52 protein-coding genes, 4 tRNA genes and 1 pseudogene (1 of these 57 only partly in view) are annotated in these 56,103 nt (G+C 59.8%); 29 read left to right on the top strand and 28 right to left on the bottom strand.

Translation table 11 applies throughout. The features are described from left to right. The 11 genes from V6F91_RS25925 to V6F91_RS25875 form a co-directional block, all read right to left on the bottom strand. On the bottom strand, positions 1-24 hold the 5' portion of the coding sequence (locus tag V6F91_RS25925) for an anti-sigma factor (protein ID WP_332769478.1). It extends 669 nt beyond the left edge of the window; 24 of the gene's 693 nt are visible here — the first part of the coding sequence; the start codon lies at positions 22-24; its stop codon lies off the left edge, out of view. After that, positions 21-554, bottom strand: a complete 534-nt coding sequence (locus V6F91_RS25920) for a sigma-70 family RNA polymerase sigma factor (protein ID WP_332769476.1) — start codon at positions 552-554, stop codon at positions 21-23. Before V6F91_RS25920 ends, V6F91_RS25925 begins: the two co-directional genes overlap by 4 nt. Positions 555-709: 155 nt before the next feature. Continuing rightward, entirely contained in the window at positions 710-1,231 is a 522-nt protein-coding gene (locus tag V6F91_RS25915) for a DUF3455 domain-containing protein (protein ID WP_332769474.1), read from the bottom strand. A 184-nt stretch (positions 1,232-1,415) separates the two neighbouring features. After that, the gene (locus V6F91_RS25910) at positions 1,416-3,050 is read right to left on the bottom strand and encodes an ABC transporter ATP-binding protein (protein WP_332769471.1); all 1,635 of its coding nucleotides are present in this window, start codon (positions 3,048-3,050) and stop codon (positions 1,416-1,418) included. A gap of 1 nt (position 3,051) precedes the next feature. Then, positions 3,052-4,074 (bottom strand): ABC transporter permease, encoded by a 1,023-nt coding sequence (locus V6F91_RS25905; protein WP_332769469.1) that lies wholly within the window; start codon positions 4,072-4,074, stop codon positions 3,052-3,054. Further along, complete coding sequence (locus V6F91_RS25900; protein WP_332769467.1) at positions 4,074-5,138, bottom strand: microcin C ABC transporter permease YejB; 1,065 nt, start codon at positions 5,136-5,138, stop codon at positions 4,074-4,076. Before V6F91_RS25900 ends, V6F91_RS25905 begins: the two co-directional genes overlap by 1 nt. A gap of 1 nt (position 5,139) precedes the next feature. After that, complete coding sequence (locus V6F91_RS25895; protein WP_332769465.1) at positions 5,140-7,005, bottom strand: extracellular solute-binding protein; 1,866 nt, start codon at positions 7,003-7,005, stop codon at positions 5,140-5,142. 150 nt (positions 7,006-7,155) lie between these two features. Continuing rightward, positions 7,156-9,867, bottom strand: coding sequence for a TonB-dependent receptor (locus V6F91_RS25890; protein WP_332769463.1), 2,712 nt, complete (start codon positions 9,865-9,867; stop codon positions 7,156-7,158). A gap of 208 nt (positions 9,868-10,075) precedes the next feature. After that, positions 10,076-10,477, bottom strand: a complete 402-nt coding sequence (locus V6F91_RS25885; protein WP_041477201.1) for an ExbD/TolR family protein — start codon at positions 10,475-10,477, stop codon at positions 10,076-10,078. Next, positions 10,477-11,163: a MotA/TolQ/ExbB proton channel family protein gene (locus V6F91_RS25880; RefSeq protein WP_423815362.1), complete on the bottom strand. Its 687-nt coding sequence runs from the start codon at positions 11,161-11,163 to the stop codon at positions 10,477-10,479. Before V6F91_RS25880 ends, V6F91_RS25885 begins: the two co-directional genes overlap by 1 nt. A 63-nt stretch (positions 11,164-11,226) precedes the next feature. Next, positions 11,227-12,051 carry an energy transducer TonB gene (locus V6F91_RS25875; RefSeq protein WP_332769456.1) on the bottom strand — a complete coding sequence of 275 codons (825 nt, stop codon included), beginning with the start codon at positions 12,049-12,051 and terminating at the stop codon, positions 11,227-11,229. Between the two features lie 1,089 nt (positions 12,052-13,140). Between V6F91_RS25875 and V6F91_RS25870 the strand changes: the two genes are divergently transcribed. Then, on the top strand, positions 13,141-13,764 hold the full coding sequence (locus tag V6F91_RS25870) for a glutathione S-transferase N-terminal domain-containing protein (protein WP_332769454.1): 624 nt from the start codon (positions 13,141-13,143) through the stop codon (positions 13,762-13,764). A gap of 127 nt (positions 13,765-13,891) precedes the next feature. Here V6F91_RS25870 and V6F91_RS25865 read toward each other — a convergent pair whose 3' ends face one another. Continuing rightward, the gene (locus V6F91_RS25865; RefSeq protein ID WP_039763416.1) at positions 13,892-14,332 is read right to left on the bottom strand and encodes a CBS domain-containing protein; all 441 of its coding nucleotides are present in this window, start codon (positions 14,330-14,332) and stop codon (positions 13,892-13,894) included. A gap of 198 nt (positions 14,333-14,530) precedes the next feature. Here V6F91_RS25865 and V6F91_RS25860 point away from each other — a divergent pair, with 198 nt between their 5' ends. Continuing rightward, positions 14,531-16,891: a DNA polymerase II gene (locus V6F91_RS25860; RefSeq protein WP_332769447.1), complete on the top strand. Its 2,361-nt coding sequence runs from the start codon at positions 14,531-14,533 to the stop codon at positions 16,889-16,891. Here V6F91_RS25860 and V6F91_RS25855 read toward each other — a convergent pair. From V6F91_RS25855 to V6F91_RS25845, 3 genes are all read right to left on the bottom strand, one after another. Next, positions 16,856-17,326 (bottom strand): DUF1810 domain-containing protein, encoded by a 471-nt coding sequence (locus tag V6F91_RS25855; protein WP_332769445.1) that lies wholly within the window; start codon positions 17,324-17,326, stop codon positions 16,856-16,858. The two genes, V6F91_RS25860 and V6F91_RS25855, sit on opposite strands and share 36 nt — an antisense overlap. Positions 17,327-17,354: 28 nt before the next feature. Next, positions 17,355-18,176: an aldo/keto reductase gene (locus V6F91_RS25850; RefSeq protein WP_332769443.1), complete on the bottom strand. Its 822-nt coding sequence runs from the start codon at positions 18,174-18,176 to the stop codon at positions 17,355-17,357. A 152-nt stretch (positions 18,177-18,328) separates the two neighbouring features. Then, positions 18,329-19,477, bottom strand: coding sequence for an aldose epimerase family protein (locus V6F91_RS25845; RefSeq protein WP_332769441.1), 1,149 nt, complete (start codon positions 19,475-19,477; stop codon positions 18,329-18,331). A gap of 245 nt (positions 19,478-19,722) precedes the next feature. Between V6F91_RS25845 and V6F91_RS25840 the strand changes: the two genes are divergently transcribed. The 4 genes from V6F91_RS25840 (at position 19,723) to V6F91_RS25825 (ending at position 23,488) form a co-directional block, all read left to right on the top strand. Next, positions 19,723-20,472, top strand: coding sequence for a hypothetical protein (locus tag V6F91_RS25840; RefSeq protein ID WP_332769439.1), 750 nt, complete (start codon positions 19,723-19,725; stop codon positions 20,470-20,472). Between the two features lie 178 nt (positions 20,473-20,650). Beyond that, positions 20,651-21,865: an MFS transporter gene (locus V6F91_RS25835; protein ID WP_332769437.1), complete on the top strand. Its 1,215-nt coding sequence runs from the start codon at positions 20,651-20,653 to the stop codon at positions 21,863-21,865. Positions 21,866-22,009: 144 nt separating this feature from the next. Further along, positions 22,010-22,795, top strand: a complete 786-nt coding sequence (locus V6F91_RS25830) for a sulfite exporter TauE/SafE family protein (protein ID WP_093100145.1) — start codon at positions 22,010-22,012, stop codon at positions 22,793-22,795. A 126-nt stretch (positions 22,796-22,921) separates the two neighbouring features. Continuing rightward, positions 22,922-23,488 carry a DUF4174 domain-containing protein gene (locus V6F91_RS25825; RefSeq protein ID WP_332769434.1) on the top strand — a complete coding sequence of 189 codons (567 nt, stop codon included), beginning with the start codon at positions 22,922-22,924 and terminating at the stop codon, positions 23,486-23,488. 133 nt (positions 23,489-23,621) lie between these two features. On the opposite strand, the gene ampC is transcribed toward V6F91_RS25825, so the two are convergent. After that, positions 23,622-24,788: a class C beta-lactamase gene (ampC, locus tag V6F91_RS25820; RefSeq protein WP_332769432.1), complete on the bottom strand. Its 1,167-nt coding sequence runs from the start codon at positions 24,786-24,788 to the stop codon at positions 23,622-23,624. A gap of 159 nt (positions 24,789-24,947) precedes the next feature. Between ampC and V6F91_RS25815 the strand changes: the two are divergent. Further along, positions 24,948-25,820, top strand: a pseudogene (locus tag V6F91_RS25815) (LysR family transcriptional regulator). A gap of 124 nt (positions 25,821-25,944) precedes the next feature. Here V6F91_RS25815 and gudD read toward each other — a convergent pair. Then, positions 25,945-27,288 (bottom strand): glucarate dehydratase, encoded by a 1,344-nt coding sequence (gene gudD / locus V6F91_RS25810; RefSeq protein ID WP_332769430.1) that lies wholly within the window; start codon positions 27,286-27,288, stop codon positions 25,945-25,947. 24 nt (positions 27,289-27,312) lie between these two features. Then, on the bottom strand, positions 27,313-28,659 hold the full coding sequence (locus V6F91_RS25805) for an MFS transporter (RefSeq protein ID WP_332769428.1): 1,347 nt from the start codon (positions 28,657-28,659) through the stop codon (positions 27,313-27,315). A gap of 353 nt (positions 28,660-29,012) precedes the next feature. On the opposite strand from V6F91_RS25805, the gene V6F91_RS25800 reads away from it, so the two are divergent. Both V6F91_RS25800 and V6F91_RS25795 read left to right on the top strand, forming a co-directional pair. Further along, positions 29,013-29,726 (top strand): FadR/GntR family transcriptional regulator, encoded by a 714-nt coding sequence (locus tag V6F91_RS25800; RefSeq protein ID WP_093100159.1) that lies wholly within the window; start codon positions 29,013-29,015, stop codon positions 29,724-29,726. Between the two features lie 93 nt (positions 29,727-29,819). Then, the gene (locus V6F91_RS25795) at positions 29,820-30,050 is read left to right on the top strand and encodes a hypothetical protein (RefSeq protein WP_332769425.1); all 231 of its coding nucleotides are present in this window, start codon (positions 29,820-29,822) and stop codon (positions 30,048-30,050) included. 81 nt (positions 30,051-30,131) lie between these two features. Here V6F91_RS25795 and yegQ read toward each other — a convergent pair whose 3' ends face one another. After that, entirely contained in the window at positions 30,132-31,463 is a 1,332-nt protein-coding gene (gene yegQ, locus V6F91_RS25790) for a tRNA 5-hydroxyuridine modification protein YegQ (RefSeq protein ID WP_332769423.1), read from the bottom strand. A 152-nt stretch (positions 31,464-31,615) separates the two neighbouring features. Between yegQ and V6F91_RS25785 the strand changes: the two genes are divergently transcribed. Then, positions 31,616-32,677: an AI-2E family transporter gene (locus V6F91_RS25785; RefSeq protein WP_332769421.1), complete on the top strand. Its 1,062-nt coding sequence runs from the start codon at positions 31,616-31,618 to the stop codon at positions 32,675-32,677. On the opposite strand, the gene V6F91_RS25780 is transcribed toward V6F91_RS25785, so the two are convergent. From V6F91_RS25780 to V6F91_RS25770, 3 genes are all read right to left on the bottom strand, one after another. Further along, positions 32,674-32,856 carry a hypothetical protein gene (locus V6F91_RS25780; protein ID WP_090284520.1) on the bottom strand — a complete coding sequence of 61 codons (183 nt, stop codon included), beginning with the start codon at positions 32,854-32,856 and terminating at the stop codon, positions 32,674-32,676. The two genes, V6F91_RS25785 and V6F91_RS25780, sit on opposite strands and share 4 nt — an antisense overlap. Positions 32,857-32,958: 102 nt before the next feature. Next, positions 32,959-33,153, bottom strand: a complete 195-nt coding sequence (locus V6F91_RS25775; RefSeq protein WP_016984641.1) for a hypothetical protein — start codon at positions 33,151-33,153, stop codon at positions 32,959-32,961. 454 nt (positions 33,154-33,607) lie between these two features. Next, positions 33,608-33,961, bottom strand: coding sequence for a hypothetical protein (locus V6F91_RS25770; RefSeq protein ID WP_332769417.1), 354 nt, complete (start codon positions 33,959-33,961; stop codon positions 33,608-33,610). A gap of 256 nt (positions 33,962-34,217) precedes the next feature. On the opposite strand from V6F91_RS25770, the gene V6F91_RS25765 reads away from it, so the two are divergent. Beyond that, the gene (locus tag V6F91_RS25765; RefSeq protein ID WP_332769415.1) at positions 34,218-35,036 is read left to right on the top strand and encodes a shikimate 5-dehydrogenase; all 819 of its coding nucleotides are present in this window, start codon (positions 34,218-34,220) and stop codon (positions 35,034-35,036) included. 208 nt (positions 35,037-35,244) lie between these two features. Beyond that, positions 35,245-35,763: a cupin domain-containing protein gene (locus V6F91_RS25760; protein ID WP_332769413.1), complete on the top strand. Its 519-nt coding sequence runs from the start codon at positions 35,245-35,247 to the stop codon at positions 35,761-35,763. 132 nt (positions 35,764-35,895) lie between these two features. Here V6F91_RS25760 and V6F91_RS25755 read toward each other — a convergent pair whose 3' ends face one another. Further along, positions 35,896-36,540, bottom strand: a complete 645-nt coding sequence (locus V6F91_RS25755) for a YceH family protein (RefSeq protein ID WP_332769412.1) — start codon at positions 36,538-36,540, stop codon at positions 35,896-35,898. Positions 36,541-36,665: 125 nt separating this feature from the next. Between V6F91_RS25755 and V6F91_RS25750 the strand changes: the two genes are divergently transcribed. Continuing rightward, positions 36,666-37,175, top strand: coding sequence for a DUF1993 domain-containing protein (locus V6F91_RS25750; RefSeq protein ID WP_208940558.1), 510 nt, complete (start codon positions 36,666-36,668; stop codon positions 37,173-37,175). 241 nt (positions 37,176-37,416) lie between these two features. Here the strand turns inward: V6F91_RS25750 and sstT are convergent, their stop codons facing one another. Further along, a complete protein-coding gene (gene sstT, locus V6F91_RS25745) occupies positions 37,417-38,649 on the bottom strand; it encodes a serine/threonine transporter SstT (RefSeq protein WP_332769409.1) in 1,233 nt (410 codons plus the stop codon). A 309-nt stretch (positions 38,650-38,958) separates the two neighbouring features. Between sstT and V6F91_RS25740 the strand changes: the two genes are divergently transcribed. After that, the gene (locus V6F91_RS25740; RefSeq protein WP_093100186.1) at positions 38,959-40,116 is read left to right on the top strand and encodes an MFS transporter; all 1,158 of its coding nucleotides are present in this window, start codon (positions 38,959-38,961) and stop codon (positions 40,114-40,116) included. Here V6F91_RS25740 and nhaR read toward each other — a convergent pair. Further along, positions 40,111-41,010, bottom strand: coding sequence for a transcriptional activator NhaR (nhaR, locus tag V6F91_RS25735; RefSeq protein WP_332769402.1), 900 nt, complete (start codon positions 41,008-41,010; stop codon positions 40,111-40,113). The two genes, V6F91_RS25740 and nhaR, sit on opposite strands and share 6 nt — an antisense overlap. A 133-nt stretch (positions 41,011-41,143) precedes the next feature. On the opposite strand from nhaR, the gene V6F91_RS25730 reads away from it, so the two are divergent. After that, complete coding sequence (locus V6F91_RS25730) at positions 41,144-41,386, top strand: hypothetical protein (protein ID WP_090284505.1); 243 nt, start codon at positions 41,144-41,146, stop codon at positions 41,384-41,386. A 30-nt stretch (positions 41,387-41,416) separates the two neighbouring features. Continuing rightward, positions 41,417-42,166 (top strand): TerC family protein, encoded by a 750-nt coding sequence (locus V6F91_RS25725; protein ID WP_203418679.1) that lies wholly within the window; start codon positions 41,417-41,419, stop codon positions 42,164-42,166. Positions 42,167-42,410: 244 nt separating this feature from the next. On the opposite strand, the gene V6F91_RS25720 is transcribed toward V6F91_RS25725, so the two are convergent. After that, the gene (locus tag V6F91_RS25720; RefSeq protein ID WP_332769397.1) at positions 42,411-42,581 is read right to left on the bottom strand and encodes a hypothetical protein; all 171 of its coding nucleotides are present in this window, start codon (positions 42,579-42,581) and stop codon (positions 42,411-42,413) included. A gap of 232 nt (positions 42,582-42,813) precedes the next feature. Between V6F91_RS25720 and V6F91_RS25715 the strand changes: the two genes are divergently transcribed. From V6F91_RS25715 to V6F91_RS25705, 3 genes are all read left to right on the top strand, one after another. Next, a complete protein-coding gene (locus tag V6F91_RS25715) occupies positions 42,814-43,485 on the top strand; it encodes a peptidase C39 family protein (protein ID WP_332769395.1) in 672 nt (223 codons plus the stop codon). Positions 43,486-43,574: 89 nt separating this feature from the next. Beyond that, on the top strand, positions 43,575-43,778 hold the full coding sequence (locus V6F91_RS25710; RefSeq protein ID WP_332769393.1) for a DUF6021 family protein: 204 nt from the start codon (positions 43,575-43,577) through the stop codon (positions 43,776-43,778). A gap of 11 nt (positions 43,779-43,789) precedes the next feature. Beyond that, a complete protein-coding gene (locus V6F91_RS25705; protein WP_332769391.1) occupies positions 43,790-43,996 on the top strand; it encodes a hypothetical protein in 207 nt (68 codons plus the stop codon). A 55-nt stretch (positions 43,997-44,051) separates the two neighbouring features. Here V6F91_RS25705 and pbpG read toward each other — a convergent pair whose 3' ends face one another. Together pbpG and folD are read right to left on the bottom strand one after the other, a co-directional pair. Then, a complete protein-coding gene (pbpG, locus tag V6F91_RS25700; RefSeq protein WP_332769389.1) occupies positions 44,052-44,990 on the bottom strand; it encodes a D-alanyl-D-alanine endopeptidase in 939 nt (312 codons plus the stop codon). A 228-nt stretch (positions 44,991-45,218) separates the two neighbouring features. Next, positions 45,219-46,073 (bottom strand): bifunctional methylenetetrahydrofolate dehydrogenase/methenyltetrahydrofolate cyclohydrolase FolD, encoded by an 855-nt coding sequence (gene folD, locus V6F91_RS25695; protein ID WP_332769388.1) that lies wholly within the window; start codon positions 46,071-46,073, stop codon positions 45,219-45,221. A gap of 275 nt (positions 46,074-46,348) precedes the next feature. On the opposite strand from folD, the gene V6F91_RS25690 reads away from it, so the two are divergent. From V6F91_RS25690 to V6F91_RS25645, 10 genes are all read left to right on the top strand, one after another. Continuing rightward, positions 46,349-46,425, top strand: a tRNA-Arg gene (locus tag V6F91_RS25690). A 32-nt stretch (positions 46,426-46,457) separates the two neighbouring features. Next, a tRNA-His gene (locus tag V6F91_RS25685) sits at positions 46,458-46,533 on the top strand. Between the two features lie 57 nt (positions 46,534-46,590). Further along, positions 46,591-46,675, top strand: a tRNA-Leu gene (locus V6F91_RS25680). A gap of 76 nt (positions 46,676-46,751) precedes the next feature. After that, positions 46,752-46,827: transfer RNA gene (locus V6F91_RS25675), tRNA-His, on the top strand. 401 nt (positions 46,828-47,228) lie between these two features. Next, positions 47,229-48,539 (top strand): trigger factor, encoded by a 1,311-nt coding sequence (tig, locus tag V6F91_RS25670; protein WP_093100444.1) that lies wholly within the window; start codon positions 47,229-47,231, stop codon positions 48,537-48,539. A 91-nt stretch (positions 48,540-48,630) separates the two neighbouring features. Beyond that, entirely contained in the window at positions 48,631-49,266 is a 636-nt protein-coding gene (gene clpP / locus V6F91_RS25665; protein WP_007951559.1) for an ATP-dependent Clp endopeptidase proteolytic subunit ClpP, read from the top strand. A 111-nt stretch (positions 49,267-49,377) separates the two neighbouring features. After that, positions 49,378-50,661, top strand: a complete 1,284-nt coding sequence (gene clpX, locus V6F91_RS25660; protein WP_016775335.1) for an ATP-dependent Clp protease ATP-binding subunit ClpX — start codon at positions 49,378-49,380, stop codon at positions 50,659-50,661. Between the two features lie 163 nt (positions 50,662-50,824). Next, positions 50,825-53,221 carry an endopeptidase La gene (lon, locus tag V6F91_RS25655; RefSeq protein WP_090284491.1) on the top strand — a complete coding sequence of 799 codons (2,397 nt, stop codon included), beginning with the start codon at positions 50,825-50,827 and terminating at the stop codon, positions 53,219-53,221. Between the two features lie 149 nt (positions 53,222-53,370). Further along, entirely contained in the window at positions 53,371-53,643 is a 273-nt protein-coding gene (locus tag V6F91_RS25650) for an HU family DNA-binding protein (RefSeq protein WP_003183171.1), read from the top strand. A gap of 228 nt (positions 53,644-53,871) precedes the next feature. Beyond that, a complete protein-coding gene (locus V6F91_RS25645; protein WP_332769383.1) occupies positions 53,872-55,743 on the top strand; it encodes a SurA N-terminal domain-containing protein in 1,872 nt (623 codons plus the stop codon). The last annotated feature ends 360 nt before the right edge of the window (positions 55,744-56,103 follow it).

Genomic DNA, 56,103 nt, shown 5'->3' with positions numbered 1-56,103 from the left:
TTCCTGCGCCGATTCGCCGGTCATCCCATGCACTCCCGCAACGCATTGAGGCTGCGCTTGAGCCACGCTTTGACGGTGCCCAGCGGCGTGCCGAGGCGCGCCGAAATCTGCGCGTGGCTGTAGCCGTCGACATACGCATGCAGAATGCAGGTGCGCCGCTGCGGCTCCAGCTGTTCCAGGCAACGGTGGATGCGCGCCGAATGTGCGTGAGCATCGAAGCCGTCATTCTCGACCGCCGTTTCATGCTCTGCACTGAACGGTGTTTCGCGACCGTGATCGCGCAACAGGTTCAGCGCCAGATGGCGGGTCACGCTGAACATCCAGCCACGCGCCGAACCGCGCGCCGGGTCAAACCCCGCCGCGCCGTTCCAGATCTTGATGAATGCTTCATGAACGATGTCCTCCGCCAGTGCCGTGTCGCGCACCAGCCGCTTGGCCACGCCGAGCAGGCGCGGACCTTCCTGCACGTACAAATCGTGCAGGGCCGCGCGCTCGCCGCGGGCACAGGCAACGAGACGGGCTTGGTAATCGAAATCGGCTTCGGCTAAAGGCATGGTGTGCAATCTAGCTGACATTCGAGCAAACACCACCATCCCTTTGTAGGAGTGAGCCTGCTCGCGATTGCGGTGTGTCAGTGAAGAATATGCTGCTGATACACCGCTATCGCGAGCAGGCTCACTCCTACAGGTGATTTGTGGTGGTCGGGAGATCAGCTCGCCGCCCAGAAGATGTAATCCGCCTGATACTTCACCACTTCCTGCTTGCCCTTGTTCGCCATCGTGCATTCGCTGGCCGGGGCCACGCCGCCCTTGAGCGCGACGCGCTGGATGTAGCTGACGCCGCTCATCGCGCCTTTGCCTTCAGCCGGGTTGGCCTTGACCAGTTGATAGGGCAGGTTGCCTGGGCTCGATGGCGCCACTGCCAGTTGCGTGCCGGTGACTTTCGAACCGTCCTTGGCCTGCCAGGTCGCTGGCGGGCCGAAGTAGGTGCCGACCTGCTTGCCACTGCGGTCATTGAGCACGGCTTTCGGGCCGACGAAGGTCCACTCGGTCTGCCCGGCCATGTTCGGCTTGTCGCGGCATTCATAAGTGATCTCGCCGACGCCGGTGGTTTCCAGGGCGATCTTGTGGCCGTCCGGCACTTTGATGGTGTCGGGATAACTGCTCTGGGCAAAGGTCGTCGAGGTGACGGCGAGCAAACCGGTGAAGCCAATCAGCTGGGTGATGTTCATCCGATGATTCTCCGAAAAGGGTAGAGCGCTGACAGCACAAGAGTGGGCTGTTACAGGGACTACCCGTGGCGGAGGCGATTGGATGCAGTGCGCGGAAAATAAATTTCAAACCCAACCAATTTCCCTTGTGGGAGCGAGCCTGCTCCGGGCGGCGTTCCGACGAAGGCGTCGGATCAGCCATTGCTTAGGTGACTGATACACCGCTTTCGCGAGCAGGCTCGCTCCCACAAGTTTCCCTGCAAGGCTTCAGAGCGGAGGCGTTGAGGAGTTCCTGGGTATAAGGGTGTTGCGGTGCGGCGAAAATCTCTTGCGACGATCCTTGTTCAACAACCTTGCCATCCTTGATCACCATCAAGTCATGCGCCAGCGCGTGCACCACTGCCAGATCATGGCTGATGAACAGATACGTCAGCCCGTGTTTGATCTGCAATTGCCGCAACAACTCCACCACCTGCTTTTGCACGGTGCGGTCCAGTGCCGAGGTCGGTTCGTCGAGCAGGATCAGTGCCGGTTCCAGCACCAAAGCGCGAGCGATGGAAATGCGTTGGCGCTGGCCGCCGGAAAATTCATGGGGATAGCGATGGCGGCTTTGCGGGTCGAGGCCGACCTCTTCAAGCACGCGAATCACCGCGGCTTCACGTTCGGCTTCTGTACCGATGCCATGGGTCAGCAAGCCCTCGGCAATGATCTGCTGCACCGACATGCGCGGGCTGAGGCTGCCGAACGGGTCCTGGAACACCACCTGAATCTGCCGCCGCAACGGCCGCATCAGGCGCTGATTGAGCAGGCTCAGTTGCTTGTTGCCGAAACGGATGTTGCCCTCGGATTCGACCAGACGCAGGATCGCCTGACCCAGGGTCGACTTGCCCGAACCCGACTCGCCGACAATTCCCAGAGTCTTGCCGCGTTGCAGGGTGAAACTGACCCCGTCCACCGCTTTGATGTAATCCTGCTGGCGGCTGAACAACGCCTTGGGCAGGGGAAACCAGACCTTCAGATCATCGACCTCGAGCAGGTTGTGATCGTACTGACTCGGCACCGGCGCGCCGCTCGGCTCGGCCTCGATCAGCAGGCGGCTGTAAGGATGCTGCGGCGCGTTGAACAGCGTTGCGCAGTCGGCCTGTTCAACGATCTTGCCGTGACGCATCACACAGACGCGCTGCGCGATGCGCCGCACCAGATTGAGGTCGTGACTGATCAGCAGCAACGACATGCCCAGGCGTTGCTGCAACTCGATCAGCAGTTCGAGGATCTTCTGCTGCACGGTGACGTCGAGCGCCGTGGTCGGCTCATCGGCGATCAACAACTCCGGCTCGTTGGCCAGCGCCATGGCGATCATCACCCGTTGCCGCTGACCGCCGGAAAGCTGATGTGGATAGGCCTTCAAACGCTGCAAAGGCTGGCGAATGCCGACCAGTTCCAACAGTTCCAGCGTACGCGCGCGGGCGGCGCGGCCCTTGAGGCCTTTGTGGGTTTCCAGCACTTCACTGATCTGCCGTTGCACCGTGTGCAGCGGGTTGAGCGAGGTCATCGGCTCCTGAAAGATCATCGCAATGCGATTGCCACGCAAGCCGCGCATCTGCTGCTCGCTGGCGTGCAGCAAATCCACGCCGTTGTAGCGGATCGCACCGCTGCTGCTGAGGTTTTTCTCCGGCAGCAGGCGCAGGATCGAATGCGCCGTCACCGACTTGCCCGAGCCGGATTCACCGACCAATGCCAGGCACTCGCCACGGCGAATATCGAGGTTGACCCCGTGCACCACGGGCTGCCCGGCGAACGCCACGCGCAGGTCGCGAATTTCAATCAGGTTGTCAGTCATGTCAGCTCCGGGGATCGAACGCATCGCGGCAGGCCTCACCAATAAAAACCAACAAGGACAAAATCAACGCCAAGGCGAAAAACGCCGTCAGCCCCAGCCACGGCGCCTGCAGATTGCGCTTGGCCTGGCCGATCAGCTCGCCCAGCGAGGCGGTGCCGGCCGGCATGCCGAAGCCGAGAAAATCCAGCGCGGTCAGGGTGGCGATGGCGCCGGTAAGAATGAACGGCAGGTAGGTGAGGGTGGAGGTCATGGCGTTGGGCAGGATGTGCCGACGCATCAGTTCGTTGTCGGTCAGGCCCAGTGCCCGCGCGGCTTTGACGTATTCCAGATTGCGCCCACGGAGGAACTCGGCACGCACCACATCAACCAGCGCCAGCCAGGAAAACAGCGCCATGATCCCCAGCAACCACCAGAAACTCGGCGAGACAAAACCGGACAGAATGATCAGCAGGTACAGCACCGGCAGCCCCGACCAGATTTCCAGCATACGTTGCCCGAGCAGGTCGACCCAACCGCCGTAATAACCCTGCAGCGCGCCGGCGACGATGCCGATCAGCGCACTGATGGCGGTGAGAATCAGCGCAAACAGGATCGAAATCCGCGTGCCGAAAATCACCCGCGCCAACACATCGCGGGCCTGATCGTCGGTGCCCAGCCAATTGCTCGCCGAGGGCGGACTGGGCGCAGGTTGCGCAAGGTCGTAATTGACCGTGTCGTAGCTGAACGGGATCGGCGGAAACAGCATCCAGCCGCCCTGATCTTCGATCAGCTTGTGTACGTAATTGCTGGCGTAGTCCGGCTGAAAAGGCAGCTCGCCACCGAAATCGGTTTCCAGGTAATCGCTGAGGATCGGAAAGTAGAAAGCGTCGTGGTAGCGGATCACCAGCGGCTTGTCGTTGGCAATCAACTCGCCACCTAGGCAAATCAGGCACAAGCCGATGAACAGCCACAGCGACCAGCGTCCACGGCGATTGGCCTTGAACTGCGCGACGCGGCGCCGGCCCAGAGGAGACAGTGTGAACATCAGGCAGTCCTCGCCGAAAAGTCGATGCGCGGATCGAGCAGGGTGTAGCAGAGGTCGCCGATCAGCTTGATCAACAGGCCGAACAGGGTGAACAGAAACAGCGCGCCGAACACCACCGGATAGTCGCGTGACACCGCCGCCTCGTAGCTCATGCGCCCGAGGCCGTCGAGGTTGAAGATGGTTTCGATCAGCAGCGAGCCAGCGAAGAACACCTCGATCAGCGCCGACGGCACCCCGGCCACCACCAGGAGCATAGCGTTGCGAAACACATGGCCGTACAGCACACGGCGCTCGGTCAGGCCTTTAGCCCGCGCGGTGATCACGTACTGGCGGCTGATCTCGTTGAGAAAGCTGTTCTTGGTCAGGATCGTCAGGGTGGCGAAGCCGCCGATCACCAGCGCCGTGACCGGCAGCACCAGATGCCAGAGGTAATCGCCGAGCTTGCCCAGCGTGCTCAGTTTCTCGAAGTCGTCCGAGACCAGCCCCTGCACCGGAAACCAGTTGACGTAGCTGCCACCGGCGAACACCACGATCAGCAGGATGGCAAAAAGGAACGCCGGCATCGCATAGCCGACGATGATTGCCGTGCTGCTCCACACATCAAAGGCGCTGCCGTTTCTGATCGCTTTGCGAATGCCCAACGGGATCGAAATCAGGTAAGTGATCAGCGTCGCCCACAAGCCCAGCGACAGTGACACCGGCAGCTTCTGCACGATCAGGTCGGTGACCTTGGCGCCGCGAAAGAAACTGCTGCCCAGATCCAGCTGCGCGTAGTTTTTCAGCATCAGCCACAGGCGTTCGTGCAGCGGTCTGTCGAAGCCGTAATGGTGTTTGATTTCTTCGATCAGCGCCGGGTCCAGGCCACGGCTGCTGCGACCGGCACCGCCGACCGCCGCGACTTCGCCGCCACCGCCCATGCTGTGCCCGCCAAAGCCTTGCAGGCGCGCAATGGCTTGTTCCACCGGTCCACCCGGCGCGGCCTGCACGATCAGAAAATTCACCACCAGAATGCACAGCAATGTAGGGATGATCAGCAGCAAGCGACGACTCAGATAATGCAGCATGTCACTGGCCTCCCGCGAGCTGAGCGCGCATCTGCTGGGTGGTCAGCGGCTTGGCCGAGACTTCCCACCAGGTGTTGAGGCCTTCGTCGTACGCCGGTTGCACCGGCGGCATGCCAAAGCGGTTTTGAAACACCGTCGGCGTGCCTTTGGAGTAGTAGTTGGGAATCATGTAGTAACCCCATTGCAGCACCCGGTCGAGGGCGCGGGCGTAATGCACCATGGCTTGGCGGCTGTTGGCCTGGACCAGTCCGTCGATCAGTTGATCGACCGCCGGATCGGCCAGCACCATCGAGTTCGAACTGCCGACCTGCGTGGCACTTTGCGAGGCGTACAGGCTGTACAACTCGCGGCCGGGAGAGACGATCGGATCGCCACTGCGCGGGAAACTGGTGACGATCATGTCGTAGTCGCGGGCGTTGAGACGGTTGACGTATTGCGCCGAATCGATGCGCCGCAGATTGAGGGTGATGCCGATCTGCGCGAGGGTGCGTTTGAACGGCAGCAGCATGCGATCAAAGCCGCCCTGACCGTCGAGAAACGTGAATTCCAGCGGCTCGCCCGCAGCGTTGACCAGGCGATTGTGTTGTGGCGTCCAACCGGCTTCGGCGAGCAGTTTCAGTGCTTGCAATTGCTTGTCGCGAATGTAGCCGCTGCCGTCGGTTTTCGGCGCTTCATACACCGTGGTGAAAACCTCATCGGGGACCTTGCCGCGCAGCGGTTCGAGGATCTGCAATTCCTCGGCGTCGGGCAGCGCCGTGGCAGCCATTTCACTCTTCGGCCAGAAGCTGTTCTGGCGCACGTAGAAGCCACGCATCATCTGCTTGTTGGTCCACTCGAAATCCCACAGCAGGCTGATTGCCTGACGCACGCGGCGATCCTGGAAGAGCGGGTTTTGCAGGTTGAACACGAAGCCTTGCGCAGCGGTCGGTTTTTCCGGGGCCAGGATCGCTTGCTGCAAACGCCCGTCGCGCAGGGCCGGGCTGTCGTAGCCGACGACGTAACCGGAGGAGGAAAACTCGCGGTTGTAGTCGAACGCACCGGCCTGCAATAGCTGACGGGCGACGTCGGTGTCACCGTAGAAATTCACCGTCAGCGTGTCGAAGTTGTACATGCCGCGACTGACTGGCAAGTCCTTGCCCCACCAGTCCGGATCGCGCTGGAAACTGATGCTGCGCCCCGCATCGACCTTGCTCACCCGGTACGGGCCGCTGCCCAGCGGCGGCTCGAAACCGCCGCCGTTGGCGAAGTCGCGGGTTTTCCACCAGTGTTCGGGCACCACGCGCATCGTCGCCAGATCCAGCGCCAGCGTGCGGTTAAGGTTGTTCTTGAAGGTGAAGCGTACTTGCCGCGGACCTTCGATCAGCACGTCCTGCACATCGGCGTACTGCTGGCGATAACTGAGGCTGCCCTTGCTCATCAGCAGGTTGAAGGTGTAGCGCACATCTTCGGCGGTGATCGGCGAGCCGTCGGCAAATCGCGCCTTGGGGTTGAGGGTGAAACGCACCCAGAGCCCGTCGCGATCGCGCTCGATCTGCTCGGCGACCAGGCCGTAAACGGTGTAGGGCTCATCGAGCGAGCGGAACGCCAGTGGCGCGTACACCCAGTCGTTGACCTGCACCACGGAAATGCCCTGATCGGCATACGGGGTGATGTAGTTGTACTGACCGATCTCCATCGACGCGCGGCTGAGCGAACCGCCCTTGGGCGCCTTGGGATCGACGAAATCGAAATGCTGAAAATTCGCCGGATACTTCGGCGCCTCGCCGTACACCGTCAGCGCATGGCTGCCGGCGGCCAGCGCCGAGCTGCCGGAGCACAGCAGCGCACTGCCGAACAGCAGGGCAGCGATGTTGCGCAAGATATTCATGAAGTCACTCCTCAATCCCTCTGAAAAGACACGGACCCCTGTGGGAGCGAGCCCGCTCGCAAATGCGGTGTGTCAGCGAAAGGTGTGTTGACTGACACAACGCCTTCGCGAGCAGGCTCGCTCCCACATGAGGATGTGTTCTGTTTTCGGTCAGAAGTGATACGTCATGCGCGCAAACAAGGTGCGCCCCAGCGGGTCGGTGTAGCGCGGGTCATAGCCGCTCTGGAAGTTGTAGGCCTGGTTGGAGAACGGCGGGTTGCGATCAAAGACGTTCTTCATCCCGGCATCGACATCCAGCACCTTGTTGAAGGTGTAGCCGGCCGACAGGTCCCACACCGAATACGACGCCACACGCGAATGGGTGTCGCGGTCGTAGTCGTTGTAACCGGTGGTGAAACGGTTGGTCAGCGCTGCCCGCGCCGCGCCCAGGCTCCAGCTGCCGGTGAGGTTGTGCTTCCAGCGCGCGATCACGCCGTCACCCTGAAAATCGCCGACCTTGTCAGTGAACGGGCCTTTGATGGTGCTCTGGAAGTCGTACTCGTCGACATAGGTGCCTTGCAGGCCCAGGCCAAACTGACCGTACGGCGTATTGGGAAAGCGATAGTCGAGCGACACATCGACGCCGTTGGTTTCGACGATGCCGAGGTTGGCGTTGCCGGTAACGATGTAATCGAGGGTGCCGTCGGCGTTACGTACGAAGCGATCCTGATAGGAACCTGCCTGATCGAACACGGTGGATTCCGGGAACGGCTGGATCTGGTTGGAAATGTGAATCCACCAGAAATCCAGGCCCACCGAGAGGTTGCTGATCGGCTGATAGACGAAGCCTAAAGTCACGTTGCGCGCCTTTTCCGGGGCCAGATCTTCGTTGCCGCCAATCTGGTTGAGGAACTGCTGGCCGCAATCGCGGCCACCGTTGCCGCCCGGTTGCACCACGCCGCCGGTACACAGCACCGGGTCGTTGTAGAAGCCTTGGGTAAAGGTGATGCTGCGCGGCGAATACAGCTCGTACAGTGACGGCGCACGGAAACCTTCGCTGTACGCGCCACGTACCACCAGCTCTTTCAATGGCTGATAACGGAACGAGTATTTCGGGTTGGTGGTGCTGCCGAAGTCGCTGTATTTGTCGTGGCGCACGGCGGCGGACAGTTCCAGGCTGTCGAGCACCGGCACGTTGATTTCCGCGTAGGCGGCTTTGACGCTGCGGTCGCCCTCGACACTGCCGTTGGGGTCGATGCCGAGGCTCTGGATGTCGCCGGCAAACTGTTCGAAGTCCTGATGGAATTTCTCTTTGCGGTACTCGCCACCCAAGGCCAGACCGGACGGGCCGGCGCCGAACCAGTCGCCGATCTCGCGGCTGATGCGCCCGTCGAAACCGGCCACCCGGCCAACTGCGGTGGAATAGGCGCCGTGGTACGCGGCATTGTCGATGTATTGCTGACCAGCGGCCGACTGCGGGCCGAACGGGTTGAGCAAACCGCTGGCCAGACCGTCGATCATCGCCTGATCGCTGACATAACCACTGGTGACGCTGGAGACGATCTTGTTCTGGTTGTACGAGGCGCCGACGTTGTAATCCCAACCACCGACCAAGCCATCGAAGCTGAGCAAGAAGCGCTGGCTGGTGTTCTGGTCTTTCGATTCACGCGGGCCGGCGGCGGTTTCACGCCAGTTGACGTCGACCGGTTGCGTCGGGTCGAGGGCGAACTCGGTGGGCGCCGGGGTGATGCCGTTGCCGGGGTAGTAGGGCGACGACGAATCCAGGCTCAGACCGGTCAATGGCGCCGGGCCGACGGCGACGGCATTGTTGTTGCGCGACCAGAAATACTCAAGGTTGACGTTGTGATCGTCGCCGAGCTTGCCGGTGGTCTTGCCGAAGAACGAAGTCTTCTCGGTCTGCGGCACCAGGTCGATGAATTCACGGGTGCTGAAGCGGCACAAACCGTCGCGGGCGATCAGGTTGGGACCGTTGCAGTTGCTGGCGGCCAACGGGTTGGTGGCGTTGCCGTTCTGGCTGTAGTTGCCGGGGAACGCGGTGCCGGAGGTCTGATCGAGGCCGCGGCCGGGGGCGTAGTCGGTGGCGAAGGAGCGGTCGTTGGCGTCGAGGTTCTGCTGCTTGTTGTAGTTGAACACGCCGAGCACGTTGAAGCGGTCTTCTTCCAGATCGCCATAGCCCCAACTGGCGCTCATGTCTTTGGTCGCGCCACCGCCGCTGTGGGTCGGGGTTTCGCCGCCGAGGGTCAACGCGCCGTCGGTGAGGGATTTCTTGGTGATGAAGTTGATCACGCCGCCGATCGCATCGGTGCCGTACAGCGCCGAGGCGCCGTCGCGCAGCACTTCCACGCGCTCGATGGCGGCAAACGGGATCATGTTCAGATCCACCGCGCCGCCCGCCGAGTTGGTGCCCGACAAGGCGTTGTTGGCCAGGCGTCGGCCGTTGAGCAGCACCAGTGTCTTGTTTGCGCCGATGCCGCGCATGTCGGCGAACGAGGCGCCACCAGTCGCCGCGCCCACGGAGCCTGCGCTGTTGTTGATCGATTGGCTGCCGGTGATGCGCTGGACCAGTTCGGCGGTGGTGGTCACGCCCTGTTTGCGCAGTTCATCGGCTTTGAGAATGGTGATCGGCACCGCCGTTTCCGCATCGACCCGGCGAATCGCCGAACCGGTCACTTCCACCCGTTGCAGTTGCGTGGTGGGCGCGACGACCGCCGCTGCCGCCGGAGCGCTGGCATTGTCATCCTCGGCCGCTTGCACGGTACCGGCGCCCATCCCCATGGCCACCAGATACAGCGGAACGAAACGATGGCGAGAGATCGTGGCCACCAAGGGTTTGAGCGTGAAGCGTGGAGTGTTCATCAGCATGGTTGTTTCCGACTTTATCAGACGTTATCGAAATGGCCTTGTGAGCCGCTCATTGCTCCGCTACCGGTGATACCGCGTGCGGAAAACCACTTTCTTCAAGCAAGCCGATCCCCTCCGAACACGCGTGGCGTTTTTTCGGTCGGCCGATTACGACGGGATTCGCTCAGCGGTGCGGCGCGTGATGTTCAAGTGGCGCGCGGCACCGCATTCAATGGGTGGTCATCACCGATATCTTGCTGATGCCCGAGCGCTCGATGGAGGCCATGGCTTTCGCCACCTGGCCGTAATTGACGGCGGCGTCGGCCTGCAACTGCACGCGGACGTCGGCATCCTTGGCCTTGACCTCCTTGAGGCTGGCTTCCAGGGACTCGGGGGCGAGTTCGGTCTTGGCCAGATAGAACTTGCCGTCCTGATCGACGCTGACCACCACCGGGTCTTTCTTTTCGGCGGGGGCGACGGCGTCGGTTTTCGGCAGATTGACCTTGATCGCGTTGGTCATCAGCGGCGCGGTGACGATGAACACCACCAGCAGCACAAGCATCACGTCGACCAGCGGCGTGACGTTCATTTCGCTGAGCACTTCATCGCTGTCTTGAGTCGAGAAAGACATCAGCTGGCCTCCCGCACGGCGTTGGTGGTTTTGCTCGCAATGGCCTGACGGCTGATGGAAAACGCGCTGCGCGAGGCAAGGGCGTCGAAGTCGTGGGCAAAGTCATCCATGTCTGCCGAGGCGAGCTTCAGGCGCCGCAGGAAGAAGTTGTAAATCAGCACTGCCGGCACCGCGACAGCGATACCCACACCCGTGGCGATCAGCGCGTGGCCGATCGGCCCGGCGACCGCTTCAAGGCTGGCCGAACCGGTTTCGCCGATGCTTTTCAGCGCTTCCATGATGCCCCACACCGTACCGAACAGGCCGATGAACGGCGCAGTGCTGCCGATACTGGCAAGGATCGCCTGACCGTTTTCCAGCGAGCGGCGTTCCTTCTGAATCTGCTGGCGCAGGTTGCGTTCCAGACGATCCGAGCGGTTGATGGTGTGCGCCAGTTGTTGCGTGGTGCGCGGCGAATCTTCCACCAGCAACGCCTCGAAACCGCTGCTGGCGATACGCGCCAGCGAACCGGGGTACTGGCTGGCGTGTTCGGCGGCGGTGAGCAGGTCCGGCGCGCTCCAGAAGGCTTTGGTGAACTGTTTGTTCTGAGCTTTCTGGCGCAGGTACTGCGCCGACTTGACCAGCAGGATCGCCCAACTGACCACGGAAAACAGCACCAGGCCCCAGAGGACACCGGGGACTATCATCGAAGACAAATCGTTCATGGTTACACCTCGCTTGCGTTGATCAGTAATGAGTCGGTTGTGCCGTCATTGCGGCAATTTGAAATCGATGGTCTGGGTGGCGAAGCCGTCGATCGGCGTGTCACCGCGCTTGGCCGGAATGAACTTCCAGTTCTTCACCGCAGCGACGGCGGCGTCATCCAGTTGTGGCTTGCCGCTGGATTTGGTCACCGTCACCGAACCCGCGCGACCGTTGGCCAACACTTGAATGTGCAACACCACGCTGCCTTCCCAGTTGCGCCGCAATGCCAGCGACGGGTATTCCGGCGGTGGATTGCCAAGGCTGGCGAGGCCGGAAATCGCTGCCGACTCTTTTACTGGCGCGGGCGCAGCGGCCGGTGCCGGCGGCGCGCTCGGTGTCGCCGGGGCAGCGGGGGCCGCTGGTTGTGGCGGGGCCGGCGGCGCTTTCGCGGGCTCGACCTTTTTCACCGGTTTGGGCTTCTCGAGCGGTTTCGGTTTTTCGATCGGTTTGGGCTTTTCCACCGGTTTGGGCGGTGGCTTGACCGCGTCCTCGTCTTCCACCGGTTGCTCAGGCTCGGGCGGTGGTGGCGGGGGTGGCGGGGGTGGCGGTTCCGGGGTCGGCGGTGCCGGTGGCGTCGGACTGGTCAGCTCGACGGTCATTTCCGGAATCTGCGGCGGCGTCGGTAATGGCTCGGTTCGGGACTGCTGGAGAAACCACCAGGCTGCCCCGTGTATCAGCGCCGACACGGCCACCAGCAAGACCATCTGCTGTTTATTCAAGCCGCCGGGTTGTGAGGTATTGGCTGTGAAGGCCGGCCTGCCCGTTGGCGGCGGGACCGGCGCTTCCCGCAACGGCCCCGGCAGGGTTTTATGCTTTACCGCATCGTTCATTAAAGCTCCCTCGGGTAGATGAAGGGCAATAAGCCGCCGTCCGAACATTGGGTGAATGTTCGTGTGGGTGAATGCAACTTTCTTCAAGGTGTGCAGAAGCCGATAGTGGAACTATCCAATTAACACGGCTTGTGCAAACTTACTGGCTCAGTGCCATCGACTCGGTTTGTTCATTTGCCATTCCATGATTGTTGTTCTGTTGCTGGAGACACTTCTGGTTGTCTCATGCCTGTTACATATTGCAACCGTTGTGCCAGATGTTGCTGCAACGTAGCGCCGTTATTTCATTGCTGTTACGCGTGTCGCATTTATATAAGTTTTGTCACGACCCAGTGTTTGTCATAGGGCGCAGTGAGCCGTTACCCCGTCGGGCGGGGCTTTTTTAGAGGCGAGCCGGGCTTGTCGCTTTATCCCGCGAAATAGCGAAACAGAGCGGTTGCGTGGCTGCCTGTCCGTGCACGTGCTGGTGCGCGAGGGACCGATTTGGTGCGGGTCAACGTTCTAGCGGGTCACAGGCTGTTTTCCTTGTTCATGTTTAACGAAAACCAATGTCGTAGTGCTGAAAAAGTTATTCGGCCGGAACGCTTTTGGTGCAATAACAGTTGTCGGGAAGTTGTTGTCCGACAATTCTATAATTGCGCCGATTACCGCCGCGAATAGCCAAGTCCTATTTAAAAAGTAAATAGCACCTCACTGTCGGCGAACAATGAACGGCCGACAGCGACGTGCTGTTGAAGTCAGGTAATAAAGTAAGCAGGGCGGCTGTTCGGATGAACCGGGCCTGGAGCGCACAAATAATAGTGGCGAGTGATACGGCAGAACGTTTGAAGATTCACGCGGTGAACTCCTTGTTGCCAGCCCGGATACGCGAACTTTTGGTTCGGTATCGCACCTTACAAGAACGCGGGTAGCGTTCGATGATTGCTCTTGGTGCGGGATGGGCACCGCCAGCGCTGTTGTGCGAGGTTTGAATTCGCAAGTCGGCAGTGCATGGGAAAACCGTGCCAGAACCGTTACACCGGCAGATTATTTCTACACCCGGGCCACAGGCATCTACTCTGTGGCAAAGGTTTTTTCAGGGGATTGGCTATGTACCAGCTCTATGGGCACAAGAATTCTGGAGCCGCGGCGATCGAGGCGGCACTGGAGTTATGCCAGATTGCTTATCGCTTCATTGATAACGAAGCCAGTGCGGAGGCCGCCGAAGCGTTGGCCAAACTCAATCCGCTGAAACAGATTCCGACCTTGCAACTGCCCGACGGCAGCGCGATGACCGAGAGCGCGGCGATTCTGATTCACCTGGGGCTGACGTTTCCCCAATCCGGTCTGCTGCCTGCCGAGGCGGCGGATCGTGATCAGGCGATTCGCGGCCTCGCCTACATCGTCAGCAACTGCTACGCGGCCATCGGCATCATCGATTACCCCGAGCGCTGGTTGATCACGCCGGACGAAGGCGCACGGCAGAACCTGATCAACGGCGCGCGCCAGCGTTTGCACTTCAGTTGGGAGCTGTTTGCCGACCAGTTTTCCGGCGAGCTGTACCTGGACGACGAGACGCCGGGGGCGCTGGATGTGCTGGCGGCGGTAGTGACGCGCTGGGAGGGTAGCCGCGAGCATCTGCGCCAGACGCGACCGGGTTTCTACGCCTGGCTGCAACGCATCGACCGCCACCCGGTGCTGGCGCCGGTGTTTGCGCGGCATTGGCCAACCTGATCAGCAAAGAACCCTGTGGGAGCGAGCTTGCTCGCGAAAGCGGTGGGTCAGAATAACAAGCGTCGACTGACACTACGCTTTCGCGAGCAAGCTCACTCCCACAGGGATAGGGGGTGATCCTGAAACGTTATTCCCCGCGGATGTACTGCTCCAGCTGTTTGATCAATTCGGCCTGTTCGGCAATCGCTTCCTTGACCAGGTCGCCAATCGACAGCAGGCCGATCAACTGGCCGTCTTCGACCACCGGCAAGTGGCGCAAGCGTCGGTCGGACATGATGCCCAGGCAGGTGTCGACGGTCTGCCTGGTATCAACAGTGATCACGTCCTTGACCATGATGTCGCGCACTGGCGTGCCGACCGACGAGCGACCGTGCAGCACCAGTTTGCGCGCGTAATCGCGCTCGCTGATGATGCCAACCACCTTGTCGTCTTCCACCACCAGCAGGGCGCCGACGTTTTTCTCGGCCATCTTCATCAGCGCTTCAAGCACCATGTGATCGGGTTTGATCTGGTGCACTTCCTGATTTTTCTGATCTTTGAGCTTGAGCAGTTGGGCGACGGTCTTCATGGCGGTTACTCAGGTGTTGTCGTTGTTCACCAAGCATCGTAGACGCAGCCGCGCAGGGCAAGGTGGCAAAGCGGCAGATAGCGTGCAAAAAACGCCATTTACCGGGTTTTCTGCGGTTCAAGCGCTGATTTATCGCCAAGGTCATTTCCGGCAATGCCGGGTAGAATGCCGGTCTATCCAGATTCCGAGGTTGCAGTAGTGGATTTACCGCAGGGCTTCGTCCTGACCCGGCACTGGCGCGATACGCCGGCCGGCACCGAAGTCGAGTTCTGGCTGGCGACCGACGCCGGGCCGCGCCGTGTGCGGTTGCCGCCGCAGCCGTCGGTGGCGTTCATTCCCGCCGCTCAACGCGAGGCGGCCGAACGCCTGTTGCACGACGAAAAGAATGTCGAACTGCGTCCGTTGGACTTGCAGGATTTCGAGCATCGTCCGGTGCTGGGTGTGTATTGTCAGCAGCATGGCCAGTTAATGCGCCTGGAAACCGCATTGAGTCGCGCCGGCGTCGATGTGTTCGAAGCCGATGTGCGCCCGCCGGAGCGCTACCTGATGGAGCGCTTCATCACCGCGCCGGTCATGTTCAGCGGTACAGCCGATGCCGACGGCGTGTTGCTCAATGCCCAGCTTAAACCCGATCCCCAATACCGGCCGACGCTGCGCCTTGTGTCGCTGGACATCGAAACCACGGAAACCGGCGAGCTTTACTCGATCGCGCTGGAAGGCTGCGGCCAGCGGCAGGTCTACATGCTCGGCGCGCCGAACGGCGACGCCAGCATCGTCGACTTTGATTTGGAATATTGCGACTCGCGCACGCTGATTCTGAAAAAGCTCAACGAGTGGTTTGCGCAGCACGACCCCGACGCGATCATCGGCTGGAACGTCGTGCAATTCGATTTGCGCATCCTTCATCAACATGCGCGATGCCTCGGTGTGCCGCTGAAAATCGGCCGTGGCGGTGAAGAAATGCAGTGGCGCGAGCACGGCAGCCGCAATCACTATTTCGCCTCGGCCGCCGGCCGGCTGATCATCGATGGCATCGAAGCGCTGCGGTCGGCGACCTGGAGCTTCCCTTCGTTCAGCCTGGAAAACGTCGCGCAGACCCTGCTCGGCGAAGGCAAGGCCATCGACAATCCGTACCAGCGCATGGACGAAATCAACCGCATGTTCGCCGAGGACAAACCGGCGCTGGCCAAATACAACCTCAAGGACTGCGAATTGGTCACGCGGATCTTCGCCAAGACTGAACTGCTGACTTTTTTGCTCGAACGCGCCAGCGTCACCGGGCTGCCGGCCGATCGCAGCGGTGGCTCGGTGGCGGCGTTCACTCATTTGTACATGCCTCTGATGCACCGCCAAGGCTTCGTTGCGCCGAATCTGGGCACCAATCCGCCACAGGCCAGCCCCGGCGGTTTTGTCATGGACTCGCAGCCGGGGCTCTACGAATCGGTGCTGGTGCTCGATTACAAGAGCCTGTACCCGTCGATCATTCGCACGTTTCTGATCGACCCGGTGGGGCTGATCGAAGGTTTGCAGCATCCGGATGACGCCGATTCGGTGCCGGGCTTTCGCGGCGCACGCTTCTCACGCACGCGGCATTGCCTGCCGTCGATTGTCTCGCGGGTGGCCGAGGGCCGCGAGACCGCCAAGCGCGAGCACAACGCGCCGCTGTCGCAAGCGTTGAAAATCATCATGAACGCCTTCTACGGCGTGCTCGGCTCCAGCGGTTGTCGTTTTTTCGATACGCGGCTGGCGTCATCGATCACCTTGCGCGGCCACGAGATCATGCTGCGCACGCGCCAGTTGATCGAAGCGCAGGGGCACGCGGTGATTTACGGCGACACCGACTCGACCTTCGTCTGGCTGCGGCGCCCGCACGGGCAGGAGGAGGCGGCGCAGATCGGCCATGCGCTGGTGCAGCAAGTCAACGACTGGTGGCGTGAGCATGTGCGCAAGGAATACGGGCTGGAAAGCGCGCTGGAATTGCAGTTCGAGATTCACTACAAACGCTTTCTGATGCCGACCATTCGCGGCGCGGAGGAGGGCAGCAAGAAGCGCTATGCCGGCCTCGTCGTCCGCGCCGATGGCAGCGAGGAAATGGTCTACAAGGGTCTGGAAACCGTACGCACCGACTGGTCGCTGCTGGCCCGGCAATTTCAGCAGGAGCTGTATGAACGGATTTTCCAGCGCAAGCCGTATCAGGATTACGTGCGCGATTACGTGCGCAAGACGCTGGCCGGTGAATTCGATGATCGGCTGATCTATCGCAAACGCCTGCGCCGCACCCTCGACGATTACGAACGCAACGTGCCGCCCCATGTGCGCGCCGCCCGGCTTGCCGATGACTACAACGCTGAGCACGGGCGCCCGCGGCAATATCAGAACGGCGGCTGGATCAGCTACGTGATTACGTTGGCCGGCCCGGAGCCGCTGGAAGTACGCCGCGCCGCCATCGATTACGACCACTACATCACCCGGCAACTGCAACCGGTGGCGGATGCGATTCTGCCGTTCGTCGACGACGATTTTTCAACCCTGATCGGCGGGCAACTGGGCCTGTTTTGAGTCGAGCAGTTGCAGCGTCCACTCATCGAGAATGCCGTGGAAATACCGCTCCAGCGCCTGATCGAACACACTGTCCGCGCCGGCGAACTGGGCGAACAGGGTCATCGAGGAATGAAATTTCAGATCGTCGGGATGACCGAAAATCTCGTTGACCGAGCGCTGCGGCACGGCCAGCACCAGTTGTGTGCAGGTGCGCAATCGTACACCGAGCAGATCGTGCATCAGATAAGCCTGCGCTTCCTCGGCTGAGCCAATGGCAAAGCGTCGCGACATCTCGCTGCCGCCCAGCCCGGCGAATTGCGGGAAGACAAACCACATCCAGTGACTGCGCTTGCGGCCCGCCTCGAGTTCACGCTGGACGCGGTCGAGCACCGGGTCCTGCGCCTGGACGAAACGTTGCAGGTTGAACGGGTCGTACTGATCCGTGCTTCTCATCGCGAAGCCCTCGCCAGTCGGCAGCGGCTCAGACCATGGCCAGCCGCTGCTTGCGTTGTGGCGCTTGAAACGCCTGGTCCAGCGCCGCCAGATCCCCCGCCTCCAGTTGCAGCTGTGCGGCTTGGGCATTGAGTTGCACATGCTCCGGGTGCACAGCCTTGGGAATCGCAATCAGCCCATCCTGACGCAGAATCCACGCCAGCGAAACCTGTGCCGGGGTTACGTCGTGACGAGCGGCAATGTCGTTGAGTACTGGCTCGGCGAGCATGGCGCCGCCCTGGCCGATCGGACAGTACGCCATCAGCGGCATGCGCTGGTGCTGGCACCACGGCAACAGATCGAATTCGATACCGCGTTCTTCGAGGTTGTAGAGCACCTGATTGGTCGCGCATTGCGAACTGGAGAGTTCTTCAAGGTCGTCGACGTCGAAATTCGACACGCCCCAACGGCCGATCTTGCCGTCCTCGCGCAGGCGTTCGAAGGCTTCGACGGTTTCTTCCAGCGGATACTGGCCGCGCCAATGCAGCAGATAGAGGTCGATGTAATCGGTGTCGAGCCGGCGCAGGCTGCGCTCGCAGGCTTGTGGAATGCCTTTGCGGCTGGCGTTGTGCGGGTAGACTTTGCTCACCAGAAACACTTGATCGCGAAGACCGGTGATGGCCTCGCCAACCACCGTTTCCGCACCGCCCTCGGCGTACATTTCGGCGGTGTCGATCAGCGTCATGCCCAATTCGATGCCGCTGCGCAACGCTGTCACTTCACGCTTGTGCGCCGAGCGGTCCTCGCCCATGCGCCAGGTGCCCTGGCCAATCACCGGCACCTGCACGCCGGCCAACTCGAGGGTACGCATGCAAACCTCCTTATGTGAGTGTGTCGATTCCTCTAATGGGGCAGCAGGATAGTCCAGATCGTTCCCACGCTCTGCGTTCCGGCTCGAGAAGGGACGCAGAGCGTCCCGGGCTGCATTCCCACGCGGGAGCGTGGGAACGATCTGGGGGGGGGTTATTTTGCGGAGAACTTCAGCACGACGCTCTGGGTATAAGTCTGCCCCGGGTCGAGGCGGGTGCTCGGGAAGTTTGGCTGATTCGGCGAATCCGGGTAGTGCTGGGTCTCGAGGGTGAACGCGCCCCAGTGCGGATACACCTTGCCGCCCTTGCCCTTGACCGTGCCGTCGAGGAAGTTGCTGGTGTAGAACTGCACACCCGGCTCGCTGGTGAACAGCTGCAGATGCCGGCCCGATTGCGGATCGCTGACTTCGCTGGCGACTTTGCTGATATCACCCTTGGTGTCCAGCGTCCAGTTGAAGTCGAAGCCACCCTGTTTCGGCTCGGCGAATTTCAGCTGCGGATGGTCAGCCTTGATGTGCGTGCCGATGGGCGTCGGCTGGGTGAAGTCCATCGGCGTGCCCGCAACGGGCGCCAGTTCACCGGTCGGAATCAGCTTGGCGGTGACCGGGGTGTAATGGCTGGCGTGCAGGGTTGCGACCTGTTTGAGAATGTCGCCATTGCCGGCGCCGGCGAGGTTGAAGTAACTGTGGTTGGTCAGGTTCAGCACCGTCGGTTTATCGGTGGTCGCCTTGTAATCGATGCGCAGCTCGTTGGCATCGGTCAGGCGGTAGGTCACCTCGGTGGTGAGGTTGCCGGGGAAACCCATTTCGCCATCCGCCGACAGATAGGTGAGGGTCACGCCGACCGAATCCTTGTCCTTGGTTTCCTCGGCTTTCCAGACTCTCTTGTCAAAACCCTGCGTGCCGCCGTGCAGCGCATTGGTCTTGTCGTTCTGCGGCACTTGATAGCGCTTGCCGTCCAGTTCGAAGGCGCCGTCGGCCAGGCGATTGCCGAAGCGGCCGATGGTTGCGCCGAAATACGCGGTGCCTTTCTGATAGCCCTGCACATCATCAAAACCGAGCACCACGTCGTCGAATTTGCCGTGCTTGTCGGCGACTTTCAGCGATTGCAGGGTCGCACCGTACGTGATGACGGTGGCCTGCATGCCGTGGCTATTGCGCAGGATGTATTGCTCGACGGGCGTGCCGTCATTGGTTTTGCCGAAGGCCTTGTGTTCGGCGCTGAGGCCCGCCGCGTTGGCGCAAAGGGTAGTGATCATCAGGGACAGTCCGAGGCCGGAAAGCAGGTGACGGGATTGAAGCATGGTTGACCTTCCTTTTTGTTGTTGTTTTTGAAATCTGCAATTAGTCATGCTATTGGAAAATTAACAGAGGATTTATAGCCGACATAAACGCAAATGCAAATATAAAGTCCGACTAATTGACGGTGTGTGACTGGCCGAAGGTCGGTTCACGCACCGGGCACTGCACTTTTTCGCAATCGGCGGCTCTATCCATGGCCAGGATGCGATGACTCCCGTCGCACCGGAATGTGCCAGTTCGAGAATTCATGCCGAGCGCTTTTGCCCTGATCGTTCCTTTGTTTCGTCGCCCGTGCCTGCTGTTGGCTTGCCTGTCGTCGCTGCTGTTCAGCGGTTGCAGCCACCAGAACGGCAACGGCTTCATCACCCAGATGCGTGAGGGCCAGCCGCAGGAATTTCTGCAGACCAGCGTCGACCGCATGGCCACGCTGGCCATGCGCGACAACCTCAACAGCCTCTATCGCCTGATGGGCAAGCTGTACCTGCGCAACCCCGAAGAGCTGCGCAAATCGGGTTTTCTCAACATCAACACCGCCGTTAAACAAGTGCGCCTGGCCGTCGAGCAGCAACAGCCGCTGCCGGTGCTCGGCGGGCGCAAGGACCTCGCCGCGCTGAGCTACGCAATGAGCCCGGAGTTTCTCGGCGACCGCGTCGGTGCGTTCATTTATGCGATCGGCAGCATGCTCGTCACCGCGCACGGCAATCGCACCGAGTTCTACATGACTGACGCGATTAACCCGACGTTCGTTCACAACGCTGCGCGCAATATCGAAAAAGCCACATGGATTTTGTCCCAGCGACAGAACAAGGACGGCCAGCCGCTGTTGTTTTCCAATGAGATCTCGGAGGAGGGCACCAACCTGAGTTTTGCCACCGAATTCAGCAAGATTGTGGCGCGTCTGGATTTGCTGACGCAGATGCTCGACGAGCGCTATCGCAGGATCGGTCTGAATTATGCGCAGAGTTTGCTGTTCTTGAATTTCTTGCCGGTGCAGTGAGCTTCCACGGTTTTCTGGAAGGTCGGAAAACCATTGTGGGAGCGAGCCTGCTCGTGAAGGCGCTCTTTCAAATAGAGAGATATTGACTGACCCACCGCTTTCGCGAGCAAGCTCGCTCCCACACGGATTTTGTATACAATCGCTTGCCTCGATTGATTCAAATGGAGCTGCACCCGTCATGACCGACCCCGCAAGCGCCGATTTCAGCCGCATCGACCCCAGCGTTCGCGCTGACAAACTGCCCATCGCCGCGTTACTGGCATTCGCCATGACCGGTTTCATCGCCATCCTCACCGAAACCCTGCCGGCCGGGCTGCTGCCGCAAATCGGTGCGGGCCTCGCCGTCAGCGAAGTGCTCGCCGGGCAACTCGTCACGCTGTATGCGCTGGGCTCGATCGTTGCGGCGATTCCGCTCACCGTGGCCACGCGCGGCTGGCCACGGCGGCGGGTGTTATTGATGACGGTCGGCGGCTTTCTGCTGTTCAACACGGTCACCACGTTTTCCAGCCATTACGGCCTGACCCTGGCGTCGCGTTTCCTTGCCGGGATGGCGGCAGGATTGTCATGGGGAATCATGGCCGGTTACGCGCGCGGCATCGTGCCGGTGCATCAGCAGGGGCGGGCGCTGGCGATTGCCATGCTCGGCACTCCGGTGGCGCTGTCACTGGGCACGCCGGCCGGGACCTGGCTGGGCAACCTGATCGGCTGGCGCGCCTCGTTCGGGATCATGTCGGCGCTGGCGCTGGTGTTGGCGGCGTGGATCGTCATCGCCGTGCCGGATCGTCCGGGCCAGGCCAGCGATGAACGCCTGCCCTTGCTCGAATCATTGCGCCTGCCGGGTGTGCGGCCGGTGCTGTTCGTGGTGCTGACATGGATGCTCGGGCACAACATTCTTTACACCTACATCGCGCCGTTCCTGCAACAGGCCGGTCTGGCGGACCGGGTCGATCTGGTGCTGCTGGTGTTTGGCCTGTGCTCGCTAGTGGGCATCTGGGTCATCGGCCTGCTGGTCGATCGCTGGTTGCGCAAGCTGACCCTGATCAGTCTCGCGCTGTTCGCTGTGACGGCGCTGGTGCTGGCGTTGGCCGCTCCATCACCGCTGGTTGTTTATGTCTGCATGGCGGTGTGGGGTCTGTCTTTCGGCGGTTCGGCGACGTTGCTGCTGACCTCGGCAGCGGACTCGGCGGGCGACCACGTCGACGTAGTGCAGGCGATGCTTACCACTTCATGGAACGTCGCGATTGCCGGCGGCGGCGTGTTTGGCGGCGTGTTGCTGGACCGGGCCGGGGCGATGTCGTTTCCGTGGGCGCTGCTGATCCTGTCGCTGATCGCGTTGGCCACGGTGTGGTGCAACAGAACCCACAGCTTCAAAGCGGGGCGGCGGGTCCACTGAGCTCGCATCCACCACCTGACACTGTAGGATTGAGCCTGCGGTGGGTTCATTTGGCATAACGATAGACCGCATCGATATATGTGGTTATAAGAAAAATCGCTATGCTGCGGGCCAGATTTTCCTGTCGTTTTTCTGGACGGTTTAATGGAATTGGCAAATTTCGGCCTGGTGATTGCCGGGCTGGTGGTGGGTTTTATTGTCGGCATGACCGGTGTCGGCGGTGGTTCGTTGATGACGCCGATCCTGCTGTGGTTCGGCATCAACCCGGCAACCGCAGTGGGCACTGACCTGCTGTATGCCGCCATTACCAAATCCAGCGGCGTCCTCGTCCATAGGAAAAACAAGAACATCGACTGGGCCATCACCGGCTGGCTGACCCTCGGCAGCGTGCCGGCAGTGGCCATGACCCTGTGGTTTCTCAGCACCCTGCACACCGCGCCCGAGGCGATGAACGCCATCATCAAACAGGCGCTGGGCTTCGTACTGTTCGCCACCGCCCTGGCGATCTTCTTCAAAAAGCGCCTGCTCGAATTCGCCCACAAACGCGCCGGCGGCAACTACAACCCCAGCGGTTCACGCCTCAACGTGATGACGGTGATCACCGGCCTGATCCTCGGCACCATGGTCGCCCTGACCTCGATCGGCGCCGGCGCCCTCGGCACGGTCGCCTTGTTCATCCTCTATCCGTTGTTGCCAACCCGCCGCCTGGTCGGCACCGAAATCGCCCACGCCGTCCCGCTGACCCTGGTCGCCGGCCTCGGCCACGCGAGCATGGGCAATATGGACTGGGGCGTCCTCGGCTTTCTGCTGGTCGGCTCGCTGCCCGGCATCTGGCTCGGCAGCCACCTGACCGGACGCATCTCCGACGAAGTCCTGCGCCCGTGCCTGGCGACGATGCTGGTGCTGATCGGGTACAAGTTAGCGTTTTGATCCACGGTTGCGCAATGTCGTGCCTGTCCTAAGCTTCGGTAAAGGCGAAACATATTTGCCCGACTGCACCGGAACAATCGCCGCGATGCGCAATCAGTAGAGCGTGGATATCAAAAGGAGATGCGCATGCTCATCAGGTCACTGACCCTGACATTCTTGCTGGCGATGGCCGGTCCATTGTTCGCCGCCGACAGCGATTCGCCGCTGGCCGGGGATGTTGGCCGCGCCCGACCGCTGATCGTCATCGCACAAAGCACCGTCGACCCGGTGTGGGTCAGCCTGAAAAAATCGCTGGACGACCCGGCCAACAAAAAGGGCGTCACCGACCGCAACATCAAGGTCTACACCATCCTCAATATGTCCGGCCAACTCGACGGCAAGGACCTGGGCCAGCAGGACACCATGGCGCTGCTGCGCTCACTCAAGCTGGGCGCCGGTGCGTATCCGAAAGTGTTTCTGGTGGGCAAGGATGGCGAGACCAAACTCTCCGCCTCCGGTGACGAAGCCAAGGCTTTGAGCCTGGCGAAAATTTTCGAAACCATCGACGCCATGCCCATGGCCGAAAAAGAAGCCGCCGCCGCGGCTCAGGCCGCCCCAGCCGCAGCCGAACCGGAGCCTGCCAAAGGTGCGAAAGGCGCCAAGCCGAGCAAGCCTGCGAAACCGAGCAAGCCGCCGCAAATGCCGGACGATTGATCACGCACTCGACTGAATAAACCCTATCCCCTGTGGGAGCGAGCCTGCTCGCGATTGCGGTCTATCAGTCACCTCATCGGTGGCTGACACACCGGGATTCGCGAGGAAGCGCGCTCCCACATTTTTTTCCTGCTCAATCAGCCACAGCACTCAAAATCCTGTGCGCCATCTTCACCCGCTCCGCAATCGGAAAGTTTTTGTTGGCCATGATCGCAATACCCACGTCTTTGCTCGGTACAAACGCTACATACGCGCCAAAACCTGCGGTAGAACCTGTCTTGTTGATCAGTACGTTCTCGGGTTGTGGCTGCGGTGGATTCAGCCATTGCACCTTGTGCGCCTGCATGGCCATTTCCGTGGAATTGCCGGCGAGCAGGCGTTCGAGGCTGATCGGGTAGGGGTACATTTCCCAGCCCAGGCCCTGGGTCATGTCGCCGACGCGGTAGTAACCGGTGTGGGTGTTGGCGATGGTTTGGGTCAGGGGGGACCCCAGGGTTTCAGGTTTGAGATTGGCCTGCACGTAACGCAGCAGGTCCACGGCACTGGTTTTCACCGCGTAGGCTTGCAGGTCGAGGGCGCCGGGGCGGACGCGCACGGGTTTGTCGTCCTTGTCATAGCCTTGCGCGTACAGGCTCATCTGTCCGGCGGGGACGCTGAGCCAGGTGTGCTGCAAACCGAGTTTCGGCAGCAGGGTTTGCGTCATCGCTTGGTCGAACGGCTGGCCGAGGCTCTTTGCCGTCAGGTAGCCGAACAGGCCGAGGCTCGGGTTGGAATACTGGCGATGGCTGCCGGCCGGCCAGGTCGGTTTCCACTGCTGAAAGTAGCCGAGCATGGTCTCGGGCGAATCCGCATCGGCCGGGAACTGCAGCGGCAAGCCGCCGGCGCTGTAAGTGCCCAGTTGCAGCACGCTAATGTTGTCGAAGGCGCTGCCCTTCAATTCAGGCCAGAGGGTGTTGGCCTTGGTCGACAGATCCAGTTTGCCGGTGGCTTGCGCATAGCCGGCGAGGGTGGCGGTGAAGGTTTTGCTCACCGAGCCGATTTCGAACAGGGTGTTTTCGCTGACCCTTTGCCCGGTGTCTTTGGCGGCGACGCCGTAATTAAAGTAATGCGCCTTGCCTTTGACGGTCAGCGCTACGGTCAGGCCGGCGATGTTCTGCTGCTGCATGATCGGCGTCACCGTTGCGCTGACGAGTGCTTGCAGCTGCGCATCGTCAGGTACGGCGGCGAGGCAGGCCGTAGAGCCGAAAAACAGGCTGAACGCTGCGCAGGAAAAGGCTTTGCTTGAAGTGATGGATGACATGAATGAACCACTCTCCATGAGTGTTGATGTTGTTATCCCGCTACACTGCGGGCGATTTTCTTGTGAGGTCGCTGATCAGCGCCGCCAATCTAGTCAGCTCGGCGGCCGACGACAAACGATGAAAACTCGCACCAGCCATTAGAAAAATTTGGGGTAGGCATGATTCGACCGCAACTGCCGCTGAACGCGCTGCGCGCCTTTGAAGCGTCGGCGCGCCATTTGAGCTTCACTCGCGCCGCCGTGGAACTGTGCGTGACGCAAGCGGCGGTCAGCCATCAAGTGAAGAGCCTTGAGGCGCAGCTTGGCGTCAGCCTGTTCAAACGCCTGCCCCGTGGGCTGATGCTGACCAGTGAAGGTGAAACCCTGTTGCCGGTGCTGAACACGTCCTTCGATAACATTGCTCAGATCCTCGAACGCCTCGCCGGCGGGCAGTATCGCGAAACGTTGACCGTCGGTGCAGTAGGGACGTTCGCCGTGGGCTGACTGCTGCCGAGGCTGGCGGACTTTCGGGCGAAACATCCGCTCATGGATTTACGGCTGTCGACCAATAACAATCGCGTGGACGTGGCGGCGGAAGGGCTGGATTACGCGATTCGTTTCGGTGCCGGGGCGTGGCATGGCATCGAAGCGACGCGTTTGCTCGATGCGCCGCTGTCGGTACTGTGCGTGCCGGACATCGCTCGAAAGCTGCATGCACCAGCGGACCTGTTGCAGCAGACCTTGCTGCGTTCCTATCGCACGGATGAGTGGCCGCAGTGGTTTCAGGCAGCCGGTTTGGCGACTCATGCCGCGCCGCCGCAGAGCATCATGTTCGATTCGTCATTGGCGATGATGGAAGCTGCCATTCAGGGCTGTGGCGTGGCGTTGGCGCCGCCACTGATGTTCGCTCGGCAACTGGCGGCAGAGGTGATTTGTCAGCCGTTTGCGACCGAGATCACCACCGGCAGCTATTGGTTGACGCGATTGCAGTCGCGCCCGGAGTCGGCGGCGATGAGTGTGTTCAGGCACTGGTTGCTGCAAATGACTGGATAATGCAAAACCCTTGTTGGAGCGAGCCTGCTCGCGAAAGCGGCGTGTCAGTCGACAACAATGTTGGCTCGTAGACCGCATTCGCGAGCAAGCTCGCTCCCACAGGGAATTACCGTGTTGACAGGGCTCAACGCACCAGACACGGCCGCTTGTTATCGAACTTCCAGCCCGGAATCAGGAATTGCATCGCGACGCTGTCATCCCGCGCGCCAAGGCCCATGCCTTTGTACAGTTCGTGAGCCTTGGCCACTTGATCCATGTCCAGTTCAACGCCCAGCCCCGGTTTCTGCGGCACTTGCACGCAGCCGTCGACGATTTGCAGTGGCGCCTTGGTCAGGCGCTGGCCGTCCTGCCAGATCCAGTGGGTGTCGATGGCGGTGATGTCGCCCGGTGCGGCGGCGGCGACGTGGGTGAACATCGCCAGCGAGATGTCGAAGTGGTTGTTGGAATGCGAGCCCCAGGTCAGGCCCCATTCATGGCACATCTGGGCGACGCGCACCGAACCCTGCATGGTCCAGAAATGCGGGTCGGCCAAGGGAATGTCCACGGACTGCAGCTGGATCGCGTGGCCCATTTCGCGCCAGTCGGTGGCGATCATGTTGGTGGCGGTTTTCAGGCCAGTGGCACGACGGAATTCAGCCATCACTTCGCGACCGGAGTAACCGTTCTCCGCGCCGCACGGGTCTTCGGCGTAAGCCAGAACGTGGTGCTGATCGCGGCACAGGCGGATCGCCTCTTTCAGCGACCAGGCGCCGTTCGGATCGAGGGTGATGCGTGCCTCGGGAAAGCGCTCGGCGAGAGCGGTGACGGCTTCGATTTCGGCGTCACCGCTGAGCACGCCGCCCTTGAGTTTGAAGTCTTTGAAACCGTACTTGGCATGCGCGGCTTCCGCGAGACGCACCACGGCTTCGGCGGTCATGGCTTTTTCGTGACGGACGCGGAACCAGTCGTTGTCGGCCTCCGGTTCGCTGCGGTAGGCGAGGTCGGTTTCGCGTTGATCGCCGACGTAGAACAGATACCCGAGCATCTTCACGTCGTCACGCTGCTGACCTTCGCCGAGCAGCGCCGCCACCGGCACGTCGAGATGCTGACCGAGCAGGTCGAGCAGGGCGGCTTCGAGGCCGGTCACGGCATGGATGGTGATGCGCAGATCGAAAGTCTGCAGGCCACGGCCGCCGGCATCGCGGTCGGCGAAGGTCTGGCGCACCTGGTTGAGGATCTTCTGGTAGGTGCCGATCGGGCTGCCGACCACCAGATTGCGCGCGTCTTCCAGAGTCTGGCGAATGCGCTCGCCACCGGGCACTTCACCGACGCCGGTGTGGCCGGCGTTGTCCTTGAGGATGACGATGTTGCGGGTGAAAAACGGACCGTGGGCGCCGCTCAGGTTCAGCAGCATGCCGTCGTGACCGGCCACCGGGATGACCTGCATGTCGGTGATGATCGGGGCTTTGGCGGTGTCTTGTACGCTCATTGTTGTTTTCCTTTGCAGACGGATTCAGGCGTGTTTCGGCGCGGCATCGGCCACGGCGTTTTCAGCGGCAGGTTTTGGTGTGGTGCGCGCGGCGAAGACGATGATTGCGGCGATGATCGAAGTCGCGGCCAGACCATAGAGGCCGCCCTGAATCGAGCCGGTATGCTCTTCGAGCAAGCCGAAGGTGGTCGGCGCAACGAAGCCGCCGAGGTTGCCCACCGAGTTGATCAGCGCGATCACTGCCGCAGCAATTCGGGCATCCAGATAAGCCTGCGGAATCGGCCAGAACAGCGACGACGCCGACTTGAACCCCAGCGCCGCAAAGCAGATTGCCACGAAAGCGAAAATCGGCCCGCCGGTGGTGGACATGAACATCCCTGCGGCGGCAATCAACAGCGCCGTGGCGACCCACGCCTGCTGGTGCTTCCACTTCGCCGAGAGCGAGGCGAACGCATACATGCCGACAATCGACAGTAGCCACGGAATCGAGTTGAACAGGCCGACCTGCACGTCGCTCAGTTCACCCATTTTCTTGATGATGCTCGGCAGCCAGAACGTCGCCGCGTAGATGGTCAGTTGAATGAAGAAGTAGATCAGGCAGAACAGAATGATCTGCCGGTCCTTGAGCAATTTGCCCAGCGACGGCCGAATCGGTGTCGCCGCTTCGCGGGCCTTTTGTTCGTCGTCGATGGCCGTGACCAGGGCGTCCTGTTCGGCGCGGGTCAGCCATTTCGCATCGTGAGGTTTGGCGTCGAGCCAGAACCAGACGAACACGCAGAGGCACACCGAGAACATCCCCTCGATGAAGTACATCCACTGCCAGCCGTGCATGCCCAGACCGTTGATCTGCAGGAGCAGGCCGGACAGCGGCCCGGAGATCAACGAAGCCACGGCCGAGCCACTGAGGAAAATCGCAATCGCCTTGCCGCGCTCGGCGCCGGGCAGCCAGCGGGTGAAGTAATAAATCACACCGGGGAAGAAACCGGCCTCAGCCACACCCAGCAGGAACCGCAGGATATAGAAGTGGGTTTCGTTCTGGATGAACGCCATGCAGGCCGCCACCAGACCCCAGGTGAACATGATGCGGGTCAGCCAGATACGCGCGCCGACTTTCTGCAAGAGCATGTTGGAAGGGACTTCGAACAGCGCGTAACCGATAAAGAACAGCCCGGCGCCGAAGCCGTAGGCGGCTGCACCGATACCGAGGTCGTGTTCCATGTGGGTGCGGACGAAACCGATGTTCACCCGGTCAATGTAATTGACGATGAACATGATCACGAAGAGCGGCAGGACGTGGCGTTTGACTTTCGAGATGGCCGAGGCGAGCGTCGGCTCGACACCCTCGTGCATCCCCGAGACGGAGGTTTTCACTTGGTTTTCTCCCACTGATTATTTTTATGCGGGTAGGTCTGGTGTTGCGTTGTTGCTAGACATCATACAACCTGAATTTTTTGTCCTACAAGTGGGGCGGGATGATTAATTTCGTCTTGCGTAGCTTTTTTTATGCTTTTTGCTTCTTGTGTGGCGTATTTGTTGGCTTTCGAGTGGCGGGGGCATCGTTGTTAGCCTTTTAAAAATGCTGCTGGATGATGAAAGCTTTAATGAATATTTCGGCTTCCCCTGAGTGTTGTCATACAAGTGAGCTGCATTAGAGGGCTAAAATCAGTCCCGCCAATTCCACGTGCAGTGCTACGATCGGCAAGCCCCGATCACCGGACCCGATCATGCAAGAAGACTTCGACGCCCCCGCCCGCAAACGTGCGCACAACCTGGCCCACGACCTGGTGGAAAAACTCACTCAGAGCATCCTGCTCGGCCAGATGACACCGGGCGACAAGCTGCCGTCGGAGAATTCCATCGTTCAGGAGCACGGCGTCAGCCGCACGGTGGTGCGTGAGGCGATTTCCAAATTGCAGGCTTCGGGGTTGGTGGAAACCCGCCATGGCATCGGCACGTTCGTCATCGAACGCGCGCCGGAGCAGGGTTTGCGCCTGAATGTCGACACTGCGCTGGGCGTGCGCAGCATGCTCGAACTGCGCCTGGGCCTGGAAACCCAGGCGGCCGCACTGGCGGCACAACGGCGCAGTGAGCAGCAACTGCTGCAGATGCGCCAAGCGCTGGATGACTATCAGCGGCTGCTGGACAACAACGACAGTTGCGTCGAGGCGGATCGTCGTTTTCATCTGTTGATCGCAGAGGCCACCGGCAACGTCTGCTTCAGCGAGATCATGCAGCACCTGGGCAGTGCGATGATTCCGCGTACCCGCCTCAACGCGGCCGAACGGGGCGCGGCGGATCTGAGCAAGCTTGGGCAACTGGCCAATCTGGAGCATGAAGCGATTTTGAACGCGATCAAGCGTCAGGACCCGGAAGCGGCGCGGGCGGCGATGTGGCTGCACCTGACCAACAGCCGTGATCGCTTCTCTGCGCAAGGTTGAATGCCGCTGGTCTGCTGCGTAGCACGCCGCACATGTTGAGCGCCTCCAAACACTACGCCCGGATGTTCCGGCGCTGTTTTTGTGAGGTGCACCATGGCTGACGATTCGCTGTTTCCGGGCGGCATTGCGCCCACCGACCATACCCACCGCATTCCCGGCACGGACGAGCCGACCCTTAGTGATCACGATGCGCCGCCGGGCATGGACCCGGGGCGCGATCCGCTGAGCGATGGCGACCGGCCGGAAGACTGGAAAGACCCTGCTGCCGATGAGGATGTGCCGCCGGCGGATGAGCCGACGCCGTTGTCGGATGATCGGCGCTGAGTCTTAGGGTTGGGGGGTGGATTGGCTGGCCGCTTCGCGAGCAGGCTCGCTCCCACAGGGGATCGGGTTTGCTCGGGGATCTCAGGTCGTGTGGATATCGCGCATCAACAAGCCGAAGCGCAAATCCACCGCATCCGGTATCGGCAGATAGACTGTGTGGCCATCTCCCGGCGCCACTTCGATGGCCTCACCCTTGAGGTTCTGCAGTTCGTGCAGATCAAAATGAAAGTTGCCCTTGGGCGTCATCAGTTCCAGATGATCGCCCACGGCAAAACGGTTCTTCACCTTGACCTCGGCCAGCCGTTCACGCCGTTCGCCGGTCAGTTCGCCGACGAACTGCTGACGCTCTGACACGGAGCTGCCGTGCTGATAGTTCTGATATTCATCATGCACATGCCGGCGCAGAAAACCTTCGGTGTAGCCGCGCTGGGCCAGTGATTCGAGGTCGCTCATCAGGCTGCGATCAAACGGCCGACCGGCGACTGCATCGTCAATGGCGCGGCGATAAACCTGCGTGGTGCGCGCGCAATAGAAATGCGATTTGGTCCGGCCTTCGATCTTCAACGAATGCACGCCCATGCGCGTCAGGCGTTCGACGTGCTGTACGGCGCGCAGGTCCTTGGCGTTCATGATGTAGGTGCCGTGCTCGTCTTCGAAGGCTGGCATCAATTCGTCGGGGCGGTTGGTTTCCTGCAACAGGAACACCCGATCGGTGGGCGCGCCGAGGCCCAGCGTCGGCTCGGGCTGGAAGGTCTGCACGATCTCGCCGAGCTGATTTTCCGTGGCCTGCTGCGCCGAGTATTTCCAGCGACAGGCATTGGTGCAGCTGCCCTGATTGGCGTCGCGTTTGTTCAGGTAGCCGGAGAGCAGGCAGCGCCCGGAGTAGGCCATGCACAGCGCGCCGTGGACGAAGACTTCCAGCTCCATGCCGGGCACTTGATCGCGGATTTCACCAATCTCTTCCAGCGACAATTCCCGTGACAAGATGACCCGGCTGACGCCTTGCTGCTGCCAGAACTCGACGCTCGCCCAGTTCACCGTGTTGGCCTGAACCGACAAGTGAATTGGCATCTGCGCAAAATGCCGGCGCACCAGCATGATCAGTCCCGGATCGGACATGATCAGCGCATCGGGCGCCATCTCGATCACCGGCGCCAGATCCTTGAGAAAGGTCTTCAGCTTGGCATTGTGCGGGGCGATGTTGACCACCACATAGAAGCGCTTGCCCTGCGCCTGCGCCTCACGGATGCCCAGCGCCAGATTGGCATGATCGAACTCATTGTTGCGCACGCGCAGGCTGTAACGCGGCTGGCCGGCGTACACCGCATCGGCGCCGTACGCAAAGGCGTAACGCATGTTTTTCAGGGTGCCGGCGGGGGCGAGCAGTTCGGGGACGCTGAGGGTCGAGTTCATGATGAAAGTCGCAAAAGCGCGGCAGGGTAAGCGAGGCGCAGCGAGGGTTTATTGATCTGGATCTATGCTCAACGAATAAACAGGGCACTCGCGCACGCCGCGGGTGACTAAGGTTCGGGGCGTGCGTGACGCCTGACAGACATGGACCGGACATGAACGAAAAGAGTCTTCAATTCAAATCCCTGACAGTGCTGCTGGTGCTGGTCACGGTGGCCTTCATCTGGATCCTGCTGCCGTTCTACGGCGCGGTGTTCTGGGCAGTGATTCTCGGCATTCTGTTTGCGCCGGTGCAGCGCAGGCTGCAGATCCGATTCGGCTGGCCACGCAACCTGACGTCGCTGTGTACGTTGAGCCTGTGCCTGATCATCGCGATTCTGCCGGTGATCGTCGTCAGCGTTTTGCTGGTGCAGGAGGGGGCGACGGTTTACAAGAACATTGAAAGCGGTGAGCTGGACATTGCCGCCTATCTGGCCCAGTTCAAGCACAGCCTGCCGCCGTACTTTCAGCATTTGCTCGACCGCTTCGGCATGGGCGAACTCGACAGCCTGCGCGAGAAAATCGTCAAGGCCGCCATGCAAGGCAGCCAGGTGCTGGCGACTCAGGCGTTCAGTTTCGGCCAGGGCACTTTTGAATTTGTGGTGAGCTTTTTCATCATGCTGTACCTGCTGTTTTTCTTCCTGCGTGACGGCCCCGAACTGGCGCGCAAAATGCGCACCGCCGTGCCGCTGGAAGAAAACCACAAGCGTCGCCTGCAACTGAAATTCAACCGTGTGGTGCGTGCGACCGTCAAAGGCAACGTACTCGTTGCGGTGACGCAAGGTGCGCTGGGTGGGGCGATTTTCTGGTTTCTCGACATTCCCAGTGCGTTGCTCTGGGCGGTGCTGATGGCGTTTCTGTCGTTGCTGCCAGCCGTCGGCGCGGGGATCGTCTGGGCGCCGGTGGCGGTGTACTTCCTGCTCAGCGGCATGATCTGGCAAGGCGTGGTGCTGGGCTTGTTCGGGGTTTTCGTGATCGGCCTGGTGGACAACGTCCTGCGCCCGATCCTGGTGGGCAAGGACACGAAAATGCCCGATTACATGATTCTGATCTCGACCCTGGGCGGCCTCGCGGTGTTCGGCCTCAACGGCTTCGTCATCGGCCCGTTGATCGCCGCGCTGTTCCTGTCGAGCTGGGCGCTGTTCGTCGAGACCAAACCCAAGGTGCAACTGCCTTAGGCATTGAACGACGCGCTGACAATCTTCTGCGACAAGGCTTGTGCGGCGGGTAACGAGGTGAGCGGACCACTGATCGCCTCGCCGTCGCGCATCAGATACCAGCAGGCGAGCAACCCCGACGCCCTGAGCGAAGCGGGAACCGCGCTGCCGACCACCGACATGATTTGAACCTGAGCCATGACCTGTACCTCCATTCAACAATGGAGCTACCTTAGAGATTCGCCGCTTCTACGGACAATCAACGCTTTCGATAGTGGTCATTGACGCCGTTGAGGGCTGGCTCAATCGACCACTTGATCGAGCATGTGCATGACTTCGCGCTCATTGAGCAAGCCTTTGTGCACCAGGTTCTCCGCCAGCAACGAAAGAAACTTGGCACAGCGGTGACCTTCCAGATGCTTGAGCTCGGTCAGCGCGCTGTACACCTTGCTCGAGGTGCACAAGCCGACAATGCGGTGCGGGTTTTGTGTTGGCATATCGTCGTCCTTGTTGTTATCAACCTGTTGTTTACGGACGGATTCAGATTGCGGCTCCGTCATGACAAAACCATGACCGTTTCGTGGAAATGCACATGACGGTCGAGTCAATCATGCCGACTTTAGCTGCATAAACTGTTCTCGCAGCGACCTTGGCGAGATTTTTTCAGACGTTGAGCGACGAATGGTCGAATATGCCCATCAAGATCAAAAGCCCCTCACCCTAGCCCTCTCCCAGAGGGAGAGGGGACTGACCGAGTCGGATGTGAGAGATGCTTGGACGTGAGGTACCGGGTCGTACGCAAACTTCAAAGCCAACGGAGATCGGCCCCCTCTCCTTCGGGAGAGGGCTGGGGTGAGGGGGGAATTCACCGCCTATGCAAAGCCGATCTCAAGCTCTTGACCACTCCCCACAAAAAAGCCCCGCTTGAAAAAGCGGGGCTCCGTGTTCCTGTCACCAGCGTGGACCGCCGTAATACCCATGCGGCCGACCGTAATACCCGCGAGGCGGACCGTAATAAACGGGAGCGGGCTGCACGTAAACCGGCTGCTGCACATACACCGGCGCCGGCTGGTAATAAACCGGTGGCGGCGGCTGTACATAAACCGGCTGTGGCTGAACATACACCGGTTGCTGCACATACACCGGGCGATCCTGATTGATCAGTGCCGAGCCGATGATGGCCGAGCCGACGATCGCGCCAAACACTGCAGGGCCTTGCCAGCCGTGGCCACCACCCGCTTCTGCCTGACCCGTGACCGCGAGCGCGCCGATCAACAAAGCCATGATGGGAAGTTTACGAATCATGATAAATCCTCGGTTCTTCGACCCGGCGGCAGGGCCTGCACCAGGCCCACAATTGTCGCGGGGATACAGCTGAGACAGTGAAATTGGCAAAATCAGCACAGCTGTTGGGTAAATTTTGTGTAAGGTCTGTAGCGGTTTCTTTACCGGGCTGAACGATCGCCGCGAAAGCCCTCTAAAACACGCCCCCATGATCGTTCAGAGCCCACGGGGCTGGCTAATCCCGTTTATCCGAAAGTGCGCTTGAAGGAGAAGTTTCATGCAGATGAACCCGAACAAAGACACCCAGCTGTGCATGTCCCTGTCGGGGCGGCCCGGGAATTTTGGTCTGCGTTTCCACAACCATCTGTATGAACAGTTGGGTCTGAATTTCTATTACAAGGCCTTCAGCAGCCGAGACCTGACCGGCGCCGTGAGCGGGATTCGCGCACTGGGCATTCGCGGTTGCGGCGTATCGATGCCGTTCAAGGAAGCCTGCATTGCGCTTGTCGACGAACTGGACGCGTCGGCAGCAGCGATCCAGTCGATCAACACCATCGTCAACACCAATGGCCATCTCAAGGCCTACAACACCGATTACATCGCCGTCGCCCAGTTGCTCCAGAGCCACGCCGTGCCCAAGGAATCGACCTTTGCCCTGCGCGGCAGCGGCGGGATGGCCAAAGCTGTGGCCAGTGCCTTGCGTGACGGCGGTTACAAAAACGGCCTGATCGTCGCCCGCAACGAGCGCGCCGGGCGTGCGCTGGCAGACTCGCTGGGTTACCGCTGGCAGGCAGAGTTGGGCGAGGAGCGCCCGCAGATGTTGATCAACGTGACGCCGGTGGGGATGGACGGCGGGCCGGAAGCGGGGCAACTGGCGTTTGAGCCTGAAGTCATCCAGGCTGCGCAGACGGTTTTCGATGTGGTGGCGATTCCCTCGGAAACACCGCTGATTGTGCGCGCTCGGGCGGAGGGCAAACGGGTCATCACCGGGCTTGAAGTGATCGCGATTCAGGCGTTGGAGCAGTTTGTTCTCTACACCGGCGTGCGCCCGAATGAAGCACAGTTTTCGGCGGCGGTGGCGTTTGCGCGTAGCTGATTTTTGTAGCGTTCAGGCGGGCCTCTTCGCGAGCAGGCTCGCTCCCACAGGTTGAGCGCATTTTTCCGCTGCAACCTGGTCAACCTGTGGGAGCCAGCCTGCTGGCGATGGCCGCGCTGCGGTTTCAAGCCAGACATCCTCGTCTATGCTGCCTGCGCGGCAAGCGCAGACTTGCCTCCACCACAAAAAAACAAAACCGAGGCTGCCCATGCATCCACCCATCCTCAATCTCGACGAGGTCGAACTCGCCCCCCTGCCCGAAGCCCTTGCCCCGCAAGGCGAAACCGCCGGGCGCTATCAGCAGCGCTTCGCCCGTATCGGCCAGCAACTGGGCGCGCAAAAACTCGGCTACCGCCTGTACGCCTTGCCGCCGGGCATGCGCGGCAGTCCGTTTCATAGTCATCGGGTCAATGAGGAAATGTTTTTCGTGGTGGCCGGGGAAGGCGAGGTGCGCCTGGGGGCTGAGCGTTTTCCGATCCGCAGTGGTGATGTGATCGCCTGTCCACCGGGTGGGCCGGAACAGGCGCATCAGATCATCAATACCAGTTCGGCCGAGTTGCGTTACCTGGCGATCAGCACGCAGCAGCAACCCGAAATCTGCGAATACCCCGATTCGAACAAATACGCGGTGATGGATAATTTCAGCGTCGATGCCGAGGGCAACCCGTCCGGTTTTGTTGCTGTGGCGCGGCAGGCGGATGGGGTGGATTACTGGGACGGTGAATAGCGTCTACATCTGAATACAACGCAAAACCTGTGGGAGCGAGCTTGCTCGCGAAGACGGAGTGTCAGACACCGATATGTTGTATGACACACCGCCTTCGCGAGCAAGCTCGCTCCCACATTCAATTTGTATGGATTATTCGAGGCGCGCCAGGCGTTCTTCCAGTGCGGCGATCCGTGCTTCGAGTTCTTCGATGCGCTCCACCGAAACGCCACTCACCGAGCGCTCCACAGGATTGTGCCGTGCGGCGATGATCGCCTCGATGTCCGCCGGATCGCCCAGCGCATGGGTGTAACGGTCTTCACGCTGCCCGGCCTGACGCGGGATCAGCACCGCCAGGCCCCGCGCAATCAGGCGCTCAAGCTGATGCACCACCTGTTCGGCGTCTTCGAATTCATGCATGCGGCCGCTGCGGGTCAGCAGCTCGTTGACGGTCTGCGGGCCGCGCAGAAACATCAGTCCGCTCAAGATCACCTGCGCCGGCACCAGCTCCAGCGCCTTGTCGACCTTGTGCTCCCAGCGATCGGCGCGACTGCCCATCACCAGCCTGGCAAAACCGCGACCTTCAAGGGCGCGCAGGCTTTGGCCGACCTGGCCCGGAGTCAGGTTCATCACCGGTTCGCGGCTGGTTTTCTGGTTGCAGGCCAGCACCAGCGCATTGAGGGTCAGCGGATAGCTTTCCGGGCTGGTCGCCTGTTTCTCGATCAGCGAGCCGAGGATGCGGATTTCCGTGGCGTTGAGCCGTGGCTGTTCGGAGCTGGATTCTGGTTCGGTGGTCATCGCGCGTTCCCTCTGCAGTCGAAGGCGCCTAGCCTAATCCTTGCCCAACAAAAGGCAAGCCGTGTGGTCATCAAGCATGGCTATAATCGCCTCCTTGTTCCACCCAGCCATCACACGAGACTGCCATGACCATTTCCCTGTACGCCGCATCCGTCCCGGTTTTTCAACAAATGCTCAACGCCCTGAGCGATGTGCTGAAAAAGGCTGAAGCCCACGCCAGCGAAAAAAACATCGACCCGAACGCCTTTCTGCAAGCGCGTCTGTACCCGGACATGTTCCCGCTGACGCGTCAGGTGCAGATCGCTGTCGACTTCGCCAAAGGCGTGTCGGCGCGTCTGGCCGAAGTCGAGCTGCCGAAGTACGACGACAGCGAAACCACCTTCGCCGAGCTGCAAGCCCTGATCGCCAAGGTTCTGGCCTTTATTGGCGAGATCAAGCCAGAGCAGATCGATGGCAAGGAAGGCATCGAAATCGTCACCCGCCCGGGCACCCCGAAAGAGAAGCGCTTCAGCGGCCAGTCGTATCTGCTGACTTACGGCCTGCCGCAGTTCTTCTTCCACGTCACCACCACGTATGCGCTGCTGCGTCATAACGGTGTGGAAGTGGGCAAGCGCGATTACATGGGCGCGTTCTAAATCGTAAAACAACCCTCACCCTAGCCCTCTCCCGGAGGGCGAGGGGACTGACCGAGTTGTTTGTTCGAGATACGCCGGCCCGATCCATCGAGTCGAACTCTAATTTCGAACAGCGCACAGATCAGCTCCCTTTCCCCCTCGCCCCCTTGGGGGAGAGGGTTGGGGTGAGGGGCATAAGATGTCAGCCACAAAAAAGCCCGCCAAGGTTCACACCGAGGCGGGCTATTTATTGTTGTGAATATCAGGCCGAACGCTGGGCCTTGGCTTCTTCACCCAGGCAAGCCGCTGCGGTGAACAGCACGTCAGTCGACGAGTTCAGCGCGGTTTCCGCCGAATCCTGCAATACGCCAATGATGAAGCCGACCGCCACCACCTGCATGGCGATTTCGCTCGGGATACCGAACAGGCTGCACGCCAGCGGAATCAACAGCAGCGAGCCACCGGCCACACCCGAGGCGCCGCAAGCGCAGATTGCCGCCACGACGCTGAGCAAAATTGCCGTCGGAATGTCCACGGCAATCCCCAACGTGTGCACCGCAGCCAGGGCCAGTACGGTGATGGTGATCGCCGCGCCGGCCATGTTGATGGTCGCGCCCAGCGGGATCGACACTGAGTAGGTGTCTTCATGCAGGCCAAGGCGCTTGCTCAGTTCCAGGTTGACCGGAATGTTCGCCGCCGAGCTGCGGGTGAAGAACGCGGTGATGCCGCTTTCGCGCAGGCATCGGAGGGTCAGCGGATAAGGATTGCGGCGCAGTTTCCAGAACACGATCAGCGGGTTCATCACCAGCGCCACAAACAGCATGCAACCGAGCAGTACCGCGAGCAGGTGTGCATAGCCGATCAATGCACCGAAGCCAGACGTGGCCAGCGTCGAAGCCACCAGGCCGAAAATCCCCAGCGGCGCGAAGCGAATGACCACGCGCACGATCACGGTGACGCCGTTGGACAGGTCGCCCAGCACTTCGCGGGTGGTGTCGCCAGCATGGCGGATCGCAATGCCCATGCCGATCGCCCAGGCCAGAATGCCGATGAAGTTGGCGTTCATCAGCGCGCTGACCGGGTTATCGACCACGCTCAACAGCAGGCTTTGCAGCACTTCGCCAATACCGCCCGGGGCGGTGACCGCGACGTTTTCGGTCGACAGCACAAGGTTGGACGGGAACGCCATGCTGGCAACCACGGCCACCACCGCCGCACTGAAAGTACCCAGCAGGTACAGGAACAGGATCGGCCGGATGTGAGTTTCCTGACCATGCTTGTGGTTGGCGATCGAGGCCATCACCAGGACGAACACCAGAATCGGCGCCACGGCTTTCAGCGCCGAGACAAACACCTTGCCGATGAACGCGGTGGACTTGGCCGCTTCCGGGGCAAGCAGCGCCAGGGCGATGCCGGCGATCAGGCCGATCACGATCTGGGTCACCAGGCTGAGTTTTTTCAAGCGTTGCAGGAGAGAAGGGGATGAGGCGGTCATGAACGGCATCTCTGTTTTTTATAGGGTGCGAGGTTGCGTGGGCAGGCACGAACCGAGTGTCGAATCGACATCAGCGCCAAAAACCGGCCGCTGAACGAGCTGTACGTTTTGCAGGACGCGGACTTTATCACAGCGTAGGCCTTATCCTTCAGGCATGTGACGATCTGCCACCCGTTTGATTGGCCAATCAGACAGGTTTATGCAAGTCAGGTCGGGGCACTCTCTGTTAAGCTGCGCCATCCTCATTTTCAAATTTCGCCAGCGGGCCTCAAGGCCATCGCTGGTGTCGTCGTTTTGCTGGAGTTGCGCATGCTGTTGCCTATTCTTCTGTTGTCCGCTGCCGGTTTCACGGTGCTGACCACGGAATTCGTCATCGTCGGCCTGTTGCCGGCGATTGCCCGCGATCTTGAAGTCACCATTCCCCAAGCCGGATTACTGGTGACGCTGTTCGCGTTTACCGTGGCGATGTTCGGGCCATTTTTGACTGCGTATTTCGCCCGCTTCGAGCGACGCAAGTTGTTCATCAGCATTCTGATCATGTTCGGTCTGGCCAATACCGTCGCGGCGTTGGCGCCGAACATCTGGGTCATGGCCGTTGCCCGATTGATCCCGGCGCTGGGGTTGCCGGTATTCTGGGCGCTGGCCAGCGAGACGGCGGTGGATATCGTCGGCCCGGACTTCGCTGGTCGCGCCATCGCCAAGATCGGTTTCGGGATTGTCTGCGCCACGGTGTTCGGCATCCCGGTCGGTACGCTGATCTCTGACGCCTTTGGCTGGCGCACGGCTTTTGCGATTCTCGCGGTGGTCGCGTTTGCCAAGGCTCTGCTGCTGTTCGTCTATCTGCCGAAAACCAGCCTGCATCAGCATCAAGTCAGCTTCCGTTCGCAATTCAAGATCCTGCGCAGCCCGCTGATGCTCGGCCATGTGCTGTTGTCGATCCTGGTGTTCAGCGGCATGTTCACCGCTTACACCTATCTGGCCGACATCCTTGAGCGGCTGGCCGGGTTCAACGGCACCGTGGTCGGCTGGTGCCTGATGGGCTTCGGTGCGGTCGGGCTGATCGGCAACTCGTTGGGCGGCCGTGCGGTGGACCGGCACCCGCTCGGCGCTTCGGTGCTGTTCTGCGCGTTCATGATCGCCGGCATGGTCTCGCTGGTGCCGAACATTCATTCACCGTTGGGCCTGGCAGTGGCGATGGCGATCTGGGGCGTGACTCAGGCAGCGTTGTTCCTGGTCAGCCACGTGCGCCTGATGAAGGCCGCACCGGAAGCGCCGGCCTTTGCCGCCTCGCTGAACATCGCCGGGGCCAATCTGGGCATCGGTCTGGGCGCGATGATCGGCGGTCGGGTCATCGACAGCGCGGGCCTCGGCTTCCTCGGTTTTGCCGCTGCCGGCTTCATCCTGCTGTCGGTGTTTCTCGCCATGGTCCTGATGACCTTGAAGCCGCGCGAAGCCTGCGCTTCATAAGGTAGTAAACAGCTCGCGTCGGGCACCCTCGGTAATCGCCACGATGCCGGGGTGCTTGACCTTGCGCTCCACTGAAATGGCATAGAACGACTCGGTCACCGCGTCGGTCTGGCCAATCAACACGACGCCGTACTGGCGCTTCACCTCATCGGCAATCACGCTCGGACCAATGAAAATTCCGCTGCCGGATTGGCCGAACGCCTGCATCAACGCACTGTCATCGAACTCGCCGACGATTTGCGGCTGGATCTGCTGTTCGGCAAACCAGCGCTGCAAACGGCTGCGCACCACGGTTTCCGCGCCGGGAATCAGCAGCGGTGCGCCGTGCAGGCTGCGCGGAAAATCCTGGCCGTAAGATGCAGCCAGTTCAGCGGTGGCAAAAAAACTGATCCCGCATTCACCGAGTTTCTGGCTGTAGCCCTTGATGTCGAGGTGCGAAGGCATCGGGCTGTCGGAAATCACCAGATCAAGACGCTGAATCGCCAGATCCGCCAGCAAGCGTTCGAGTTTGTCTTCGCGGCAGGTGATGCGCAGCGGTTCGCTCAATTCCATGGTCGGCGCGATCAAGCGATAAACGATGGATTTGGGCACCACGTCGGCGACCCCGACGCGAAAGAGGATCTGCTGTTCGTTGGGCTGCGCACGCAGCATCAACTCGAGTTCGCCGCCGAGCTGGAACATCTGCTCGGCGTAGGGCAGGGCCTGGCGCCCGGCTTCGGTGAGTTCCAGTTGCCGGCCGACGCGGCGAAACAATTCGATGCCGTAGGTCTGTTCGAGCAGGGAAATCTGCCCGCTGATGGTTTGCGGGGTCAGGTTCAGTTGCTCGCAGGCGCGCACAATGCTGCCAGTCTTGGCGACAACCCAGAAGTAATGCAGTTGACGGTAATTGAGCATGGCAGTCTTCAGTTCGTGAAAACCGAAGTATAGCCGCTAAAAATACGAATTTTCCTGAAGTGTTAGCCTCCCTAGAATGCCCAGCCATCGACGGCTGCTCTGCGTGCCGCTCTGGTTTATTCGAGGAATCATTATGAAATACACATTTCCTGCGCTGATGTTTGCGTCTTTACTGGTTCTGGCAGGCTGCGACCAGGCCGAAAAAAGCGCCCAGCAATTGATGGGCGCGGCGGCTGAAACCGCCAAGCAAGCGATCGACGACACCCATAAAGCCGCCGAGCAAGCGCTCAGCGATGCCACCGGTGGCTTGATTCAGAAAAAAGAAACACCGGAAAAAGAAACGGAAGAATCCGAATCTTCCTCCAAGACTATTTAACCCCGTCTTACACAGAGTCAGGACTGACCCATGGAATATCTGTTAGAACTCGCCGCCAGCCCCACCGCCTGGGTTGCTTTGGCCACACTGGTGGTAATGGAAATCGTGCTTGGCATCGATAACCTGATCTTTATTTCGATCCTGACCAACAAACTGCCTGAGCAACACCGGCAGAAGGCTCGCCGCATCGGTATCGGCATGGCGTTAATCCTGCGACTGGCGCTGTTGAGCACCATCGCGTTCATCGTGCAGTTGACCGAGCCTGTGATCGAGATTCTTGGTCAGGCGTTCTCCTGGAAAGACATGATCCTGATCGCCGGTGGCCTGTTCCTGGTGTGGAAAGCCACCACCGAGATCCATCACAGCATGGACCCGGCGCCGGAAGATCCGAAAACCGCGACCTCGACCGTGACCCTGGGCTTCGCCGCCGCGATCGGTCAGATCCTGATGCTCGACATGGTGTTCTCGATCGACAGCATCATTACCGCCGTCGGCATGACCGAACACTTGCCGATCATGATCATTGCGGTGGTGGTTTCGGTGCTGGTGATGCTGCTGGCGGCTGATCCGCTGGCCAAGTTCATCAACGACAACCCGACCGTGGTGATGTTGGCCCTGGGCTTCCTGATCATGATCGGCATGACCTTGATCGCCGAAGGTTTCGGCGCCCACGTACCGAAAGGTTATGTGTACGCGGCGATGGCGTTCTCGGCGGGTATCGAGGTGTTGAACATGATGTCGCGCCGGGCCAAGCAGAAGAAGGTTGCTCAGCAGGCGTAATTGCGGGCAGCGTCAAGACCGCTTGGGCTTTTGGGCTCAGGCGGTTTTTTTTTGCTTTGATATTGGTGGCGTGATGTAACGCCAGCCCCTCACCCCAGCCCTCTCCCGAGGGAGAGGGAGCCGATTTGGGGCTCTTCAAACTTTGCATTCGACTGAGGGCGTTCAGGTCGATTTAATTCGCACATACCACTCGGTCAGTCCCCTCTCCCTGTGGGAGAGGGCTAGGGTGAGGGTGCTCTTGATCTTAATGCGCTGTCACATGCCGCCCACGATGCTCCTCGCTTTTCTCAACAGGAGCACGCTGAACCGGATGGTGATGATGCCGCCGCGAAATCCGCAACACCCCCCACAACATGGCAGTCGCCACAGCCAGCCAGCCGGCAATCAACATCACGATAGTCATGGTCAGGCTCATCAGTGCCTCCTCTTCGCCCTGCAGCGGGCGCACACTTTTCAATTCGCTCTGTTTCACTGACAGTCTAGCCAATGGGGTGTTTCAGGCTATTGACCAAAGGTCGCTGGCGACCAATCAGTTCGCTCTATGCAATTGCCTGGTCTGCGGTTAAAGGCTATACCGCAGCCGGTCGCGGCCCTATGATCGCAGCGTTGCCGGAACACGAAGACCGGCGTCTGAAAAGAGAGTGATGATGGTCCAGCTATTTTCCCGAGTGCGAGCGGCGCTGCTCATTGCCAGTGCAGCGGCAATTTTGCACGGTTGCGCAGGCACTGTTGCGCCAGAGGTCAAGCGTCTGCCGGAGCGGGTCGAGTTGAGCGGCACGTTCTATCGCGGCGAAGCCAATCAGAGCGGGCCGCAGGTGTTGGCCAGTCTGTTGTCGCAGCAGGGCATCGTGATCACCCCGGGCCTGCTGGAAAAACCGTTGCACTTGCCGGGCGCTGAAGACAAGTTGCAGCGCAATATTGAAAATCTCGCCCGTGAATACGGCATGATGGTCTACCCGCTGGACAGTAATCTTCCAGCGCTGTTGACCCAGGTCGCCGCCGGTTATCCGGTGATGGTGCGCTTTAGCGAAGGTTCGGCATTCTGGGCCGAGCCGCGCTACGCAATTCTCTCCGGCTACGATCGCAACAAGCAGAACGTGCTATTGCGCGCCGGGATGAACCGTCGGCAACTGATGAGTTTCAGCGCTTTCGAGTCGGCGCTGGAAAAGTCCGGCGGCTGGGCCATTCTGATCCAGAAACCTGCGCAGATCCCCGCAGCTGTTGATCAGCAACGCTGGCTGAAAGCAGCCGATGCGCTGGCCCAGGCCGGTCAGGAAAACGAAGCAGCGCAGGCGCGCAAGGCGCTGGCGGCGCACTGAGCTCCGTTCGTCACTTGCCGGGCACCCCTGCGCCCCGCAAGCCTCCTATTATAGAGCCCGTGATTTTGCGGGCGCACCAGGAGGCGCACATGGCAGATTCATCCCCGAAAGGCCCACATTCTTCTGAACATTCCTCTGGCGAGGATCTGGGCTTCGATCCGGATTCGCCCGATCTCGATGATCCGCAAGTCGATCCGGTCGGCCCCGCGAAGGCTCCGCTGGATGAAAAACCCGACGATGAGCAGCGCAAGCCCGGCAAAGCCTACGACCCGTTGGGCGGTCTGAAACCCTGAGCGAGGTGCGTATGAGTACCGATTCAAGCTTCGATGACCAGAAACCGGACAGCGTGCCGACCACGCCCGAGTCAGACGTCGACCCGGTGCTCGATCCGCAGAGCCCGATGCGTGACCCGTTGGCGCGGCCGAATGTCCTGACCCCCGAGCCGTCCCGCGATCCAGCTGCGGGCGATGGCATCCCCGATGACGACAAGATGCCGCTGCCCAACGATTGATCCGGCAGACGAAAAAAAGCCCCGAAGATTCGGGGCTTTTTCCTGCGCGTACAAACTACTTGGACGCTTCGACCACGCCGCTCTGGCGCGACTTGAGGTTTTTCTGCGCCTTGTACTGCTGAGCCACCGCCGGCACTGCCGCGCTGCGACCGGTCTCCATCCAGCTGCGAATGCGGCTGGCGTCGGCAAAGTGCGTGTACTTGCCAAACGCGTCGAGAATCACCAGTGCCACCGGGCGGTTGGCCATCCGGGTGACCAGCACCAGGCAATGACCGGCTGGATTGGTGAAGCCGGTCTTGGTGATCATGATGTCCCAGTCAGCCTTGTTGACCAGATGATCAGTGTTGCGAAATCCCAGGGTGTAATTGGGTTTGCGGAAGGCGACGGTTTTTTCCTTGGTGGTGGTTAATTCGCTCAGCAGCGGATATTTGTGTGCAGCAACCAGCAATTTGCTCAGGTCGCGCGCGGTGGAGACGTTGCGCTCGGACAGGCCCGTCGGCTCGACGAAATGTGTGCTGGTCATGCCCAGCATCTTGGCCTTGGCGTTCATTGCCGCGATGAACGCGGCGTAGCCACCCGGATAGTGGTGGGCGAGGCTCGCCGCTGCGCGGTTTTCCGAGGACATCAAGGCAATCAGCAGCATCTCGCGCCGCGGCAGCTCGCTCTTGAGTTTGACTCGGGAGAACACCCCCTTCATTTCCGGGGTGTTGCTGATGTCGACATTGATCCATTCGTCCATGTTCTGCCGCGCTTCAACCACCACCAGTCCGGTCATCAACTTGCTGACGGAGGCAATCGGCACGATCACGTCAGGGTTGCTGGAGTAGATGACTTTGTTGGTCTGCATGTCCATGAGCAGGGCGCTGCCGGAGGCGATCTTCAGGGTCGAGGCATCGCGTGGGGCAGCGGTGGTTTCCGCAGCGTTGATCGTTGGCGTGATGAATGTGCCTGTGAATGCAAAAAACAGGCTCAGGATCGAAAGACGAATTTTCACGCGGGCGAACTCATAAGGTTGGATATTCCGTTAGTTTGTAACGGGTTATTTCTTCAAAGGGTCGCATTCTAGGAGTATGGCTGAAGATCTGTCGATGGTTGTTTGAGCGACCTGAAAATCTCGTGAAAAGGCCTGTAAAAAGAGGGGTTTCCGGCGAACGGTTACAGTTTTTTCTCAAACAATAAAAAACCCGCACAAGGCGGGTTTTTTCAATGCTGAAAGTGGCACTCAGGCATGCAGGGTTTCTGCCGCGTAAAGCGTGTTTTCCAGCAGGCAGGCACGGGTCATCGGGCCGACGCCGCCGGGCACCGGAGTGATCCAGCCGGCGCGGGGCAGGGCGGTTTCGTAGACAACGTCACCGACCAGTTTGCCGTCGTCCTGACGGTTGATGCCGACGTCGATCACAATCGCGCCTTCCTTGACCCACTCGCCCTTGACCAGGCCCGGCTTGCCGGCGGCCACGACCACCAGATCGGCGCGGCCGACGTGGCCGGCCAGGTCCTTGGTGAAGCGGTGAGTTACGGTGACGGTGCAGCCGGCCAGCAACAGCTCCATCGCCATTGGACGGCCTACGATGTTGGACGCGCCAACGACCACGGCGTCCATCCCGTACAGATCGGCGCCGGTGCTTTCCAGCAGGGTCATGATGCCCTTGGGCGTGCACGGACGCAGCAGCGGGATGCGCTGGGCCAGGCGACCGACGTTATACGGGTGGAAACCGTCGACGTCTTTGTCCGGGCGGATGCGCTCCAGCAGTTTCGACGCGTCGAGATGCTCGGGCAGTGGTAGCTGCAGCAGGATGCCGTCGATAGCCGGGTCGTCGTTGAGGCGATCGATCAGATCGGTCAGCGCGACTTGCGTGGTTTCGGCGGGCAGGTCGTAGGCTTGAGAGAGGAAGCCAACCTCTTCACAGTCTTTACGCTTGTGCGAGACATAAACCTGAGAGGCAGGATCGCTGCCGACCAGGATCACCGCGAGGCCGGGAGTGCGCAGGCCTTGCTGGCGACGCTCGGCAACTCGTTGGGCGATCTGCTGGCGCAGGCTGGCGGCGATCGATTTGCCGTCGATTAGTTGTGCAGTCATTGCGCGTGATTAACCATCGAGAGGGGAAAAAATGAGAGCGCATTCTCGCATGTCGAGCGGTGAGGGCAAAGGCGCTTGGTCAGTAAATTCCTCTAACTCCTTTAATTAAATGAATTTTTTTCAAAAAGGATTTGACGACCTTCAGAGCCCTCTATACTATTCGTCGCACTTGTCGGGCACAGCCTAGCACTGGTTAAGAAGGTGAAGCGGAATCGAGGTTCTGCGACGCTGGAAAGCACTTAGTTTGTAGTCCTTTAAGAGTACAGATTAATAAGGCGCCCGTAGCTCAGCTGGATAGAGCATCCGCCTTCTAAGCGGATGGTCGCAGGTTCGAGTCCTGCCGGGTGCGCCATTAGGCAGCATTGGCACAAGTAGCGCGATATGGTGGGCGTAGCTCAGTTGGTAGAGCACGGGATTGTGACTCCCGTTGTCGTGGGTTCGATCCCCATCGTCCACCCCATATTTCGAAAGGCGCCAGATGTAACAGTCTGGCGCCTTTGCTTTAAAAGCTTCATCCGCGGATGTGGTGGAATTGGTAGACACACTGGATTTAGGTTCCAGCGCCGCGAGGCGTAAGAGTTCGAGTCTCTTCATCCGCACCAATCAAAGCTTCATTCAGCTCTTCGGACGGGTGAGGTTCAACAAAGAAGTTGTTTGGCTTTTTTGTTACGCAATATGGTGGGCGTAGCTCAGTTGGTAGAGCACGGGATTGTGACTCCCGTTGTCGTGGGTTCGATCCCCATCGTCCACCCCATATTTCGAAAGGCGCCAGATTTAACAGTCTGGCGCCTTTTTTGTTTTAGCGCTTTTGAAGTCCGGCATGACCGGTTTCGAGGTGCAAGGGCAGGGCGCTTCGTCGTAATCATGTTGCTCGATGATGCCGCGCTGCCTGGCGTACTTGCTCGCAAGTGCGGCCGTCAGGGAGTGACTGGCGCTCTCTTCTATATATAGAAGCGGTTGCTGCAGAGCCCTGGCGTGATGGTTTGTATTCGTCTGTGGAGCGCGCTGCTTTGATGTATCGCTCCGAATAAACTGCCTGCTGTTTTTTTACCCGTTTTCCGTAGGGTGACTTCTTGAGTTTGACCCACTAGAATGCATGCCCTTGATTCTGGGGTCGGAAACGGCCGGCTAACGTCTGTGCAACGAGGAATATCCATGCAAGTTTCTGTTGAAAATACTACTGCTCTCGAGCGCCGCATGAGCGTCACCGTGCCGGCTGAGCGCATCGAGACTCAGGTCAACAAGCGTCTGCAGCAGACTGCCCAAAAGGCCAAGATTGCTGGCTTCCGTCCAGGCAAAGTGCCAATGAGCGAAATCAAGCGCCGTTTCGGTGCCGATGCTCGCCAGGAAGCGGTAGGCGACGTGATCCAGTCGTCGTTCTACGAAGCTGTGGTTGAGCAGAAGCTGAACCCGGCTGGTTCGCCGTCGATCGAGCCAAAATCGCTCGAAGCCGGCAAAGACCTGGAATACGTTGCTGTATTCGAAGTGTTCCCTGAGTTCACCGTTGCCGGTTTCGAAGGCATCACCGTTGAGCGTCTGAGCGCTGACGTGTCCGACGCTGACCTGGACAAGATGCTCGACATCCTGCGCAAGCAGAACACCCGTTTTGAAGTAGCCGATCGCGCTGCGCAGAACGAAGACCAGTTGAACATCGATTTCGTTGGCAAGGTTGACGGCGAAGTGTTCGCTGGCGGTTCCGCCAAGGGCACTCAGCTGGTACTGGGCTCCGGCCGCATGATTCCAGGCTTCGAAGAAGGCCTGGTCGGCGCCAAGGCCGGTGAAGAGCGCGTTCTGAACCTGACCTTCCCAGAGGACTATCAGAACCTCGACCTGGCGGGTAAAACCGCTGAGTTCACCGTTACCGTGAACACTGTGTCCGAGCCTAAGCTGCCTGAGCTGAACGAAGAGTTCTTCGCGCAATTCGGCATCAAGGAAAGCGGCATCGACGGTTTCCGCACTGAAGTTCGCAAGAACATGGAGCGTGAGCTGCGTCAGGCAATCAAGTCCAAAGTAAAAAATCAGGTGATGGACGGTCTGCTGGCCACCAACCCGATCGAAGTACCGAAGGCGCTGCTGTCCAACGAAGTTGATCGTCTGCGCGTGCAGGCTGTTCAACAATTCGGTGGCAACATCAAGCCTGACCAACTGCCGGCCGAACTGTTCGAAGAGCAAGCCAAGCGCCGTGTCGTACTGGGTCTGATCGTTGCTGAAGTGGTCAAGCAGTTCGACCTCAAGCCTGACGAAGCCCGCGTTCGCGAGATGATTCAGGAAATGGCTTCGGCTTACCAGGAGCCTGAGCAGGTCGTGTCGTGGTACTACAAAAACGAGCAGCAACTGAACGAAGTGCGTTCGGTTGTGCTGGAAGAACAAGTTGTGGATACTGTTCTGCAGAAAGCTAGCGTGACCGACAAATCGGTCTCTTACGAAGAAGCGGTCAAACCGGTAGAAGCTCCAGCAGCCGACTGATTGTTTTTGCGTTAGAAGTACACACATAAGCCAGCCTTCGAGCTGGCTTATGCGTATTCAAGACATAACTATTTGGGAGTGACTGCAGAGCATGTTCCGTAATTCGTATATTCAGCAGAACTCTGATATCCAGGCCGCCGGCGGCCTGGTCCCGATGGTTGTCGAGCAATCTGCTCGTGGCGAACGCGCCTATGACATCTACTCGCGCCTGCTCAAGGAGCGAGTGATCTTTCTGGTGGGTCCTGTAGAGGACTACATGGCCAACCTGATCTGTGCGCAACTGCTGTTCCTTGAAGCGGAAAACCCGGACAAGGACATCCATCTCTATATCAACTCCCCTGGCGGTTCGGTGACTGCAGGCATGTCGATCTACGACACCATGCAGTTCATCAAACCCAACGTATCGACCACTTGCATCGGTCAGGCATGCAGCATGGGCGCGTTCCTGCTTACCGCAGGTGCTCCGGGCAAGCGTTTCTGCCTGCCGAACTCGCGCGTGATGATTCACCAGCCACTGGGCGGTTTCCAGGGCCAGGCGTCGGACATCGAAATCCACGCCAAGGAAATCCTCTTCATCCGCGAGCGCCTGAACACGCTGATGGCCAAGCACAGCGGCCGTACTCTGGAAGAAATCGAGCGCGACACCAATCGCGACAATTTCATGAGTGCAGAAGCGGCGAAGGAATATGGCCTGATCGACGAAGTGATCAACCAGCGCCCAGCTTAAAATAAGCAACGCATAGAGGCCTGGTCGGCACGTCCGATCAGCAGCGGGCTTGAAAAAGCCCGCAATAGCCTTCATCTTGTGTTGCAAGCCTATCGGATTTGGATCGAACGAATGACTGACACCCGCAACGGCGAGGACAACGGCAAGCTGCTCTATTGCTCCTTCTGTGGCAAAAGCCAGCATGAAGTGCGCAAATTGATTGCCGGCCCCTCGGTCTTTATCTGCGACGAGTGCGTCGACCTGTGCAATGACATCATCCGCGAGGAGGTGCAGGAAGCCCAGGCCGAGAGCAGCGCGCATAAATTGCCTTCGCCTAAAGAAATCAGCGGCATCCTTGACCAGTACGTCATTGGTCAGGAGCGTGCGAAAAAGGTTCTGGCCGTAGCGGTGTACAACCACTACAAGCGTCTGAACCAGCGTGACAAGAAGGCTGACGACGTCGAACTCGGCAAGAGCAACATCCTGCTGATCGGCCCGACAGGCTCCGGTAAAACCCTGCTGGCCGAAACTCTGGCCCGCTTGCTGAACGTTCCGTTCACCATCGCTGACGCAACCACCCTCACCGAGGCGGGTTATGTGGGCGAAGATGTCGAGAACATCATTCAGAAGCTGCTGCAGAAGTGCGATTACGACGTGGAGAAGGCCCAGATGGGCATTGTCTACATCGATGAAATCGACAAGATTTCGCGCAAGTCCGACAACCCGTCGATCACCCGCGATGTATCCGGTGAAGGCGTGCAGCAGGCCTTGCTCAAGTTGATCGAAGGCACGGTCGCTTCGGTACCGCCGCAAGGTGGCCGCAAGCATCCGCAGCAGGAATTCCTGCAGGTCGACACCCGTAACATCCTGTTCATCTGCGGTGGTGCGTTCTCTGGTCTGGAAAAGGTTATTCAAAACCGTTCCACCAAGGGCGGCATCGGTTTCAACGCAGAAGTGCGCAGCAAGGAAGAAGGCAAGAAAGTCGGTGAATCCCTGCGTGAAGTCGAGCCTGACGATCTGGTCAAGTTCGGTCTGATCCCGGAATTCGTCGGTCGTCTGCCGGTTCTTGCAACGTTGGACGAACTCGATGAGGCTGCTTTGATGCAGATTCTCACCGAGCCGAAAAATGCTCTGACCAAACAGTATGCCAAGCTGTTCGAGATGGAAGGTGTGGATCTGGAATTCCGTTCCGACGCACTGAAATCGGTTGCCAAGCGTGCCCTGGAACGTAAAACCGGTGCCCGTGGTCTGCGCTCGATTCTCGAAGGTGTACTGCTCGACACGATGTACGAAATCCCCTCGCAGTCCGAGGTGAGCAAAGTCGTGATCGATGAAAGCGTGATCGAAGGCAAGTCCAAGCCACTGTATATCTATGAGAACAGTGAGCCGACTGCCAAGGCAGCGCCGGACGCGTAAGCGTCCACCCTGTCGCAGTAAAGAAGGGGCCCTCGGGCCTCTTTTTTTTTATCTGGTTTTTTACAGCCGCTTTGCGCTTGTTTTTTTTCAAGGCAGCCCCCATCTTGGTTTCAAGTTCAATTCCATCTGATTACGGCCCTATGGCCGCCGTAGAGGCGAAATCATGAAGACAACCATCGAATTGCCTCTCTTGCCATTGCGTGATGTCGTGGTTTATCCGCACATGGTTATCCCGCTGTTCGTGGGGCGCGAGAAATCCATCGAAGCCCTCGAGGCCGCGATGACGGGCGACAAGCAGATCCTGCTGCTGGCCCAGAGAAACCCGGCTGACGACGATCCCGGTGAAGATGCTCTCTATCGCGTAGGTACTGTTGCCACGGTTCTGCAACTGCTCAAGCTGCCTGACGGCACCGTCAAGGTGCTGGTGGAAGGTGAGCAGCGCGGTACGGTCGAGCGCTTCAGTGAAGTCGACGGCCATTGCCGTGCCGAAGTCTCGCTGATCGACGAAGTTGACGCGGCCGAGCGTGAATCAGAAGTGTTCGTGCGCACATTGCTGTCGCAGTTTGAACAATACGTCCAGCTGGGCAAAAAGGTCCCGGCTGAAGTCCTGTCGTCGCTAAACAGCATCGATGAGCCGGGGCGTCTGGTTGACACCATGGCCGCGCACATGGCGCTGAAAATCGAGCAGAAGCAGGAAATCCTCGAAATCGTCGACCTGTCGGCCCGTGTCGAACACGTGCTGGCGCTGCTGGATGCCGAAATTGATCTGCTGCAGGTCGAAAAACGCATCCGCGGCCGAGTCAAGAAGCAGATGGAGCGCAGTCAGCGCGAGTACTACCTGAACGAGCAGATGAAGGCTATTCAGAAAGAGCTCGGCGACAGCGACGAAGGCCACAACGAAATCGAAGACCTGAAAAAGCGTATCGACGCTGCCGGTCTGCCGAAAGACGCGTTGGCCAAGGCTACCGCCGAACTGAACAAGCTCAAGCAGATGTCGCCGATGTCCGCCGAAGCCACCGTGGTGCGTTCGTACATCGACTGGCTGGTGCAAGTGCCGTGGAAGGCGCAAAGCAAGGTGCGTCTGGACCTGGCGCGGGCTGAAGACATCCTCGATGCCGATCACTACGGTCTGGAAGAGGTTAAGGAACGCATCCTCGAGTACCTCGCCGTACAGAAACGCGTGAAGAAAATCCGTGGCCCGGTGTTGTGCCTGGTCGGCCCTCCGGGCGTGGGTAAAACCTCGCTGGCAGAGTCGATTGCACATGCCACCAATCGCAAATTCGTGCGCATGGCCCTCGGTGGCGTGCGTGATGAAGCGGAAATCCGTGGTCATCGCCGCACCTACATCGGTTCGATGCCAGGAAGATTGATTCAAAAGATGACAAAAGTGGGTGTGCGCAACCCGCTGTTCCTGCTCGATGAAATCGATAAAATGGGCAGCGACATGCGTGGCGACCCGGCGTCGGCGTTGCTGGAAGTGCTCGATCCGGAGCAGAACCACAACTTCAATGACCACTATCTGGAAGTCGATTACGACCTTTCCGATGTGATGTTCCTGTGCACCTCGAACTCGATGAACATTCCGCCGGCACTGCTGGACCGGATGGAAGTCATCCGTCTGCCGGGCTACACCGAAGACGAAAAGATCAACATTGCCGTCAAATACCTCTCGCCAAAACAGATCGCCGCCAACGGTTTGAAAAAGGGTGAACTGGAGTTCGATGCCGAAGCGATCCGCGACATCATTCGTTATTACACCCGTGAGGCCGGTGTGCGTGGCCTCGAGCGCCAGATCGCCAAGGTCTGCCGCAAGGCTGTGAAAGAGCACGCGATGGAAAAACGCTTCTCGGTGAAAGTGACAGCCGATCTGCTCGAGCACTTCCTTGGCGTGCGCAAGTTCCGCTACGGTCTGGCCGAGCAGCAGGATCAGGTGGGTCAGGTGACCGGCCTTGCCTGGACTCAGGTTGGTGGCGAATTGCTGACCATTGAAGCCGCGGTGATTCCCGGTAAAGGGCAACTGATCAAGACCGGTTCGCTTGGCGATGTTATGGTCGAATCGATCACTGCCGCGCAGACTGTGGTGCGCAGTCGCGCCAAGAGTCTGGGCATTCCGCTGGACTTCCACGAGAAGCGCGACACGCACATTCACATGCCTGAAGGCGCCACGCCGAAGGACGGTCCGAGCGCTGGTGTCGGTATGTGCACCGCGCTGGTTTCGGCATTGACCGGCATTCCGGTGCGCGCCGATGTCGCCATGACCGGTGAGATCACGCTACGTGGTCAAGTGCTGGCCATTGGTGGTCTGAAGGAAAAACTGCTCGCGGCTCACCGCGGCGGAATCAAGATTGTGATTATTCCAGAAGAGAACGTGCGCGATCTGAAGGAGATTCCTGACAATATCAAGCAGGATCTGCAGATTAAACCGGTTAAATGGATTGACGAGGTCCTGCAAATTGCGCTGCAATACGCGCCGGAGCCCTTGCCGGATGTGGCTCCGGAGATAGTTGCCAAGGACGAAAAACGAGAGTCTGACTCTAAGGAAAGAATTAGCACGCATTAATAGGCTTTTGCCTGGGTGGCTTCCTTGACAGTTTTTTAGAGCCCTTGTTATAAAGCGGCTCTTAAGTGTCTGTAGGCCATTCAGCACTCGTTTTTGCTTTCACCAAAAAAACTTAGAATCATCTCAAAATAGATATAAGGGGACTTAGAGTGAACAAGTCGGAACTGATTGATGCTATCGCTGCATCCGCTGATATCCCGAAAGCTGCTGCTGGCCGTGCGCTGGACGCTGTAATCGAATCCGTCACTGGCGCTCTGAAGGCTGGCGACTCCGTTGTTCTGGTTGGTTTCGGTACTTTCTCCGTGACGGACCGTCCGGCGCGTACCGGTCGTAACCCACAGACCGGCAAGACTCTGGAAATCCCGGCTGCCAAGAAGCCAGGTTTCAAAGCCGGTAAAGCACTGAAAGAAGCGGTTAACTGAGTTTCAGGTTTTTACCCATCCGGGTCGGGGTCAAGCCTGACTTGGCAGCGGAGCGGTAGAGCAGGCCACTGAGAAAGTCGCCTGTAACGCCGGGATCGAGGGTTCGAGCCCTGTCCGCTCCGCCAGTTACGAGAAGGCGCATCCTCGGATGCGCCTTTCTTCTATCCGGATTCTACCCACGCTCCACGGTTGCCTAAATATTGAAGTTCAACCGTTTCTGGGGGACGCATGCTGCAGAATATCAGGGACAATTCACAAGGCTGGATTGCCAAGACCATTATCGGAGTCATCGTTGCACTGATGGCTTTGACCGGTTTCGATGCCATTTTCCAGGCCACGACTCACAAGAATGAGGCGGCCAAGGTCAACGGCGAAGAAATCAGCCAGAACGAGCTGAGCCAGGCCGTTGACATGCAACGCCGTCAGCTGATGCAACAGTTGGGCAAAGACTTCGATGCTTCCTTGCTCGATGAAAAAATGCTCCGCGAATCGGCCCTCAAGGGTCTGATCGATCGCAAGCTGCTGTTGCAGGGTGCCGAACAGGCCAAATTCGCTTTCTCCGAAGGTGCGCTGGATCAAGTGATCCTGCAGACCCCTGAATTCCAGGTGGACGGCAAGTTCAGCTCCGAGCGTTTCGACCAGGTGATCCGTCAACTGGGTTACAGCCGTATGCAGTTCCGCCAGATGCTGGCTCAGGAAATGCTGATCGGCCAACTGCGCGCCGGTGTCGCTGGCAGTGGTTTCGTGACCGATGCCGAAGTGCTGGCATTCGCCCGTCTGGAAAAACAGACCCGTGATTTCGCCACGCTCAACGTCAAGGCTGACCCGGCAGCGGTGAAGCTCACCGACGACGAGGTCAAGGCTTACTACGATGAGCACGCCAAAGAGTTCATGACCCCGGATCAGGTGATCATCGATTACGTCGAGCTGAAGAAGGCTTCGTTCTTCGACCAGGTCGCCGTCAAGGATGAAGACTTGCAGGCCGCGTATCAGAAAGAAATCGCCAACCTGTCGGAACAGCGACGTGCGGCGCACATCCTGATCGAAGTGAACGACAAGACCACCGAAGCTCAGGCCAAGGCGAAGATCGAAGAGGTCCAGGCGCGTCTGGCCAAGGGCGAGAAGTTCGAAGCGCTGGCCAAAGAGTTCTCGCAGGATCCGGGTTCGGCCAACAATGGCGGTGACTTGGGTTACGCAGGCCCTGGTGTTTACGATCCAGCGTTCGAAAAAGCCCTGTACTCGCTGGGCAAAGATCAAGTCTCCGAGCCGGTTCGCACCGATTTCGGTTACCACCTGATCAAGTTGCTGGGTGTCGAAGCGCCTGAAGTGCCGACTCTGGCCAGCCTGAAAGACAAGCTGACCCGCGAGCTGAAAGCCGCACAGGTCGAGCAGCGTTTCGTTGAAGCGACCAAGCAACTGGAAGATTCGGCGTTCGAAGCATCCGATCTGGCGCAGCCTGCGGCGGATCTGAAGCTGACCGTGCGCACCTCCAAGCCGTTCGGCCGTGAAGGTGGCGAAGGTGTTGCGGCCAACCGTGCCGTGGTCACCGCTGCATTCAGCCCTGAAGTGATTGATGAAGGTGCCAACAGCACTGCCATCGAGCTGGATCCGGAAACCGTAATCGTGCTGCGCGCCAAGGAACATCTGAAGCCTGCGCAGTTGCCGCTGGAAAGCGTGAATGCGGCGATCCGCACTCAATTGACCAAAGAGCATGCCAGTGCCGCTGCCAAGACCCGTGCCGAGAAGCTGACTGCTGATCTGCGCGATGGCAAGGCACCTCTGGACAAGGCGATTGACGGGCAGAGCTGGAAAGTCACCGAAGCGGCTACCCGTGGTCAGGAAGGTGTTGATCCAGCGGTGTTGCAGGCGGTGTTCCGCATGCCGAAGCCGGCCGCCAAGGACAAGCCGACGTTCAGCAGCGTGACGCTGCCGGACGGTAGCCTGATGCTTGTGCGCTTGAACGGTGTTAACGAAGCGGCTGCGCCGACCGATGAAGAGAAGGCGCAGTACCGGCGGTTCCTGGCTTCCCGCGAGGGGCAGCAGGATTTCGCGGCGTATCGCAAGCAGTTGGAGAGCCAGGCGGATATCGAGCGGTTCTGATTGCTGACTGGAGACATGGGAGCCCCGGCCTGATTTAGGTTGGGGCTTTTTTTTTGGCCGTGGCGGCCTGTGGGCCGACCAGGCTTTGGTTGGATTGGGTGTATATCCGTTGCTGCGGTAGCGGCTGCTTAAGGTTCCGCCCTTACGGCGGGTCACCTTTTCCAGACGCCGAAAAGGTAACCGAAAAGGCTTGCTCCTACGTACGGCCCTCGCGGGCTCGGGTCCCTTCGCTGCGGGATCGATCCGGGCGCAGCGGCTACGGTTTGCTTCGCTGCACCTACTTCCGCTGTGTACGACTTCGTCGTACGGTCGCTGCGCTCCCACGCCCGGATCAATCCCTCCACTCAGCCTTCCGATGTC

This window comes from Pseudomonas koreensis, from assembly GCF_036668835.1.
In the GTDB taxonomy this organism is placed as follows: Bacteria; Pseudomonadota; Gammaproteobacteria; order Pseudomonadales; family Pseudomonadaceae; genus Aquipseudomonas; species Aquipseudomonas koreensis_I.
The sequence above is the reverse complement of the archived record's forward strand: the minus strand, read 5'-3'. Positions and strand labels throughout refer to the sequence as shown.

What these genes read in the sequence shown, in the direction of transcription:
- lon (WP_090284491.1), top strand. Translation starts at nt 50,825, where the DNA reads ATGAAGACAACCATCGAATTGCCTCTCTTGCCATTGCGTGATGTCGTG.
- V6F91_RS25645 (WP_332769383.1), top strand. Translation starts at nt 53,872, where the DNA reads ATGCTGCAGAATATCAGGGACAATTCACAAGGCTGGATTGCCAAGACC.
- yegQ (WP_332769423.1), bottom strand. Translation starts at nt 31,463, where the DNA reads ATGAACTCGACCCTCAGCGTCCCCGAACTGCTCGCCCCCGCCGGCACC.
- tig (WP_093100444.1), top strand. Translation starts at nt 47,229, where the DNA reads ATGCAAGTTTCTGTTGAAAATACTACTGCTCTCGAGCGCCGCATGAGC.
- V6F91_RS25800 (WP_093100159.1), top strand. Translation starts at nt 29,013, where the DNA reads ATGCAAGAAGACTTCGACGCCCCCGCCCGCAAACGTGCGCACAACCTG.
- V6F91_RS25830 (WP_093100145.1), top strand. Translation starts at nt 22,010, where the DNA reads ATGGAATTGGCAAATTTCGGCCTGGTGATTGCCGGGCTGGTGGTGGGT.
- V6F91_RS25845 (WP_332769441.1), bottom strand. Translation starts at nt 19,477, where the DNA reads ATGCTTCAATCCCGTCACCTGCTTTCCGGCCTCGGACTGTCCCTGATG.
- V6F91_RS25865 (WP_039763416.1), bottom strand. Translation starts at nt 14,332, where the DNA reads ATGAAGACCGTCGCCCAACTGCTCAAGCTCAAAGATCAGAAAAATCAG.
- V6F91_RS25740 (WP_093100186.1), top strand. Translation starts at nt 38,959, where the DNA reads ATGCTGTTGCCTATTCTTCTGTTGTCCGCTGCCGGTTTCACGGTGCTG.
- V6F91_RS25905 (WP_332769469.1), bottom strand. Translation starts at nt 4,074, where the DNA reads ATGTTCACACTGTCTCCTCTGGGCCGGCGCCGCGTCGCGCAGTTCAAG.
- V6F91_RS25705 (WP_332769391.1), top strand. Translation starts at nt 43,790, where the DNA reads ATGAGTACCGATTCAAGCTTCGATGACCAGAAACCGGACAGCGTGCCG.
- V6F91_RS25900 (WP_332769467.1), bottom strand. Translation starts at nt 5,138, where the DNA reads ATGCTGCATTATCTGAGTCGTCGCTTGCTGCTGATCATCCCTACATTG.
- V6F91_RS25720 (WP_332769397.1), bottom strand. Translation starts at nt 42,581, where the DNA reads ATGAGCCTGACCATGACTATCGTGATGTTGATTGCCGGCTGGCTGGCT.
- V6F91_RS25730 (WP_090284505.1), top strand. Translation starts at nt 41,144, where the DNA reads ATGAAATACACATTTCCTGCGCTGATGTTTGCGTCTTTACTGGTTCTG.
- V6F91_RS25770 (WP_332769417.1), bottom strand. Translation starts at nt 33,961, where the DNA reads ATGATTCGTAAACTTCCCATCATGGCTTTGTTGATCGGCGCGCTCGCG.
- V6F91_RS25920 (WP_332769476.1), bottom strand. Translation starts at nt 554, where the DNA reads ATGCCTTTAGCCGAAGCCGATTTCGATTACCAAGCCCGTCTCGTTGCC.
- V6F91_RS25750 (WP_208940558.1), top strand. Translation starts at nt 36,666, where the DNA reads ATGACCATTTCCCTGTACGCCGCATCCGTCCCGGTTTTTCAACAAATG.
- V6F91_RS25915 (WP_332769474.1), bottom strand. Translation starts at nt 1,231, where the DNA reads ATGAACATCACCCAGCTGATTGGCTTCACCGGTTTGCTCGCCGTCACC.
- V6F91_RS25910 (WP_332769471.1), bottom strand. Translation starts at nt 3,050, where the DNA reads ATGACTGACAACCTGATTGAAATTCGCGACCTGCGCGTGGCGTTCGCC.
- V6F91_RS25835 (WP_332769437.1), top strand. Translation starts at nt 20,651, where the DNA reads ATGACCGACCCCGCAAGCGCCGATTTCAGCCGCATCGACCCCAGCGTT.
- V6F91_RS25710 (WP_332769393.1), top strand. Translation starts at nt 43,575, where the DNA reads ATGGCAGATTCATCCCCGAAAGGCCCACATTCTTCTGAACATTCCTCT.
- folD (WP_332769388.1), bottom strand. Translation starts at nt 46,073, where the DNA reads ATGACTGCACAACTAATCGACGGCAAATCGATCGCCGCCAGCCTGCGC.
- nhaR (WP_332769402.1), bottom strand. Translation starts at nt 41,010, where the DNA reads ATGCTCAATTACCGTCAACTGCATTACTTCTGGGTTGTCGCCAAGACT.
- V6F91_RS25825 (WP_332769434.1), top strand. Translation starts at nt 22,922, where the DNA reads ATGCTCATCAGGTCACTGACCCTGACATTCTTGCTGGCGATGGCCGGT.
- ampC (WP_332769432.1), bottom strand. Translation starts at nt 24,788, where the DNA reads ATGTCATCCATCACTTCAAGCAAAGCCTTTTCCTGCGCAGCGTTCAGC.
- clpP (WP_007951559.1), top strand. Translation starts at nt 48,631, where the DNA reads ATGTTCCGTAATTCGTATATTCAGCAGAACTCTGATATCCAGGCCGCC.
- V6F91_RS25870 (WP_332769454.1), top strand. Translation starts at nt 13,141, where the DNA reads ATGTACCAGCTCTATGGGCACAAGAATTCTGGAGCCGCGGCGATCGAG.
- gudD (WP_332769430.1), bottom strand. Translation starts at nt 27,288, where the DNA reads ATGAGCGTACAAGACACCGCCAAAGCCCCGATCATCACCGACATGCAG.
- V6F91_RS25775 (WP_016984641.1), bottom strand. Translation starts at nt 33,153, where the DNA reads ATGCCAACACAAAACCCGCACCGCATTGTCGGCTTGTGCACCTCGAGC.
- V6F91_RS25780 (WP_090284520.1), bottom strand. Translation starts at nt 32,856, where the DNA reads ATGGCTCAGGTTCAAATCATGTCGGTGGTCGGCAGCGCGGTTCCCGCT.
- V6F91_RS25895 (WP_332769465.1), bottom strand. Translation starts at nt 7,005, where the DNA reads ATGAATATCTTGCGCAACATCGCTGCCCTGCTGTTCGGCAGTGCGCTG.
- V6F91_RS25850 (WP_332769443.1), bottom strand. Translation starts at nt 18,176, where the DNA reads ATGCGTACCCTCGAGTTGGCCGGCGTGCAGGTGCCGGTGATTGGCCAG.
- V6F91_RS25885 (WP_041477201.1), bottom strand. Translation starts at nt 10,477, where the DNA reads ATGTCTTTCTCGACTCAAGACAGCGATGAAGTGCTCAGCGAAATGAAC.
- V6F91_RS25760 (WP_332769413.1), top strand. Translation starts at nt 35,245, where the DNA reads ATGCATCCACCCATCCTCAATCTCGACGAGGTCGAACTCGCCCCCCTG.
- V6F91_RS25875 (WP_332769456.1), bottom strand. Translation starts at nt 12,051, where the DNA reads ATGAACGATGCGGTAAAGCATAAAACCCTGCCGGGGCCGTTGCGGGAA.
- sstT (WP_332769409.1), bottom strand. Translation starts at nt 38,649, where the DNA reads ATGACCGCCTCATCCCCTTCTCTCCTGCAACGCTTGAAAAAACTCAGC.
- V6F91_RS25855 (WP_332769445.1), bottom strand. Translation starts at nt 17,326, where the DNA reads ATGAGAAGCACGGATCAGTACGACCCGTTCAACCTGCAACGTTTCGTC.
- V6F91_RS25880 (WP_423815362.1), bottom strand. Translation starts at nt 11,163, where the DNA reads ATGATAGTCCCCGGTGTCCTCTGGGGCCTGGTGCTGTTTTCCGTGGTC.
- V6F91_RS25890 (WP_332769463.1), bottom strand. Translation starts at nt 9,867, where the DNA reads ATGCTGATGAACACTCCACGCTTCACGCTCAAACCCTTGGTGGCCACG.
- clpX (WP_016775335.1), top strand. Translation starts at nt 49,378, where the DNA reads ATGACTGACACCCGCAACGGCGAGGACAACGGCAAGCTGCTCTATTGC.
- V6F91_RS25785 (WP_332769421.1), top strand. Translation starts at nt 31,616, where the DNA reads ATGAACGAAAAGAGTCTTCAATTCAAATCCCTGACAGTGCTGCTGGTG.
- V6F91_RS25725 (WP_203418679.1), top strand. Translation starts at nt 41,417, where the DNA reads ATGGAATATCTGTTAGAACTCGCCGCCAGCCCCACCGCCTGGGTTGCT.
- V6F91_RS25840 (WP_332769439.1), top strand. Translation starts at nt 19,723, where the DNA reads ATGCCGAGCGCTTTTGCCCTGATCGTTCCTTTGTTTCGTCGCCCGTGC.
- V6F91_RS25715 (WP_332769395.1), top strand. Translation starts at nt 42,814, where the DNA reads ATGGTCCAGCTATTTTCCCGAGTGCGAGCGGCGCTGCTCATTGCCAGT.
- V6F91_RS25765 (WP_332769415.1), top strand. Translation starts at nt 34,218, where the DNA reads ATGCAGATGAACCCGAACAAAGACACCCAGCTGTGCATGTCCCTGTCG.
- V6F91_RS25755 (WP_332769412.1), bottom strand. Translation starts at nt 36,540, where the DNA reads ATGACCACCGAACCAGAATCCAGCTCCGAACAGCCACGGCTCAACGCC.
- V6F91_RS25795 (WP_332769425.1), top strand. Translation starts at nt 29,820, where the DNA reads ATGGCTGACGATTCGCTGTTTCCGGGCGGCATTGCGCCCACCGACCAT.